This is a genomic window from Mesorhizobium sp. WSM4833, assembly GCF_055811095.1.
In genome coordinates, this window is the sequence record NZ_JBVVQG010000009.1 from 164,815 (window position 1) to 222,485 (window position 57,671).

Consider the following 57,671-nt stretch of genomic DNA (forward strand, 5'->3'; position numbering starts at 1 on the left):
TCTTCCGCCACCTCTTTTTGCACGTCTCGGCGCGAGCGTTCCGCCTCGTCGGAACTATATTCGTCATCGGTCCGCTCGAGTTCGCGATCGATTGTCTCGCGAGACCCCTCCACCGGATCCTGTTGCGGAGATGTTTTCGGGCCGGTTTCGATCTTGCCTTCGCCGGGAACGGTGCGGTCGGAAGACTTCGACATCTTCGGTTTCCCTTCGTCTGTTGTACTGCCTTCACATTCCGGTTTCCTGCCCCAACAGGATCGTCGATGATTTGTTCCGAGGCAGGTCCCCGCTGGTTTCTTTTGCTGCCACGCTCCGGTTGCGACGCTTCGATGCCAAAGCTTTATTGTCGAGACCAACCACCCATGGCGTGGGTCGCACTGACCGCTGCGCTCGCCAAGCTTGGCCGGTTAGACGAAGCGAGGGCCGCCGCCGCTCGTGTGCTTGAGCGGTGAATACCCAAGGGCGTCATAGATGAACTGATTGAGGCCGTACCTGGCAGCTTGCGGAAGTTCAGAAGGGCTGTGTCATTCGCCCTCTGGGCTTCGAAGGCGAAGAACTCAATGAAGGCCATGCAAACGAGTTCGGGATAAGCGTAATGGGTAGAACCATTGCGCTGTATCTCCATAAAGAGCGTCGGCTCGTGTACCCTGCCTGCCTAAGGTAGTCGGAAAAATAGAGCGACCGCCCGCACTGGAGATCGAGGCCGAAGTTGTCTTCCCACTCGTTGGTGATCTCTTGGATGGTAGACCGTGCCGCGCCACAGATGGCGGAAAGGCCGCTTTGCGTGAGATAGGCCATGCCATTTTCAAGCACGCCCATTTCGATGCCGTTGACGTCTTTTTCAACCTCGATTCCGAGGTCGAGAGGAAGCTGTTTATAGGTGGCCGGAAGTCGAGGTGAACTTGCCATTAACCCGTTGATTGCTTGGCCGCAACCCTTGATTCGAGTCACGTAAGGTACACAACTATAGCGATTCCTAATACAGGAGCTTTACTTATCCCCGGAGCGCCCGCCCGCCATTCCCCTACGGCTGGGTAGCGCCATCTGGACTCCAACAAGCAAGAGTCGCATTCTTCGATGGGGAGAGGGTTATGGGCCTCCAAAAACAGAAGCCTATAAGGCGGCATAGGCGTTCGCTGTTAGAGCAGCGGGCGCTGATCCCGGTTTTGCTTTGCGGTGTTGCCGGGGCAAGCTATCTCATACCGCCGCAAGCCGAACAGCATCACCTTCCCACAGTGCATCGTCTGGGTAGCCCTAGCTCGCCAAGTGGATGCAACATTAAGGGCAATATCAGCGAAACAGGCGACCGTATCTATCACATGCCAGGTCAGCGCTACTATGACGAAACGGTCGTTAACCCGGCCAAGGGGGAGCGCTGGTTTTGCTCTCAATGGGATGCTTGGTGGGCTGGCTGGCGAAAGTCGAAGGTATGACGGGAACTGAGGCTGCGGAATCGGCAAAAACATCTGTAGGTCGGCGCGCAACAGAATATTAGCAATCGGGAACATACGGCTCCTGCGGAAGTTTCTCGGCTGAAGGGACCTCAGGGAGGTTGCTATGAGAAAACTGTTCCTTGCTTCCGTGATCGCCATCGCCTGCGCCGCAGCCACGGTCGCGCCTGCGGATGCACACTTCGGTTCTGGCATCGGCTTTTTTGGTCCGTTCGGCGGCTTTGGTCCGTTCGGCGGCGGCCCGTTTTACGGCGGTGGCCCCTTCTACGGCGGAGGTCCGTTTTACGACTATGGCGGCCGCTACTACGGCCCCCGCTATCCTGGCTACGTGGTCCGCTACCCGCATCGCTACTATTTCCGGCATCGTCACCATTGCCGCTTGAAGTGGGTTAAGCACTGGCACCATCACCACCGGGTGCTGGAGCGCGTTCGGGTTTGCCGTTACTGACAAGCCGGATTGGCCTGCCGCCCTTCGTTGGCCTTGGCATAAGCATTCGCCTGCCCCATGCCGGAATGCTTCGTCGGGTCGGGCAATAGCTGAAACCGACGCTTGCTGTTCGCAATTCGAGCAGCGCATCTAGGCGCGAGATCAGCGGCCATCGCTGGCGCATCAGCGCCGTACCGCTCGCGCAGCGCCTCCAGGTCGAGCGTGCGGAATGATTGCAGCGGGCGCAATGCGCCGTCATGCCGCTTTCGATCAATGAACCAAACGTCCATCCCATGGCGTGAACATAGCAGGAACGGGAGCGGCGATCAACGATATCTCAAAGTGGCCGGCGCCCTTTGGCGGGGTGCTTCGGAGATGGACGCCGGCCTGGCGGGCGGGGTTGGCACGCCACATGGTGGTCGACACGGTCGGATACCAAGCGACGGTGACAGAACCGTGCCGACCAATCTGGGCACGAGGGTGGGCCTAGTGCCCAAACTTTTACGCTACTCGCAAAACGACAGCGCAACAATTAAACCTCATGGACTAGTTCGCGCAGTACGATCTTCGAAAAGTCGGAACTATTCTTTGAATCCCAGGTTGGCACAGTGGCGGTCGATTCTCAGGATGTAGCCGCCCAAATTGCGAACCCGTCGTGCTTGGCCAACGCGGCGGGTTCTGCGCGTGTCATCCCTTTGCAACCATTTTAGCTTAATCTAATTTAAACTCGGTCAGTCCGAGTTCGCGTATGTTGAAGTTCATCCGGCCAATGTTCCCCACGCTTGTCGAGGTGCCGCCGACAGGGGACAACTGGATTCACGAAATCAAGTACGATGGCTATCGGACGCAAATCATAATCGAGGACGGCACGGCCCGAGCGATCACCCGAAGGGGCTACGACTGGTCATTGACGTACAAGACGATAGTCGAGGCGGCGGCAACCCTTTCCCCCAAGTCGGCAATCATCGACGGCGAGGCAATCGTCCTCAACGGGAAGGGCGTGTCGGATTTCCATTCGCTGCGGTCCGCGATGCGATGGGCGCCGGATCGGATTATCTTCGTCGCCTTCGATCTACTGCACCTGGACGGGGTCAACCTGCGCCCAGCACCTCTGCTGGAACGTCGGGAAAAGCTGCTCGAACTCGTCGGGCCTGCCAAGGGCGTGATCCAGTACAGTCACCATGTGCATGGCGGCGGGGCTGACTTCTACGCCGCGGTTGATCGCATGGGCGTGGAGGGCATGGTGTCGAAGCGGCCGGACAGCGTGTATCGGTCAGGCGACACCGAAGCGTGGCTGAAAACCAAATGCTACGAGGAAGTCGACTTTGAGGTTGCAGGCGTGCAGCTAAAACCGGGATCGGCACCACTAGCTTTGATGGCAACCCGCGATGCGGAACGCCGCTATGTCGGATCGGCAAACATCGCGCTGACCAAAGCCATGCGAGAACGCCTATGGGCCAAGGTGCAGGAGGGGAAAGGCACGCCACCGAAGGGAGCCGACAAGCCAGACGCCGCATGGATCAAACCTGGCCTTGTCGGACGAGTGAAGACCCTTAAGCGCGAGGACAAGCTACGCCATGCGACTTTGCGGGAGATCCGCGAGGCTAAGGCATGACGCCCCGGCCGCTCCACCATGTGAACGTCCAACCCAACTCCCCTGTGGCAGTCGATCAGCGTGCAGCCTTGAAGCTCGTCCGAATGGCCATCGAGCAGGTATGCCCTGCCGGTGTGCTGCCTAGCGAGGAATGGGTGACGGGCTACTATGGCCCAGAGCCGATCTATAAAGGCGAGGCATTGGCCAAGGCGATCATTGAGACCGTGGAGCGCCTGACGAAGTAAGCCCGCCGCTGAGGACACAATTACAGCGGCGGGCCTTGCACTTGCACCAGAGCTTGGATTTGAGGAGGGGAATCTCAACCAAGCACATTTCCAACTTCGATTTCAGAAACAGGTTCCAGCCCTACGAAAAAGATTAATCGCGGGTGGCCCGCCACCGGGTCTCGGAGCCAGTGGCGGGCCTTGCTTGGCTGTTTCAAGGAGATTTCCTTACCAAGCGCATTCCGAACTTCGACTGCGGACGCATGTTCCTCCCAGGTCGGTGCAAGAGTTTATGCGCCCGGTGGCAATCGACGCATTGCCAAGGGACCCCCAACAGGTCAACAGACCTTAAATCGGCTTTCCAGCGCGCAACATGGCCCGCGCAATTGCGAGTTGCGTTTCCAGCCTGGCGTTCTCTTTCTGAGCCTTATTGTCGGCCGCTATGAGCCGTTTCAGCGCCCGCAATGTCTCGCCTCGCGTCCATCCCGCCTCCAGCATGCAATCGACAATCACCTGAAAGCCTGGCTCCATGGCCTCCTGGTAGTCGATGGCTCGGTCCTGATAATCGTCCTGTCGCTTGGGCGGATTGACCATATCTGATTCTCAGTTGGCGGGGCCTTTGGGCTTTTTCTCGGACGTAGATCCGTCGAGGAGATCGAGAAATGAGTGCAACGCCTTCACCATCATCCGAGCGCCGTTTTCGCTCAGGGTGAAGGATCGCTTCCCCTCGGCAGTCAACAGCCCGACCAGGCAGACCTCGGGATTATCGCGGTCATCGATTTCGATTGTGACGCCCGAGACCGCTGGCAGCATTACGTCCTTTGGCTTCTTCGGCATCACCACAACCTTGACTCGTTCTCACTCCGTTCCCATTTTGGGCGGGCCTCGATCCTTGTCAATGAGACGACCCTAAATGTGTGGACGCGTTTTTGTAAAATCGACCATCCCGGACATGGTGCGGCGCTTCGAGTTCGCGCACCCTGGCGACGTTGAGCGTTTGGGCAACGGGTTCCCGGTCTGGAATGGCGCGCCCAGCCTGACCTATCCAAGCATTGTGCGTGAAGAGCTTTACACGAGCATGGCCGGTTTCGTTTCTGCGAAGTGGGGCTGGTTCCCGGCTGGGCGCGCGATGGCGGCGGGCGGCCACCGCCTGTCAATGCGCGGTGCGAGACGATTGCCAGCAACGGCATGTTCCGAAAAGCATACGCCGCGCGCCGTTGCCTAGTGCCCGTCGACGGCTATTTCGAATGGCAAAAGCTCGATGTTTCGGGCACGAAAAAGCAGCCTTACGCTATCGCCATGACGGAGGACGAGCCTTTTGCCATGGCTGGAGTATGGGAAGAATATGCCGACAAGGCGACCGGCGAGTTGATCCGGACCTTCGCTGTCGTCACCTGCGAGCCCAATACGTTGATGGCGACGATCCATGATCGCATGCCGGTTATTCTGGCGCCTGCCGATTACATGCGCTGGCTCGGACCGGAACTGGATCCACGCAACCTCATGAAGCCATATCCTTCGGAGCTGATGAAGATGTGGCCGATTGACAGGAAGGTCGGAAGCCCGCGAAACAACACGCCGGACATCATTGACGAAATTGGCGTGGGACCAAACGACCTTTTCGACGTTTGAGCCTTTACACTGAACGGTCGCGGTAGGAAAATTGTCCTCAGGTCGGGCGACTCTCAAAAGGTGTCGCAATGGCTAGGTCAATACCCTCAAAGCAGTTATCACAGGCTGAAATCGAGCGCTTCCTGGTGGCAGCGGAAGCGCTGCACCTAAGCATCATCAAGCCGTTCATATCGCCACATTGCGACCACTACAGGCAGACGCGCGTCCTGCATGAGGTGCTATTGAAGGCCGTGCGGGACGTCACCGGGAAAGAGGTCGAGTTCATCCGGTGGAACACCACTGGACCGGTGCTGCCCCCTAAGGCTGGGTAAGCGCCTGGCGGCCGGGGATCGATCAGGCCGAACCCGCAGAACTGACAATGACCCGATGCGGATAGCGACGGCATCAAGTCCGCCGTCGTAAATTCTCGTGAGGACGTGTTCCGCAGCTTCAGCCCTTTGGCAGTGCAACCGCGAAGGTCGCCACCGCCCAACCTTGCCGGCCTGTTGGCGACGCAATCCCAAACTCCCCACAATCCGTCGCGCTCAATATGACAATAGAATCTGTGCTTGTGATTTTCCACGCAAGGTAAACCCCCCGCATCCCCATTGGGGTCCAATCTATCCAGGAAGGTGGTTAATGGGCCCGCGTTTGCCGATCGCACTTTAAGCTGGCCGCAGTGGTCCGTCGCCCCACGGTGGACTCCTCACTGCACCGGCCACGACATCAGCGCGGTCAGACGGCTGCCGATGCGGAATCGGCGAGATGCGGGAACAGAGTTCAGACGCCGACGTTTTTTTCCCAGGTCACGCGATTTGCGCGTGTAGAACTAAACGGAGGAAAAAATGAGCATCAAAATGCTTACGATGGGCGCGATGGCGCTCGCAATGATGACGGGCTCAGCGCTGGCTGGCAGCAGCACCACTTCCGCGCTCGATGATCCTGCAAAGATGTCACCTTTCTTCACGGATGCCGGCATGAAAACCTTGAGGTCGGAAGCGGATTTCAAGACCGCATGGATGTCCATGAAACCGGATGAACAAAAGGCGGTGCTGAAAGACTGCGGCGACACCACGCTCAACAAGTCGCACGCTGATTTCTGTGCCATGGCCAAGAAGATGGGCGGCTGAGAATAACCGCTCTAGGCATTGTTCCCGAAACGTATTTGGCCCGTCCCTTAGGCACGGGCCTTTTTCTGCGGACCATTCCCTTGCGAGCCATGTTGCTAAGCGCTCCCGTCGGTCTCGCTTTCCTCGTCAATCATCCGGACTGGCAGATAAGCATTCGTTTCCAGCCACTCACGCAAGACGATCTGAATGAGCTCCGACCGGCCGATTTTCATTTCAGCGGCAATGGAGTTCAGTGCGTCCTGTGTTGCTGGCTCTAGCGGGAGGCCGGCGACGTTCCGGAGCATCAACGCAGCGCGCCGAAGCATGATCGGAAGATCCGCTCGCGACATGTCGGCGATGCTATCGGCGGCGTTCTCCAGTTCTTTGGCGAAGGATGATAGGGGCATGGCTCTCATCCTAAAGACAACAGCGGAATAATACACAGCAATTCAATTGAACAACGGGTGTATCGGGGAACGCCGCAAAATTATCTTGGTTGGATTGGCAGCAGGGATCACGGTTCACCTGGGCGGGCATCAATGGATGAGACGGTGATCCGAATATGCAGGCGGAACCTGTCGAAGAACAGCATGACCGCGAAGCCGTGGACCTCAGCTCTGTCATTGAACGCGTAACTGCGAGGGTTATCCACAGGTCACCAAGATTGGTAAAACGCTCCGAGCTTCGTTAAGGTTTCGTTAACACTCTGAGAGCATCGTTCGCGTGGGTTCTGAACCCTAATCGCCTACGAAGCCCGCTGCCTAACCCCAAGCCCCCCGCCCAGGCAGCGGGCTTACTTTTCCAAAGAGAGCCACGTTGGCAGACAGCGCTCACCGGTTCAATTGAGCCTGAAAGCGTGTACGAACGGCGAACAAAGACCGCTTTGGGTCCGATTCGGCGGAGCCGTTCGCCAAAGGCTTGGCGGAACTGCAAGAGCTTAGCAGCCGGCATCGCTGCCCAATCATGTGCGCGGAAGCCGTCTGGTGGCGGTGCCACCGCCGCATTATTTCCGACTACCTGCTCGGAGAAGGGGAACGCGTCATGCATACTCTTGGGGCCGGTCATGCCGAGGAGGCCAGCCTGACGCCAGGCGCTGTGTGCGCGATGATGGAACGATCGTTTATCCCGGGAGCATCTCCTCGGGACGCAAGCATGGATCATTGCAAGATCGCGGCCATGGCGATCGCCAGGCGTTGAAAAGCCTTCCACGCCAGGCACAGGGTCTGGCGGAACAAGCTGTGACCTCGAAGGTTGGGTCACGCAGACAGCTTCTAAGGCACGCGCATGGCGTTGGACAGAGACGGGGCGAAACTAGCGGCCGGATTGTCCGTCGCTGCATTAGCGGCACTAGCGGGATACAACGCCATCCGCGCCAAACGTGCGATCGCCAGCCTGACATGCGGACGTATGATGGCAATTGATGGTCTGCGCCTGCATTTTATCGAAGCCGGAACCGGCATGCCGCTGCTTCTCCTGCATGGCAATGGATCCATGGCGGAGGATTTCAAGTCGAGCGGCGTCTTCGATGAGGCGGCAAAGACCTACCGGGTGCTCGCATTTGACCGTCCCGGCTTTGGGCGAAGCTCACGTTCGCGCACCCGGCGCTGGTCCGCTTGCGACCAAGCCGACCTCATACATGCCGCCGCCGGCAGATTGGGTATTAAGAAATATCTCGTCCTTGGACATTCCTGGGGAGCCTGGATCGCCCTCGAGTTGGCGCGCAGGCATTCTTCATCGGTCGCCGGCATTGTGCTTGTCTCAGGCTATTACTATCCGCCACCGCGGCTGGATCTTGCACTGGCCGCACTCCCGGCATTGCCGGTGATCGGAACGGGGTTTCGCCACACCTTGTTGCCGCTGCTTGTGAGGCTTGCCTGGCCTTGGGCAATGGAAAAGATATTTCGACCCGCTATGATCGCCAGCGACTTCGCCGCATCCGCCAAGGATGCCGCCAGCCGCCCTTCCCAACTGCGGGCGGATTGTTCGGAGTCAGCATCTATGCTGGCCGCGGCCCTGTCGAAGAAGGCCAGCTATAAGGACATTTCCGTACCGACCGGCATCCTGGCGGGATCTGGAGACCGGTTGTTCGATGCGGAACGGGATGCACGGCGCCTGCATGCCGAAGTTGGTGGGTCTCTCCTCGAGGTGATTCCGGGCGCTGGCCATATGGTTCATCAGAGCGCCCCGCAGGCAGTAGTCGGTATGGTGCACACGATTTCAGCACGGCACGCCCTTTCCCAATCGGGCCGTCGGCAGCGACGTAAGCTGCGTGCCGACGAGTTCAAGCTAGGTCCGGCTCCGCAAATGTTCCAGGCGGGCGACAAGTGACGCCGCTTGCACGAGATCGTCGTTCAAACGAGCTTTTCAAATGAGCGACCAACGTCCAGCCAACATGCAGTCGGTGCTCCACCAGAACATAGAGGCACTGGTCGAGCACAGGCGACAACAGGAGGAGCACCAAAGCGTTCAGGTGCGGATTGCCGGGGCTATTTCGCGCTTCGCGGGGAGCATGACTTTCGTCTATCTGCATCTCGCAATCCTCGTCGCCTGGATCCTTGCAAACCTAGGCGCGATACCAGCCATCCCAGCTTGGGACCCAACTTTCGTGATCCTGGCCATGGTCGCTTCCGTCGAGGCAATCTTCCTGTCTACCTTCGTGCTGATCAATCAGAACAGAATGGCCGAACACAGCGAGCGCCGAGCGGAACTGGATTTGCAGATCAGCCTCCTTAACGAACATGAAACCACGCGGCTGATCGAGATGGTGGCTGCCTTGGCGGTGCGTCTGAATGTCTCCACCCCGGCCGACAAAGAGCTGCGGCAACTGGCAGAGAATGTCGATCCCCGAAAGGTGATGACCCAAATCCAGCAGGCTTCTGAAGATCAGCAGGAAGCTTGATCAAAGCGACCGCGCCGGCAAGCCGCCGCAGCGTACCAACCCAACACGAGCTTACAGCGAGAAACCATTCGCGCGGCTGCTGTAGGCCTGCAATCGTCCTCATCGTCTGGCACTTGGCTGTCGAAGCACCAAGCCCGTCTTGGCGTTGTCCAAGGCGACCTCAGGACGTCAATCGATCGCGGCAGCGTATCAGCGGCGATAGCGAGGTACACTGGGGAGCCGAAGGTGTTCCCAACAGCATAATATGATCACCAAGCCCTTCTTTCTGCCGCAGATCATAACGGCCGTACCTCAACTCTTAAATGCTCAGCAAGGTCCAGAAACTCACATCCAGGATTCGGATCTTGGCCCGAGCTGCTGACTGGATCGCACGCCGGCAAGTCTTACATGCCGTATCCTGCGCCGTGCTTCTGGCTCTTGGCCAATTATTTTCGCCTCACCAAAACTCCCGGAACATTCTGTCCATCCTGCGTTGGGCCGCGCCGGACAATCCCTCTTGCACAATCGCCTGTTGCCCGGCATCGGAAGCTGGATCCCCACAGCTTCAGCCCGCCTCGGCTCCCCACCCGAGGCGGGCGGCGCGGAGTTGATGCAAGCATAGAGACGCCTTCACCCCATCAGAGCTGGCCGTCCTGAGCCGCGTTTTGGCGCGCAGCAACCCCAAAAAACGAGACCGAGACCAAGAGAGAACGGAGTGCATCGCGCATCCTGGCTTACTACCAAGCTGGGATAACGGACGAGGACGAACTCGAACAGCTTTCTCGACAATCCCTCGCGTGGTTATCGTCATTTCGGCAATTCAGCATGTGCACATACTAACTCCGGCGGACGGGCCACCGCGCGGCATGGCCCGACGCACAGAGCGTTCTGCCGGCGTCGAGCGTGATTCAAGGTGACAGAATCACAGCCGCCAGTTCTTAGGGCAGCTAGGAAGCAATGCATCAACGCCGCACCGGCTGCCCCGTCCTGGAACACTTTAATGCGCGCCGCCAGGAACGGGGTCGCTGTGCTGACGTTCTTCTGGGGACAAGGTGAGATTTCAGTGAACAGGCATATTTCGCGGACGGATGTCGAACAAATCGATCACACGGATGACAGCGGGTTTACGATAGAGCACGGCGTCCCGCCATCTTCAGCTATCGCGGCAGCGCTGGCCGGTGGGCTGGAGGCCAGCCGGCACAAGCACATTATCCATATAACTGCCTCGGAACGCAGCGCCGACGAGATCGTCGGGGCTTTGCGTCAGTTCCTGCCGCACGCGGAGATCATCTTGCTGCCGTCCTGGGATTGCCTGCCTTACGACAGGGTGTGGCCCACACGCGCCAATATGGGGCGGAGGCTTCGTGCGTTGTGTCACATGGCAACGAAGCCCGATCGTGCGCGCATCGCTGTAATGTCGATCGAAGCCAGTCTGCAGCGGGTGCCGCCCGCCCAGGTCATTGCTGGCGGTTTCGCAATTCTGGAGGTGGGACAAAAGTTCGACCGGGATGATTTCAGAACAAGGTCCGAAGCTTTTGGCTATGTCGTCGACGAGAGGGTCGACGAACCGGGTGAAATAGCTTTTCGGGGCGATCTCATGGACATCTTCCCCGCTGGCGCGGAGGACCCCGTTCGCGTCGTCCTTGGCCCAGACAGCTGCATTCGAGAGCTCAAGACCTACGATCCGATCAGTCAGCTCAGCGACCAGGTTCGAGACTCGATTGCTGTCGGACCGGCATCCGAGCTGATGTTTAAAGCTGGTGATCATCCTGAGCTGACAGCGATGCGCGCGACGTCGATGGAAGAGCGCCTGGTCGCATTATATGGCGCGATGCCATCTGTCTTCGACAGTGCGTCGAGCGCCTCGATCTCCTTCCTTGAAGGGATCGATGGGCAGCCGCTCGACAAAATTCTGGACCTGATCGAGGATGCACGCCGTGCCAGGCAGGAGGCTGCCGGGCGCGAGAAACCTTTGCCGGAACAATTTTACCTGTCGCGTGAAGAGTGGGATGCTTCCGTGCGCAACCGCTCCACGAGACTTGCCGTTTCTGCCGAGCGAGTTCCCAAATTCTTTCGCCTGGCCCGGCCCGGGTACGAAATCGCTGAATTCGTGACAAGGCAGACAAGCGCCGGGGCCAGGGTGGTGTTGACCGGCGATGCCTCTGAACTGCAGCGAGCAGATCGCCTGCTCAATAGAAAGCTAGGCCGGCGGGCTGAGGAAGCGGTCGACTTACCGCAAATACTTTCGGCCGCGAGAGGCTCTCTTCTCAAGGCTGGCTTCGTCCTCCATGAAGGGTTTGTCGACGCGCAATCCGGTATCGCGATGGTCGCCGCAGCCGACCTGTTTGGCCCTGCGTTGAAGGCGGATGCCGGCATGGCCGCAAGCATACTCGAACCCGAGTTGCGCATCGGCGACGTCGTCGTCCATGAAGACCATGGCCTGGGCGTGCTCGCGGCGGTCGAACAGGTCGACTTGGCTGGTCAGCACCAGGATGTTGTCAGGCTGGAATATCATGGCGGGGCTTCCTTGCTGGTTCCGGTCGACGACTTTGGGAAAATATGGCGCTACGGCTCGGAACCGGAGGCAGTGTCGCTCGATCGCCTCAACGGCGAGGGCTGGCCCAAGCGACGCGAGGCTGCGTTGCGCGAGATCGACAGGCTGGCCAAGCGCCTGGTGGGCCTTGCCGAGATGAGGTCCAGCCAGCCCGCCGAGATCATCAAGCCCTCCCGCGCGGACTTGGCCCGTTTTGCGGCGAAATTTCCCTATACCGAGACTCCTGACCAGGCCGCCGCCATCCGCGCTGTGCTCGACGACCTTTCCTCGGGGAGAACAATGAACCGGCTCGTCTGCGGTGATGTTGGCTTCGGCAAGACAGAGGTGGCTTTGCGTGCTTGCGCCGCCGCCGCCCTCTGCGGGAAACAGGTTGCGGTCATAGCGCCGACAACCGTGTTGGCACGACAGCACTATGAGACGTTCAGCCGCCGTTTCGCAGGAACGGGCCTGCAGGTCGCCCACCTGTCAAGGATGGTCGGGGCAGCAAAGGCAAAAGCGGCAAAGGAGGGCCTGCGGAGCGGCCAGGTTACGATCGTCGTGGGTACTCAGGCCTTGTCGTCCAGGAGCGTCACTTTCGCCAATCTTGGACTGCTGGTGATTGACGAGGAGCACCGGTTCGGCGTCAAGTTGAAGCTGGCCCTGCGGAACATGGCGCCCTGCCTTCACACGCTGAGCATGAGCGCCACGCCGATACCGCGGACGCTGCAATCGGCGCTGTCGGGCATCCAGGATGTCAGCGTTCTAAACTCTCCGCCCGCCAAAAGACGTCCCGTCCGCACGATCCTGGCAGCGTTCGATCCAGCATCGGTGCGCGCGGCCCTCTTGCGTGAATTTCACAGGGGTGGACAGAGTTTCTTCGTGGTTCCTCGCATCGAGGACATTGGCCCGGTCTCTGACCAGCTGAACAGGCTGGTGCCGGAACTCGGCATCATGACGGCGCACGGTGAAATGAAAGGGAGGCAGCTGGACGAAGTCATGGTCGGATTCGCTGACGGTGATGGCGACATTTTGTTGAGCACCGACATCATCGAGAGTGGGCTCGATGTGCCTCGAGCCAACACCATCATTGTCTGGCGCCCGGACCGGTTCGGTCTGGCGCAGTTGCACCAGCTACGGGGTCGGGTCGGTAGAGGAGCGATGCAAGCGGCTGCGTTTCTTCTGACGGAACCTGGCGTTGAGCTGGCCGACGGCACCAGGGCCCGGCTTTCGACAATGCTTGCGCTCGATCGGCTTGGCTCCGGCCTGGCAATCAGTCAAAGGGACCTCGACCTGCGCGGCGCCGGCGATCTGTTCGGCGAAGATCAGGCTGGGCATATGAAACTGATCGGAGTGGGCCTCTACGAGCACTTGCTGGAGCGGGCGGTCTCGGCGGCTGGAGAAGGGGCCGACCCCAACAGGCAACTTGCCAACATCAACGTGCCTGCAAAAGGGGCTTTTCCCGAAAGCTATGTAAACGAGCCTACTGTCCGTGTCGGCCTCTATGCGCGGCTCTCTCGTATTCGTTCTGACTTGGACCTTGATGCATTCAGCGAGGAGCTCGAGGACCGCTTTGGTGACATGCCTGGCGAAGTGACCGTTCTGCTGGAACTTACCAGGTTGCGGATAGCAGCGTCGGAACTGGGTGTCGGCAAAGTTGATGTTGGGCCCGAAGCCGTCGCGATCACCTTGCGCAACAAGCCTCTGGCGTCACGATGGCGGGACAGGAAGGTGTTGGGCCTGGAGTACCGAAACGGCCGCGTGATTTTCAGGCGGATCGAGCCCCGCGTCTCAGGCATCGATGCCGTTCGCTTGGCGCTAGATGCCATACGTGCAGTTCAGCCAAAGCACGAGGTCTGACGAGCCTTTTATCTCCACCGCGGCGGTACAATGTACCAGCTTCATATTCACCTCAGCCAAGACTAGCAGGGCGAGGTTTAAGGCATCGTTCCGGCTTGATGGGCCGTCATGGCGGCCATGTTCTCGTTCAGGTGGGCCATGATCCAAACCGAGCCCAGGACCACCAGCGCAACGATCAGCACGCCGAAGGCCAGGGCCAGGATGTTGTTGGTGTTGTCCGGCCCGGTGGTCAGGTGCAGAAAGAAGACTAGATGCACACCCATCTGCGCAACAGCGAGCACCACCAGGGCCGAAATCACCGCCGGCTGGTAAATCAGATCGGTTTGAGCCGCCAGGAATGACGCGATCGTGAGCAGGATGGCCAGGCCGTAGCCGATCACATAGCCCAACAGCCCTCCAGCCACTTCGTGCTCGGTTATACGTTCCTCGCCCGGTGCGGAATCGCGGCGGTCCTGCATCTCGCCGGGCCTGCTCTCGATGTCGGTCATGGCGATGCTCCCAACAGATAGACCAGGGTGAAGATGGCGACCCAGATGATGTCGAGTGCGTGCCAGAAAAGCCCGAAGCAGTGGAGCCGCCGCAAAATATCCGACCGAAAACCCTTGACCCATAGCTGCGCCATCATTGTGCCCAGCCAGAGCAGCCCCAGCCCGACATGGGTGCCGTGGCAGCCAACGAGCGCAAAGAAGGCTGATAGAAATGCGCTGCGCGAAGGCCCCGCCTGCTCGCCGATCATCGCCGCGAATTCCTGTACCTCCAGAAACAGGAAGGCTGCCCCGAGCAATCCGGTGACGAGCAGCCAGGCCTGCGTGGCAGCCATCGATCTGCGATGGGTCGCGAGTGTCGCCAGGCCACCGGTGAAGCTCGACGTGAGCAGAAGGCCCGTCTGCACCGCAACGCGGGTGGGCTCGAACAAATCCTTGCCGGTCGGTCCGCCGGCGGTCGCCTTGGCAAGCACGGCATACGCCGCGAAGAAGGCCGAGAATATGATGATGTCGGACAGCAGAAAGATCCAGAAGCCATATGCCACGGTGACGAATTTCGAGGCCGGGCCGCCTTCTCCGTGGCCGGTCGCGGAGCGCACGCCGTGTCGGCCGCCCTGACCAAGCCGATAGGGGTCTCGGGCCTGGGTGCCCGCGCCGAAGTCGCCGGGTAGCGCGTGATCGCTCATGCCGGCCGCTCCCAGCGCCGCAGCCGGGCTGACTGTGCGGCCTTGTGGTCATCGTCGATGCGCGCGACCTCTTCGGCGGGAATCTCAAAATCCCCATGATCGCGCCAGGCGAAGACGACGAAGGTCGCGTAGGCGCCGATGAAGCCGACGATCGCCAGCCACCATATGTGCCAGATCAGCGCGAACCCGATCAGCGTGCTGAAGAAGGCGGTGACGAAGCCTGTCGGGCTGTTGCGCGGCATCTCGATAGGCTCGTATCCTTCCTCCGCACCGGGCCTCTTCTCCTCCCTTGCCCGTTGCTTGATGCGCCAGTAGGGCTCTTCATCCTCGACGAAAGGCAGCCGCGCGTAGTTGAAAACGGGGGGAGGGGAAGACGTCGACCATTCCAGTGAACGCCCGTCCCATGGGTCGCCTGTCTCATCGCGAAGCTTGTCGCGATGCCGGATCGAAACGGCGAGTTGCATGATCTGCAGTGCGGCGCCGGCGATCATCACCAGCACGCCGAACGCGGCCACCACCAGCCATGGCGCCCAAAGATCCATGTCGATATGCTGCAGGCGCCGCGTCATGCCGAGCAGACCGACGATATAGAGCGGCACGAAGACCAGCATGTAGCCGGCCAAGGTGACCCAGAATGCGGCCTTGCCCCAGCCTTCGTGCAAGCGGAATCCGAACGCCTTGGGAAACCAGTAGGTGAAGCCGGCGAACGCGCCGAACAGCACGCCCGAAATGATGACGTTGTGGAAATGCGCGACGAGGAAAAGGGAGTTGTGCAGCACGAAGTCGGCCGGTGGAACGGCAAGCAGAACGCCGGTCATGCCGCCGACGGTGAAGGTGGTCACGAAGCCCAGCGCCCAAAGCATCGGCGTGTCGAAGCGGATGCGCCCGCCATACATGGTGAAGAGCCAGTTGTAGATCTTCACCCCGGTGCCGACGGCGATGACCGACGTGGCGATGCCGAAGGCGGCGTTGACGTCTGCTCCGGCGCCCATGGTGAAGAAATGATGCAGCCAGACCATGAACGAGACGATGCAGATGAACATCGTGGCCGCGACCATCGAACGGTATCCGAACAGCGGCTTTGACGAGAATGTCGAGAAGACCTCGGAGAAGATGCCGAAGGCGGGAAGCACCAGAATGTAGACCTCGGGATGGCCCCAGGCCCAGATCAGGTTGACGAACATCATCTGATTTCCGCCGGCTTCGTTGGTGAAGAAATGGAAGCCGAGATAGCGGTCCAGCGTCAGCATCGCCAGCGTGGCGGTGAGGATCGGGAAGGCTGCGACGATGAGCAGGTTGGACGCGAGCGAGGTCCAGCAGAACATCGGCATTCGCAGGTAGCCCATACCAGGCGCACGCATCTTGAGGATGGTCGTCACCAGGTTGACGCCGGTAAGCAGCGTGCCGACGCCGGAGATCTGGATCGACCACAGATAGTAATCGACGCCGACGCCCGGCGAGTAGGTGGTCTCCGACAAGGGGGCATAGGGCAGCCAGCCGGTGCGCGCGAACTCACCGATGACAAGCGAGATGTTGACCAGCAGGGCTCCGGAAGCCGTCAGCCAGAAGCTGACGGAATTGAGTGTCGGAAAGGCTACATCGCGTATGCCAAGCTGCAGCGGTACGGCGAAATTCATCAGGCCGATCATGAAAGGCATCGCCGCGAAGAAGATCATAATCGTGCCGTGCGCGGAGAAGATCTGGTCGTAATGCTCCGGCGGCAGGTAGCCCGGCCCGTGGATCGCCAGCACCTGTTGCGTGCGCATCATGATGGCATCGATGAAGCCACGCAGAAGCATGAGCATCGCCAGCACAATGTACATCACGCCGATGCGCTTGTGGTCGACCGAGCTTATCGACTCGTTCCACAGATAGGGCCAGTAGCCCTTCACCGTTATCCATCCAAGCACGGCGACCGCTGCCAGAAAGACGCCGAGAGCCGCGACGAGCGGGATGGGTTGATCGAAGGGAATGGCCGACGAGTCGAGCTTGCCCAGCATCGTCATTCCGCCCCTTCTGCCTGTGGATGATGCCCCGTCGGCGGCGCCGCCGCGGGCAATGCCTTTGGGCTCACCTGTGGCTCGCCGCCGGCGGCACTTTCGGCCGGCCCCGGACCCGGGGGCAATATCTGCTGAGCGACGGCATCGAACAGCCCGGGCTGAACATGGCCGAACGTGGACGGCGGCACGTTGGTGCTTTGCCGGGCGAGCTCGCGATAGGCATTCGCGTTGAGCACGCCGCCGCCGCCACGCAGCGACGACGTCCAGCGGGTGAAGGCATCGGCTGAAACCGCGCTCACGCTGAAGTTCATGTCCGAGAAGCCGTCGCCGCTGAAGTGCGCCGACTGGCCGAAAAAGCTGCCCTGATAGTCGGCCTGCAGATGCAACTCGGTCTGCATGCCGTTCATGACGTAGACCATGCTGCCAAGCTGGGGCACGAAGAACGTGTTCATCACGCTGGCCGAGGTCAGCTTGAAATGAACTGGAACGCCGGCGGGGATAACCAATTGATTGACAGCGCCCACGCCCTGCTCGGGATAGAGGAACAGCCATTTCCAGTCGAGCGCCACCACCTGGATGTCGAGCGGCGGCTGCGCGGAAGGGATCGGTTTGCGCGGATCGAGCTGGTACGATCCGTAATAGATCAGCCCGCCAAGGAAAAGGATGGTGAGCGTCGGGATCGACCAGACGATCAACTCGATGCGCCCCGAATAGGTGAACTCCGGGTCATAGCGCGCGTCGCTGTTCGAGGCGCGGAATTTCCATGCGAAGGCCAAGAGCGCAACAAGCGTCGGAACAACGATCGCCAGCATCACCGCCAGTGAGTTCAAGAGGATCGTGCGGTTGCCCGAGCCAATGGGTCCTTGCGGGTCGAGCACACCCCCCGCGCAACCGGGCAAGAATGCGATTGCCGGGATCCAGAGCAGTTGCCGCCCCGGCTTGGGGCTGGATGGCAACAACACTTGCTCGGCCACCAATCCTGGAGAGGACGCGTTCTTGGGGCACGCGCTCTTGGCACTTCTCATCTGAAGCCTTCCTCTGAACCAACTTCAAGGCGCGTGGCCGGGGTGCCGCCCTCCGCCGGACGAAGGACCTAACTGGCGCTTCCCAGGTTTGTTCCTCCTCGCTGGCTCGTACACAAACTCCAATTCGGCGGCACGGCGATGGAGCACAGCTAAGTCGATCACCCCATCAAGCTGGTGGAGCCGGGACCGCTCCACGGTTTTGGCCCATGAGCGAATCGACGCCAGTCATGGCTAGTGACGACCGGTGGGGGCCCGAACTTCTTGCCGATCGCCGCGCCGGCGGAGAGGACACGTCCTTCGGGGTGCTCGTTTTCCATCTGACGTCTGCTCCTGACGCGGGATTTTTTCGGGGCTGGCCGCAAGTCGCCCAAGCGTGCGACGCCTAACTGGCGCCTCCCGGGATTGTTCCGCTTGTCAGTGTTTGGGCGACATGGGCGCGACCCGAGGGGGAACTCTACCTGCTCGAGAGATGGAGTTGTCCAACGTGACCATATTCACAACGACGGCGGCTCGGTTACCTCAGCTATTTGCAGCCATCGCTGGCTCGCGTACGAATTTTGATTTCGGCGGGACGGCGAACACCGTGAAGCGCTCAGCCAGACTGTCAAGAGCTTTACGCATGCCCACTCCAGCGGCAGCCGCACCGTGTCCAGTGATGACCATCTGAGGGTTCAGGGCAGCCAGACGCTTCACAGATCTTTCCGCCGCATCCCAGTCCGGCGTGAAGTAGCGCGGCGGACCGTGCATCTCGAGATCCTGGACGGCGACCTCATAGACCGACTCCTGACCGGTGGTGATGAAAGCGTCCCCTACGATCAGCGAGCGGTCTTCCTCGCGCCAGAGCGAAATGTGACCAGGGGCGTGCCCGGGTGTGTGCAGCCATTGCCATCCGGGCATTCCGGGGACCGATCCGTCGGCGGGCAAGAGTTCCAATCGGTTGCCAAGATCGATCGGCCCGCGTGGAAAGAGCGGCGAAAGCAGCGCCATCAGTCCGCCCCCGACCCAGGGATCCGGTGCCGGATAACATTCAGTTCCGTCCAAATAGGGCCGCTCGAGTCGATGCGCGAAGACGGGCACCTCCCACCTATTCGCGAGGTCCAGAACCGTTCCCACATGGTCAAAATGGCCGTGTGTCAGGATAACCGCGGCAGGCCGTGCGTTGGTGCCAAACCGCTTTTCCGCGACCGCAAGAATACTGCTTCTCGACGTCGGCAACCCCGTATCTATTAGCACCCAGTTCCGATCTCCGCTGCGCGGTGCGCCGAAGAACACGACATTGACGATTGCCAGCCGCAAATAACCCAGGTCCGGTGCGATGCTCCAGGCACCGTCGCCATGATCTTCGCGCCTGGCGTGGTCGATCTCGGAAAGTCGAATCTGAACGGTCATGATCCCGTGCCTCGGTTGTTGCTGCGCAGCCGCTCGAGTTCATCGGCGGCGGTGGTACATGCCCCGAACTTGGGCACGGCCCCCTTGTTCCTTCCTTGATCCTCGTTCGCCACCCGGATTGCAGACAGCGCGACTAACCCGACGTTATCTATTAACTGGTTACGAGGCGGTTCGCCCAAATTGAGTCAAGAAGCTAGGCCACCCATTCGCTGGCTGCATCAATCTTACACCCCTTGGCAGCTTTGCTGCCCAATCTTGGTCATTGAGAGATTAGCAGCCGCTTCCAAAAAGCAGACATCACAGGGACTGCGTCGTAGCTCCGATGTGCCTCAGAGCGCTTCTTTTAAGCAAACAGAAGCTGCCGTTCGTGAGCTAATACCGAGATCTCCTGGGTCGCCAGCTTTCTTAGCGACGAAACGGTGAAATGGTTGGCTCCGTTTGTCGGGCTGGCCAGCCCGATTGAAGCGGAGCACGATCATGCCCTTCAAAGCACGTGGAAGGATGCCAGGGGCCTAGGTGGACGGGGTCCCCCTGTCAGACTTTCCGGCTGGCCAGCAGCCTTGTAAGCCAGTCCGGATCCATTTCCGGTACGGACGACAAAAGCCGTTCGGTGTAAGCGGCATGGGGAGGTGTGAGAACTTGGCTCTTCAGTCCCTGTTCAACGACTTTGCCCTGGTGCATGACAACGATTTGGTCGGCTATCGCCCTTACGGTAGCAATGTCGTGGGTAATGAAGATGTAGCTCATTTCGAGTTCACGCTGCAGGCGCATGAGAAGCTTGAGGATTTCCTCTTGGACGATCTGGTCGAGCGCGGACGTGATCTCGTCACAGATGATAAGCTCTGGATCGGCTGCCAACGCCCGGGCAATGCAGACGCGTTGCTTTTGGCCGCCCGATAGCTCGCCAGGCAGGCGTTCCAGAAAATCTTCGCTCATCTCGACCATGTGCATAAGTTCGCAGATCCGGCGATCCTTCTGCGCGCCCTTTAGGCCGAGGTAGAATTCGAGCGGCCGAGCTATGATTTCTTCGACCGTCTGGCGCGGATTCAGGGCGTTGTCGGGCATTTGGTAAATCATCTGCATGCGGCGCAGGACCTCCTTCGGCCGCGTCTTCAGGCTCGTGGAAAGGGGCTGCCCGGCAAAAGAAATCAAACCTGAAATTGGCGGCAAGAGACCGGTGACGACTCGCGCGAGCGTCGATTTGCCCGAACCGGATTCGCCGACCACGGCCACGGTTCTTCCGCGCGGGACCTTGATGGAGACATCCTGGAGCACCTTGACCTTTCCTGCATAGGCCGCGGTAACGTTGTCTATCGTCAGCAGATAGTCATCGGCTGGAACTTCGGGCTTGGCGAGCTTGCGTACGGCCCAGAGCGTTTTGGTATATTCCTGGCTGGGCGAGGCCAGCATCTGGCGTGTATCAGCCTCCTCTACGGTGCGTCCGTGGCGCAGAACCATGATACGATCCGCCATTTGCGCCACCACCGCCAGGTCATGCGTCACGTAGATTGCAGCGGTGTTGAATTCCTCCACGATGTTGCGAATGGAAGCTAGAACTTCAACCTGCGTGGTCACGTCGAGCGCGGTTGTTGGCTCGTCGAATATTATGAGGTCCGGACGACAAGCCATTGCCATCGCTGTCATTGCCCGTTGCAACTGCCCGCCGGAGACCTGATGAGGATAGCGAAAGCCTATGGTCTCCGGTTCTGGGAGTTGAAGGCGTCGATAAAGATCGACGGCGCTCCGGTTCGCCTCTTCCCGGCCGGCAATTCCATGCGCCACCGCTGTTTCGACGGTTTGTTCCAAGAGCCGATGTGCCGGATTGAAAGAGGCAGCCGCGCTTTGTGCGACATAGGCAATGCGGGAGCCCCTGAGGCGACGGCGCCCTTTTTCATTGACTGCCAGAAGATCAATCCCGTCGAACAGGACCGAGCCTTGCATGATCCGGCAGCCCGGCTTGGCATAACCCATTGCGGCAAGGCCAATGGTGGACTTGCCGGCGCCTGATTCGCCGATCAGGCCAAGAACCTCGCCCCGCTTCAGCGTCAGATCGATCCCGCGGACAATCGGATGCCAGCGCTCGTCCGAGAACCCCTCCACATGCAGATTGCGGATTTGAAGTAGATCCTTGCCTTTTTCGCGTGAGCCTGGACCGCTACTTTTCATCACGCAACCCGCTTGTTGCGTGCAGGAACCAGTCCACAACGAAATTCACGGACACGGTAAGGAGAGCAATCGCGCCGGCCGGAAGTAGCGGGGTGACGTCGCCGTAGGTGATCAGGGTCGCGTTCTCGCGCACCATTGATCCCCAATCGGCCGTCGGCGGCTGAATACCGACGCCGAGAAACGACAGCGCCGCGACTGTCAGGAACACGAAGCAGAATCGCAAGCCGAACTCGGCGACCAGTGGCGGCATGACATTGGGAAGGATTTCCTTGGCGATGATCCATTTTGGTCCCTCACCGCGTAATCGTGCCACCTCGACATATTCCATCACCGCCACGTTAAGCCCGACGGCGCGAGAAAGCCGAAAGACCCGGGTGGAATCGAGAAGCGCAATGATGACAATCAGGCTCGTGATCGAAGAGCCGAAGATCGTCAGCAGCACCAGCGCGAAGATCAGACTCGGGATTGACATCAGCACGTCCACCGCACGTGACAAGATCTGGTCGAGCCACCCCCTGTACAATGCGGCAAGAAGGCCGAGCGAGACGCCGACCGCGAAGGACAGCAACGTGGTCGCGACCGCTATAGCGATGGTGTTGCGCGCACCGTAGATCAAGCGGGTGAGCATGTCGCGGCCGAGCTGATCGGTTCCCAGTTTGAACTCCTGGCTCCACGGCGCGAAGGCTTCGCTGAAAACCTGCGTCTCGCCATATGGGGCTATCCAGTGCGCGAAGACCGCAACAAAGACGTAGCCGAGGATCACGACGATGCCGAACCACGCGCTGAACGGTGCCTTCTTCAGCGCAGTTTTCGCCCGGGTGGCACGCGAGCGCCTCAGCCTCTGAAGCTCCGCGACAGATTCGGATCTGGTCATCGTGGGTGCAAGAGCCTGGGATTGGTGGCGATGGAAATAATGTCGGCTAGCAGGTTGAGAAGGATATAAGTCGCGGCGAAAATCAGGGCGCAGGCCTGGACAACCGGAACATCCCTGGATTTTACCGCGTCAACCATCAGCTGGCCGATGCCGGGGTAAACGAACACGACCTCGACCACGACCACTCCGACGATGAGATACGCCAGATTGAACGCGACCACAGTGACGATCGGAGCCCAGGCATTGGGCAGGGCATGCCTCAGCACGATCACCATCGGGGACATTCCCTTGAGGCGCGCCATATCGATGTAGGGGCTTGACAGCATGTTGATGATGGCCGCTCGGGTCATGCGCATCATGTGGGCCACGATTACAAGCGTAAGGGTGATTGCCGGCAGGGCGACTTTCCAGAGATGCTCCCAAAATGGCGTCTGATCGTTCACATTCGACAATGTCGGAAATTTGGGAACCGCATTGAGCGCCCAGTTCAGCGAGACAGTGAGCCAATGAGGCAGCGTTTGAGCGAAATCGGATCCGATGAACGTGTCGCGCGAGATCACCAGGTAGGCGAGCATATAAGCGACGAAAAATTCCGGGAATGAAATGGTTGTCAGTGTCGCGACATTCACCAGCCGGTCGAACCAGCCGTTGCGGTACAGCGCAGCCAGAATGCCAAGCCCCAAGGCCAGGGGAACGGCTATCAGCGCCGTCACCGCTGCAAGGAACATCGTGTTGTAGAGGCGGGGTGCGATGATCTCGGCCACGGTACGCCGATATCCGGTGCGGCTCGCAAACGAAGAGCCGAAATCGCCATGGAGCATCTGGGCGATCCAAGCGAAGTAGCGCTCGACAGGCGGACGATCGATGCCGATCTCCCGCTGAAACGCGGCGACCGTTTCGGGCGTCGCCGACTGCCCGAGCGTGGCCTTGGCGAAGTCGCCTGGGAGCATCGCGATCGCAGAGAAGATGATGATGGACACGATAAACAAAGTGACCAGACCGAGGCCAAGGCGCTGCAGGACCGTTCTTGCGACGGGGTTCATGTGCGTGGCGTTTCCCTTTGGGCGGCAACCCTGCACTCGGAGCCAGCTGACCGGAGCCTCAAAACCATCGCGGCTCCGGCCCGCCATCTCATGCCGTGGCGATCCACCAGCGTTCGGCCATTTTCAGTCCATCGTTCTCCCAGTTGGGCGCCACATCACCGTGTGCGAGCTTTTTGGATTGGGCGCTGACGAAATTGTTGAAGACCAGCACGATGCTGCCGCCGTCATCGTGGGTTAGTTGCTGCATCTCGGCATACATCGCCGCTCGTTTGGCTTCGTCCGTCTCGGCGCGTGCCTGGACAAGCAATTCGTTGAAGTGGGGATTTTTCCAGAACGTTTCGTTCCAGCTGGAGTCCGCGGCAAAGGCTTGCGTGAACATCCAGTCGGCGGTTGCCCGACCGCTCCAATAGGAAGCGCACCAGGGTTTCTTCAGCCAGACATTGTCCCAATAAGCGTCCTCGGCCTCACGCACGACATTGACGTCGATGCCGCATTGGGCTGCCGTTTCGCGAATGAGCGAAGCCGCATCCACCGCCCCCGCAAAGGCGGCATCGGCCACCGAGAGGTCCACCTTCAGGTTCTCCATTCCGGCCTTTTTCAGGTAGTGCTTGGCTTTTTCCGGATCGAAGCTGTGTTGCGGTTGCGGATCCTTGGCGAATTTGATGGCCGGCGCGATCGGGTTGTCGTTGGCCACAGTGGCGTGGCCAAGAAAGATCTTGTCGACGATTTCTTGGCGATTGATCGCCCATTTCAATGCCATTCGCACGTCCGGATTATCAAACGGCGCCATCGTGACATTCATCGGCAAGGTATAGTGCCCGTAGCCAGTGACCTCGACGATTTCCACCTTGGGATTGCGTTTCAACATGCCGAGGGTCTTGAGGTCGGCGCGGCCGATATAGTCCACCTCCCCCGTGGATAGCGCCGCCATGCGAGCGGCGAGATCTGTGATCGCGATGAACTCCACCTCGTCGAGATAGGGCTTGCCATTCTTGAAGTAGTTTGGATTGCGCTTGAGCTTGGCCGAAACGCCGGGCTGGAAATTCTCGAGGACGAAAGCACCGGTGCGAACGCCTGAAGCCCAATCCGCCTTGCCGTCCTTGGCCGGCATGATGACCAGATGGTAGTCACTCATGATGTAAGGGAAATCGGCGTTGCCGCTCTTGAGCGTGAAGACCACCGTTTCCGGGCCGTCCGACTTGACATCGGCGACGGAGTCCAACAGCGACTTCGCCGCCGATTTGGTGTCCTTGCCCATGTGATATTGCAAGGAGGTCACGACGTCATCCGCCGTCACGGTCTTGCCGTTGTGAAAGGTTGCGCCTTTGCGCAGCTTGAAAGCCCAGGTTTTGGCTCCATCCGAAGTTTCAAAGCTCTCGGCGAGGTCCGGTTGGACATTGCCTTTGGCGTCGACCTCAGTGAGGCTGTTGGACAGCGAGCCCGAAAATGCGGTTTGTGTGAACGTGTCGGGGTAGCCGGCCGGATCGATCGAATCCGTCGTCGCGCCATGAGCCATGCCGAGCTTGGCGAAGCCGCCCTGCATCGGTTCGGCCCGCGCCGTGCTCACGAACAGCCGGTCGGCGGCGGCAACGGTCAGGCCCGCGGCCAGCCCAAGATGAATGAAGTCGCGGCGGGAAACCTTGCCGCCTCCGACCAGGCTTTGCGCGATACCAAGCTTGTATTCAGATTCTGACATTTGACTCTCCCATTGCGGAGTTCCCCGCGTTATTTCTCGTCAAGCACCGGCGAACAAATCTGCTTATTGGCTCCGCCACCTTTCCTTCGAATTTTTCCAATCCCAATCGGCTTGCGCCAATCAGGCCGTCACGTAGATGCCGCCGGCTTCGACGGTGACTGGAAATGTGCGCGCGCGAACGGAGGGATCGACCAAGGCCGCGCCTGACTTGATGTCGAACTCCCACCCGTGCCAGGCGCATCGAACGATCTCGTTTTCGCGATGATAGATGAATTGCGCCTGTTCAACGGGCGCGGTTGTGCCGCATTGCGGCCCCTCGCAAAGCGGAGCGCCGCGGTGCGGACAGACATTCAGCAGCGCGTGGAATGAATCTCCGATGCGGAAAATCCCGACCGAAAGGCTGCGGATCTTGGCGATGAACGGAGACCCTGTTTCGATCTCGTCGACGCGGCAGATATATGTCTTCTCGGGCATCGTATGCTTCCTCAGGCGGCATTCGCGGCTTGCGCGCGGGGGATGCGTTTGTAGACTTCCAGCGCGTTCAGTCCCATGATCTTGCTCTTCCATGCAGGAGGGATTTGCAGCGTGTTGGCATCGTCGTAATCCCAGTGCGGATAGTCTGATGCAAACATCAGCGTGTTTTCGCCGTCCATCGCTTCGAGCGTGGACCAGAGATGTTGGATGTTTGCAGGCTGCTCCAGCGGCTGCGTGGAAAAGCGGATGTTGCGCCGGCAATATTCAGACGGCAGCATCTTCAGCCATGGCGTCTCCTTGCGCAGCGCTTTGTAGTCGGCGTCCAGGCGCCAAAGGACCGACGGAACCCAGGCGACGCCGCACTCGATGATCACGAAGTAGAGGTCCGGCCATTTCTCGAAGACGCCATGGGCGATCATGCTTGCCACGTGCGACATCGCCGACATGTGCAGAATGGCATGCGTTTCCCAGAAGAATGTCGTCGGAGCAGGAGCAATGGCAGTTGAATTCACGCCGCCATGCCCGCCCAGATGAATGGCGAATGGCAACCCCACTTCCGCGCAGGCTTCGTAGATCGGATGGTAAAACGGGTCGCCATACGGCTTGACGGACCCCTGGGAGGCGAGAACCTGGACCATGCGCGGATGGCTGCCAAGACGGCGTATCTCGGCGGCAGCGAGCTTCGGATCCTGTGGCGCGATGATGATCGAGCCCATGAACCGATCGTCTTTCGGCAACCACTGATCGATCTGATAATCGTTGTAAGCGCTGACCAGAGCGCTGGCATAGTAAGGGTTAGCCAGGGTCGACGCCTCGATAGGCTCATCGCCGGTCAGGATCGCCACGTCGACTTTGTATTTGTCGAGGTGCTTCTCTTTCATGATGAAATAGTTGTCGGCTTCCGTTTTCGGACGGATGTCCTTGCGGGAAAAGTCCTGCGGGTGGAACCAGGGCCGATGACCATGCGGAAAGGCCCCAACGGGCCCTGTTTTCTCGCCCTCGATGAACATGTCTTTCCACAAGCCGGAGAGATAGGGCTCCAACACAGTAGCGCTTGACCAGTAATTATGACAGTCGCAGTCGACTATGAACACTTCTTCCGCTCCGTATCCGTATCTCGTCCCGGCGGCGCTGCCGGCCGCTGATGTGCTACAGCTTCCGCCTTGAGTATTGTTTGATCAAGCTTATGATACGTGGAATATGATCGAGTTTTTCGATTGGAGATTTCATGCAACTTGATCACATCGAGACCTTTCTGGACATCATCGAATCGAGAAACTTCAATCGCACCGCGGATCGGCTAGGATTGACCCAGTCGACGATCAGCACCCGCATCAAGAACCTCGAGAGCGCAATCGGGTCCGAACTGTTCCAGCGCGGACGCGCTGGGGCGGAACCGACCGCCGCAGGACGCCGGTTCGAAGCTTACGCAAGATCCCTGCTGTCCACATGGTCGCAGGCTCGCCACGATGTCCGGGCGTTCAATCGTTTCGAAGGCACCTTGCGCGTCGCCGCGCAGGTCGGGATGACCCGCTCGGTTTTGCCGGGTTGGGTGGAGACGCTGTGTCAGGCTCTTCCCAAATCGTCGATCCATGTCGAGTCGGATTATTCGAACCAGATGGTCAGCGACCTGAGCATGGGAAATCTCGACATCGCTGTGCTTTACGCCCCACGATACCTACCCGAAATCTCCTATGAACATTTGATGGTTGAGGAATATGTGATGGTTTCCACGGTAGCCAGAACCCTCTCCGAGGTCGATCCTGAAACCTATATTCGTCCTGGCTATACGGTCCTGCTGGAGAAGGCCCATGCCGAATTGCTTGGCGCGTTGGCGATCTGTCGCCTTTCCATGGGATCAGAAACCTTGGCGGAGATGATGCTACGGCGCGCGGGCGGGACCTGCTATATGCGAAGTGACGATGCGCGCAGGTTTGCCCTCGAACGCCCATCGTTCATCGTCGAAGGTGCTCCGACCCTGCATCAGCCGGTACACACGGCCATCCTGGCGCGCCGCAAGCACGAACCGATCATCCGCAAGGGAATCCGCGCCCTTCACGTTGCCGTGATGTCATTGGATATGTAATCGAAATAATCGATCATAACGCGGGAGGGAGGCTCCTGTTATGGCGGGCCTGGAAATGGCATCGTGGCTCTACTTTAAACCGAGATGAATGATGAACGCACACGTTGGGACCCCCGGCCTCCTCCCGATGATGCGTCATCGGCAATGGGCACAAACCACATCGCAGCTCGTACTCTGCCGTCGTGTAATCGAGGAGACGCCCGATGTGAAAACTTTCGTTTTCACATCCCCGACGGATCGGATGTTCTGCTTCAGCGCGGGCCAGTATGTGCTCGTGCACCTCAAGATCGAGGGTGCCGCGGTGACGCGCTCCTACTCTGTTTCCTCACCACCGACGCGACCGCTCGACCTGCAGATCACGGTGAAGCGAACACCGGGCGGCCTGGTTTCGAATTGGCTCCACGACAATTTGGGGGCGGGCGACGAGGTCGAAATCGAAGGGCCGCTCGGCTCATTCAATCTCGATGACCTGCCATATGAAACGCCGCTCTTCCTTTCGGGCGGCAGCGGGATAACGCCCGTGATGTCGATGTTGCGTGCGCTTACCGACCGCGCAACCGACCAGGATATCTCCTTCATTCATAGTGCCAGAACGCCAGGTGATATAATCTTTCGACGGGAATTGGACGCACTTGCCTCTCGCTTCCCCAACGTGCGGGTAACGTGCGTTTGCAGCCAGGAAGATCGCACCTGGAGGGGGCCAACTGGCCGAATAGACAGTCAGATGCTGCTGACCCTCGTTCCCAATCTCCACAGGCGCACCGTTTTTGCCTGTGGACCCGAAGGGTACATGAAGACGGCACGGGCCTGCCTTCACGCAATAGGCTTCCCGCCGGCGCAGTATCACGAGGAGAGTTTCGGAGGCAGCAATGGTTCGCGGTCGGAATTGGCTTCAGCGATTTCGTCTTCGGTCCGTTTCGCCCGCTCGGGCGTGGAGCATCACTGCGCGCCCGGAGAGACCCTGCTTGAAGCGGCACGGAACTGTGGCATCTACATCCCAACCGCCTGCCAGCAGGGCGTTTGCGGAACGTGCCGAATAGCCAAACTATCCGGCGAAGTTGCCATGGACGATCTAGGCGGGCTGAATGCTGAAGATAAATCGGCCGGCTATGTCCTGGCATGTTGCAGCCGCCCGCAAGGAACGGTTTTGCTCGACGTTTAACTCGGCGTTGTTGACCTTTGAAAAGGCCGCCTTGCGCGCGCTTGGCCTCGAGGGTCTGGTCTCAAAATGTTGCCGCCGCCGTCAAAATGGGAGCAGAGCCGCCCCCCTTCCTCCTGGTTTTCGGGTTTACCACCCGCGCACCCGTGGCACCGTTCGACTTATTCCAACCCTTACTGAGCTACAGACGCGAATGTCAGCTTTAGGGCTCGAAACGTGGCAGCGCATTGGCCGGCCGCCAGGCAACTACGATCGGTTGCTGGACTTCAGCCGCGCGGTCACCGGCACATTGTTCTTCGTGCCGGCGACGACATTTCTGGAGAACGTTGCGACCCGGGAAGCAGTCACCTCGACCGCTGGTCCGGCCCTGTCGGACGGATCTATTCGGAGTCATCGTAAGTAGGTCCGCCAGACCATACAGTACGAGGAAACGGCTTGGCGACCCGTACAGAGAACGCTGACCCTCAGCGACTAGCACATCTTATCTGTCAACCGGTTACGAGGCGGTTCGCCCAAATTCAAGAAGCTAGGCCAGCCATTCGCTGACCGCATTTATCTTACACCCATTGGCAGCTTTGCGCCTCATCTAGGACATAGCGGTGAACCTAGGTGCTCCTCGAAAGCGGACATCGCGGTCACCGACTACTTCCGGTCCGACTATTCGCCAAGGTCGAACTCACCTTTGAATAAGACTGTCGCGACCGGTCCAAGCGGATTGGCAATTCGGCTCTCCAGGACTTCGACGAGTTTGCGTCCGACACCCGCTATGTCCACGAAATGAACACCGATCTTCGCAGGCAGGAAACGTGACAGCCGCGTGCTGTCCCGAGTGACAATGTGGATGTCGCTCCCTGGCGCGAGACCTCTTCTGCCAAGAGCGTGTAGTGCCCCCAGAAGGCCCAGTTCGTTGGCGCATGCAAAGCCCGTCGGCGGATCTGGCCAGTCCAGCATGCGATTGAACCAAGCTGCGCTCGATTCCATGGTGAACATGCCGTGACCGATCAGCGACTGGTCGATCGGAATGCCAGCCTCGGCCATTGCGCGTGCGTACCCAGAAAGACGCATGGCGCTGGCCTGGTCCCCCGGAACGAGAAGTTGCAGCGCAATGCGTCGGCAGCCCTTGTCCATGAGCCATCGGGTCGCCTCGTAGGCAATCTGTTCATTGTCGATGTCGACATAAGGATACGCTGTATCCAAGTCAGTTCTTCCAAACGCGACGAATGGCATGCGTCGGTCCAGCAATAGCTTGACGCGCGGATCACCCGAGACCATGCGCGTGATAATCAGTCCGTCTGTGCTGCCCGCCCGAAGCTGTCGCTCCACACTCTCGATGGGATCATCATCCGGCGTGGTGGAATAGATGGACAGACTATAACCTGCTTGCCGCGCCGCCAGCGTCATGCCTTCGATTAACGGAAGCTTCAACAGATCGGACAGATGATCTTGTGTTTCCATCGGGTATATTGCTGTCATCGTAAGCGTGCGGCCAGTTTTGAGCGCGAAGCCATGATGATTTGGCACATAGCCCACCCGCGTCGCCACTTCCTTGACGCGAGCGATGGTGGCGGGATGAACCTCCGGCCCATCCTTCAGCGCGCGGGATACCGTGGTCACCGATAAGGAAAGTTCCGCCGCGATCTGTTTCAGGTTGGTCATGTCGCCCGACCTCATTTGCGAAAGCGCCGGCTGATTTGCTGACCTCCACTACGTGACCGAATTCCACCTCACCGTCAATCCAAGCTCTCGCCAAAGCAGCTTGACTCTCCCGCACTTGGATGCAATCGTAACGTTACGATTACCGGGAAAAGGCCATTTCGAGCGCATCTCAACAAATTCTAGGGAGGAAACCTATGTCCTTGCTACGCATTTCCTTGACGGCATTCGCATTCTCGGCGGCCGTGCCGGTCTATGCCCAATCAGTCACCATCACGACCGCGGGCGGCGATTATGGCAACGCCATGAAGGAAGCCATGTGGGCCCCCGCTGCAAAAGAGCTTGGCTATGATGTCCGCGAGGAGACGCTAAGCGACGGCTTGGCCGCCCTGAAGATGCAGGTCACCTCGGGCGCGGTCACAACCGACGTCATTCACCTGGGCTCACCGGAGGGCGCGCAGGCCGCCGCACAGTCGCTGCTGGAGCCGCTCGACTACAAGATCATCGACCCAAAGGCCGTGCCGGATGGCGCAAAGTCCGACTACTGCTATCCGTTCGACTCCTATGGCACCGTCATGTCCTGGAACACCAAGACCTATGGCGAGAACCCGCCAAAGACATGGGCGGAGTTCTGGGATGTTGCCAAATTTCCGGGCCGTCGTGCTCTCCGCGCCAATGCACAGGACTCGATCGAGATCGCGCTGCTCTCGGACGGCGTAGCACCGGCCGACGTCTATTCCGTGCTCAGCACGCCGGAAGGTCTGGATCGCGCGATCAAGCGGCTTGAAGCGATCAAACCAAATGTCGCGGTGTGGTGGACGTCGGGAGCTCAGTCCGCGCAGTTGCTGAAAGATGGCGAGGCGGATCTGGTCGTTACCTGGAACGGGCGGGCCCAAACCGTGAAGGCGGATGGCGGCGCGGTCGATTACACGTTCAAGGGTTCCGTCATCGGCACGGATTGCCTCGGGGTACCGAAGGGAGCGCCGAACAAGGAAGCGGCCATGAAACTCATCGCGGCGATGACACAGCCCGCGCGCGTCGCGAAGCTGACCGATTTCATCGCTTATGGCCCGGTCAATCCTGCTGGCTACGAGGGTGGCCTTATTCCCGAGGACCGTCTGAAGACCCTTGCGACCGCGCCTGAAAATGCCGGCACTTCGGTGTTTTCGAATGCGGACTGGTGGGTCAAGAATGGCGAGGCTGCCCAAAAAGCCTTCGACGAGATGATGGCCCGCTGAGTCTCAGCTTTAAGGCTGAAGCACATGATGAAGTCGCTCCCGATCACCATCGACAGCGTGCGCAAGACCTACGGATCTTACGTCGCGCTGGACGATGTCTCGCTCGACATTCAGGCTGGCGAATTCCTCACGCTGCTGGGGCCATCCGGGTCGGGCAAGACCACGCTGCTCATGGCTCTGGCCGGTTTTGTCCGGCCCGATCGCGGTAAACTCTTGTTGGGGGATCGCGACATCACTCGCCTGGCCCCCAACAAGCGGGACATCGGCATAGTCTTTCAGAACTATGCCCTATTTCCACACATGAATGTCCTTGCGAACGTCGAGTATCCGTTGGCACTGCGCAAGACACCGAAAGCGGAGGCGCGTCGGCGGGCGCTTGACGCCTTGGCCCGCGTAAAGCTGGACGGTCTGGAGGAGCGCGACATTGCCGCATTGTCCGGCGGACAGCGCCAGCGGGTAGCGTTAGCGCGGGCGATCGTCTTCGAACCACGCGTGATGCTGATGGACGAGCCGCTGTCGGCGCTCGACAAGAACCTGCGCGAAACCATGCAGTACGAGATCCGGCGTCTGCACGATGATCTGGGGATCACCACGATCTATGTGACGCATGACCAGCGCGAAGCACTGATCATGTCAGATCGTATCGCGGTGATGAATTCCGGCCGCATCCAGCAGATCGATACGCCACAGCGGATCTATGATCGTCCATCGACCCGCTTCGTCGCGGAGTTCATGGGCGAGGCCAACATTGTGGCCCCGGGCTCGGTGCGCAGAATAGACGGCGCCAATGCGTCAGGCGAAGCTCTGATGATCCGCGCGGAAAGCTTCCATCTTGATGCGAAGCTCGTCGGGCGAGACGGGATGGCGCTTGAGGGAACGCTGCGCGCCAAGGCGTTTCGCGGCGAGAACTGGCTTTTGAGGCTGGCGCTTGACGGCGGGCAAGAGATTCTTGTCTGCATTCCGGCGGCGCTGGCCAGCGGCTGCGCCGAACTTGCCGCCGGTCAGCGGGTGACGGCCTATGCACCAGCAGCGAAAGTTCACGCAATACCGGGAGCAGTAGCGTGACCGTGCTTGCCGATCCTACACTCGCGGCAGACGCGCGACGCGAGCGGCGGTTCTTCCTCTCGCTTTCACTGCCTGCGCTTTTCATCGTGGGGCTGGCGGCGATACTGCCTATCCTATGGATCATCCGGCAATCTTTCCTGACCACGGGGGGCGAGTACACCGCCGGCAACTACGAGAAGGTGCTTTCGAGCGGGCTGACATGGTCGGCACTGGTCACAACCCTTGAACTGTCCCTGGGCACGCTGGCGATCTGCATTCTTCTCGGTACCCCCCTGGCGCTCGCCCTGGCCAGCGCCAGACCAAGGATGGCCAATTTGCTGATGGCCTTCGTCATGCTGCCGTTGTGGACCTCCATACTGGTGCGCACCTATGGCTGGCTCGTGCTGTTGCGGCGCGATGGCCTGATCAACGCGGCTTTGACCGGCTCAGGCCTGACAGCCGAGCCATTGCCGCTGGTCTACAACTTCACCGGAACGCTCATCGGCATGGTTCACTACATGCTGCCGCTCTTTCTGCTGCCCGTTTATGCGGCGATGCGCGATATCGATGCAAACCTCGTCCGCGCGTCGGCGAGCATGGGCGCCACTCTCGGGCAAACGATCCGCACGGTCATTCTGCCGCTTTCGACCGGCGGCATCTTCTCGGGTTCGATCATTGTCTTCATTTACACCATAGGGTTCTTCATCACGCCGGCGGTGCTTGGCGGCGGCAAGGTAAATCCGCTTTCCACCCGGATCGAGCGCACGCTATCGACCTTCCAGGATTGGGGCTCGGCGAGCGTTCTGGGCATTCTGCTCCTCGTTCTTATGGCGTTGGTGGGGGCGATGTTTCTGGCCGCGCGGCGGCTGATTGACGGACGCAGCATCGGCACAGCCCATGCTTGAAGCCTATCCAGATAGCAGGCTGGCCCGCATCGTCCTGTGGAGCTTTTGCGCGCTCGTTATGGCGTTCCTGATGCTGCCCACGCTGGTTGTCGTGCCGCTCTCTTTTTCGGCGTCCAATCTTCTCGAGTTCCCGCCTCGCATATACTCGTTGCGCTGGTACGAGGCTTTCTTCGGTTCGGCGACATGGATGGCCGCACTCCGGACGAGCCTGATCCTCGGCACATTGACAGCGCTTATCGCAGTCCCCCTGGGGCTGCTGGCCTGCATCTCGATAAATCGGCTCGGCGGAAAGACCGCCGTAATCATTCAGGGCGTTCTGCTCACCCCGTCCATTGTGCCGGGCATCCTGCTTGCGATCGGTCTCTTCTTTGTGCTGGCGGCGCAACGTCTGGTCGGAACGCTGTTCGGTGTCCTGGTCGGACATGTGGTGCTGGCCATTCCCGTCGCCTGCATTGTGTTGTTGCCCGCCCTGGCCCGCTTTGACTGGAACCAGGTTCAGGCGGCGCGCAGCCTTGGCGCAAACTGGGCGAGAGCCATTGGCGGAATAATTGTCCCGCAACTCCAGATCAGTCTGTTGTCAGCCACGCTGATGGCCTTCCTCACTTCACTCGACGAATCCGTCATTTCTATCTTCGTCGCCAGCGGTCAAAACAGCACGCTGCCGAAGCTTATGTTCCTGTCGCTGCGCGATCAGATCGACCCGACCATTGCGGCGATTTCGACCTTGTGGACCGTCATCGTCGTGGTCGTTGTCCTGGTCGTGACCCTTCGCCAAAAATCCTGAGCGAGACTGAAAACATGCCTAACAATCATCATGCAGCCAACGATCTGGCCGACCAATCAACGGACATACCCCAGGTGGGGTTGGCGATTATCACCGGATCGGCGAATTGGGGTCTCGCCTTTCCGGAAGATGTCGAAGTCGATGGCGTCCGCACTTTGCGGCGAGACATGAGTTTTGAAACGCCTTTCGGTCCCAGTGACAATTGGAAGCTTCTCGAATTCGATGCGTCCATTACCGTCGAGGGCAAAACGAAACGTGCCCTGTGCATGTATTCGCACGGCAACCCCCGAGACCATATCGACCATTCCTGTCATCGCCGCGCGTTCTGGGTCTTGATGAAAGCGGGTGTAAGGCAAGTGCTGGCCTGTTCGACCGTTGGCGCCGTCAACAAGGCGATCCAGCCCGGTGACATGGTCATAAACGCCGATATCATCGAACTGTCGCAGACCCCGTTCTCACTGCTGCCCGGCCGCCAGAGCTTCGACTGCTCGGGCAAGCAGATCGTATGTCCAAGATCTGCGGCATTTTTGGCCGAGACCGCCCGCCGCCATTGGCCAGCCGAATGCCGCGTCCATGGCATCGAACAGCAGTTGGTCGCTGCCCACTGCTACGGGCCGCGACTGACGACTCCCGCCGAAGCTTTGGCGTACCGAAGCATGGGAGCGGACGTGCTCAACCACTCGATCGCCCCTGAGGCCACCTTGTCGCGCGAGATCGGCGCGTGTTTCGTGCCCCTGGCGTTCGTCACGGCCGGTTTCAACGACTATATGGACCGCGATCGCCAGAAATTGCTGCAGGAGGACGTGTTGCCGAGCCTCTCTATGACGGCCTCGCGGGTTGCTCTGGAGACCGCGGCACGTCTTCCGGCTAATCCTGCATGCTCTTGCCAGGGGTTGAAGTCGCGCCAACCGGCAGAACGTTCTATCCGGTTCTGAAAAGCAGCGACAGAGTCTGCATCGTTCACGCGCGAGATGCTCGCGCCGTTGAGTGTCCGCTTTTGAAGGTCCCATGCCCGAAACGTCCGGCCGCCGCTTGCGGCCCCAATCGAGACGCTCCTTGCTCGTACCGCGACTTTCCAATGAGGGACCGAAACTCCGTCACGATCCTTCTTCGCGAGGTAGGGCGAGCGAGTCGTTCATCGGGCGAAATTCAGCGTTGTAGATGGGACAAGAACATCGAAAAACATTGGAGCAGACTTGAATGCTTTGCTGTTCCACTAGTTCCTAACTGCTTGATGTAGCTACATTGCCAAACATCCGCCTGACCGCCCACGGTCCTAAAACACACCACCGATGCCTATCCCCCCACTAATGTCCGGTGGGGGGGCTATGGGGCGTTGCGGGACGGCCTGCGCGCGTTTCGCCGCCTTGCGGCTGGGACCGGTTTGCGAAGGGCCGTTGTCCGACGCGACTTTAGCCGGCTTGGCCTTGACGATGACCGGCTGCTTGCAGATTCTGCCGGAACGCAAAAAGAGATCGCCGAGCAATCCGACGGTCGGCTCGGTCGTGGGTGCGATCTGTTTGGTATTTTTGTAGTAGTCGGTGAGGGCACGGATGGAGCCTGTGCCCCAATCGCCATCAACTTGCATCCGGTAGCACCCCAGGCGACGAAGTTCGGTCTGAATGCTGCGCGCAAGATCGCCTGCCTTGTCCTTTTCCGCTTCGCCCGCCGAGGCGCCGACAATGAGAGTTTCGAGGCCGGAGACGACGCTCTGGCGAGCGACTGCAACGCTTTCGGTTGAAGACAGATTGGCGACCCGAGTGCCGACCGGCTCCGCTGAACCGCCTGACGGTGCCGGAATCTCGACGGACCGCAGCGTCTGTCCGACGATGAGCACGGCAGTCTGCAGGTCGTTGGAGGCGAGCTCTATCTGCAGCTTCTTCTTGGCGTCTGGATCGGACAGGATGCGCGACAGGCTCGCGCTCAACTGCGCCGGATCGAGCATCTGCTGTTCGGTGAAATAGAATTGTTCACGCAGGTTCGACTGATCCCACGGCACCTGGCGGCCGACGGTGAGCGCCTCGGTCTCATTGCGGACGCGGATCATCATGTCCGAAATGCTCAAGCCAGGAATTTCGACGTTTTTTAGAAGCGCAGTGGTGAACGGGCTGTTTTCGTCTGTCCCGTCGACGGTGACGTTGCCGGGCTGGGTGGCGAAGGCGACAAACGTGTTTTCGCCGACCTCGACCTGCGCCAGACCGTTGGAGATGTTGGCGCCGCTGCCCAGCGGATTGTTGCGGCAGGCATCAAGGAAGATGAAGGTCTGACGGCCGCGACTGGCGAATTTGGCGATCACATCATTCAGCTTGACGGCGTGCGCCGTCAGCTTGTCCAGGTTTTCCGGATCGGGCGTATCGATCGGTAGCAGGTAGTTTTCGCCCTGCACCTGCATGCCGTGGCCGGCGTAGAAGATCAGCACGGCGCTGCTTTCGGGCAGCTTCGCCTCGGCGCCATGGAAAAGCTTGACGAAGCCATCGGCGGTAAGATCGGTTCCAGTCAGAACCTCAAAGTTCAGCCGCTTCAGGCTGTCGGACAGTTTCGTCGCATCGTTGACCGCGTTGGCGAGGTGCTCGAGACGCTTGCTCTGGTAGTTCGTGTTGCCGATGACGATCGCCAGCCGGTTGCGCGGCTGTAATGAGGCGTTCTGTTCGACCGCGGCGCGAACGTCGATCGTGCTCAAAATCGCGAAAAGCATGAGCAGCGGGATGCGCAAGTATCCGTGGCGGTGGGTCATATCGGCATGCTCGTTCCAGCCTGCGTCAATCTTGATCCGGCGGCCTTCGAACGCACCAGACGCAAACGCAATCTGCCCGAGCGTTTGGACCCCGTGCCGCCAAAGGCCCGCAAATTTTTATACCAAGTATCCTGTCAAAGATAGGAAAAAGGGATTTGTATGCAGTCACTGGACCGTGGAGGGCTCGATGCCGACCAAGATCAACCTCGCGCTGCCGGTTTACGGAGCAGCCTACAAAAGCGTATTCGTTCGCAGCCTTTTTGCGGCCCTGACTCACGAAAGCCTTTCCAGCTACGCGTTCACGCTGTCGGAAATCGAGTACACGGATATACCGTTTTCCCGGAACTATCTGCTCACGAATTTCTACTACAAGAAGCTGGACTGCAGTCACATCCTGATGATCGACAGCGACATGGGCTTTTCGCCCGATCTCATTGCCGCGATGCTGGCGCTCGACAAGCCTGTAGTCGGCACTTTGTATCCGCGGCGTCTGGTCGACCTTCGCAAACTTCACTCGCTGTCGAAACTGCCGTTCGACAAGGCCTTTGCGCAAAGCCTGGAGTTCCTCGGAACCATCATCGAACCGCGGCAGGAGATGGGCGGCTTTGTGCGGGTATCGCTATGTGGCACGGGTATCTTCTTGGTTTCGCGCGACTGCGTCGCCAGGATAATTGAGAAACTGCCCGAAACGGTGAACCGGTCGCGCTACAGAAAAAACAAATACGCCGCACAGTTCGAGAGCTTTCTGACGCCATTTTCGAAGATCGTGACGCCGGACGTGGACTTGCCTACCGATTTTTCTTTTTGTCATCGCTGGGCCCAGCAGTGCGGCGGGGAAATATGGGCAAGTTACGACCGCAAGGTTGCCCACGCGGGAAGCCTGACCGTTTCGGCAGCCTATTCTGACCTCTAGATGTTCGCGTCCTTGTACCGCGTTGTACTGCATCTGAGCGGTTCAATCTGAGTTCGATAGTGACCTTGTCGCCACACATGACCTTATAGTGGCCTGAGAGCGAACGCCTAACCATTGCCGACGAGCAGCGCGCTGCGTACACTGCCTGTCAATCAAGTCAACGAGCCCCATTGAAGGGCCGGTGATTTATTGTAATTGCCTTAACTGTGACGGTATCGATTCTCGTAAGGTGGGATCGAATGAGAGTGCCGCGCGAGGCCTATCAATTGGCGGGTGTTTCGTTGCTTGCGTTAGCGGCGGCATCCACGTTGCAGATATCTGGCGCGGAAGCGTGCTCGGCTATCGCAAGCGGTGCTGGTACAACAGTCGGCTCAGGCATCTCGGCCGAAACGACGTTCGAAACGACATCGGTCACGGTCGAGTGCAGCACAACTGGAAACGTCCAGGATGTCGGCGGCGTATTCACGACGGGGTTCGCGGGATACAAGGGGCAAGCCAACGACTCGTCGACAGTCATCGTCAACGATTATGACGGAAACGGCGATGACATTGTTAGCATCTTTGGCGGTATCCTGGACAACAGCACGCCTACCCCCGTCATAAGTGGCCTGCCGCCGGTAACGTCATCGGCAACGACATCCTTGCAGTCGGCAGAGGGGACCCTCGAACTCTTTGGCGGCAACGACCGGTTCGAGATGTCCTATGGGGATTTGTCGGGCGATCCGTTCGCCCCAAATGTCGACGCCAATCTGGACGCCGGGGCGGGCGATGACACCGTTATCATCCAGGCCGGCAGCATCCACGACATCGATCTTGGAGATGGTGTCGACAGTGTCGTGATATCCGGCAGCGGCACACAGGTCGGCAATGTGACCGGTGGCATCGGTGACGACCTGATATCGGTCGGTATCCTCGAGGTCGAGGAAGGCGTTTTTTTCAGCGAGCCAATCGTCGGTATCATCTCTGGGGGTGAGGGCGGTGATACCATTACCATAGGGGGAGGCAACGTCGAGGCCGTGGATGCCGGGGCCGGCGACGACCAGGTCAGCATCGGCGGCAATACCGCAATCGAATTGGATATCGATGGAGAGGCCGGCAACGACACAATAACGGTCAGTGGCAACGCCACCATAGGCGGCAGCATTTTCGGCAACGAGGGCAACGACACCGTCAACATCGACGGTGGAACCGTCGGCACAACCATATCGCCGGGCATCGTTGATCTTGCGGGCGGCGCCGACATTTTCAACATGACCGCGGGCCATGTGACCGGCTCGGTGTTCGGCGAAGGCGGCGGCAACACCTATACCGTCAGCGGCGGCACGGTCGACGGCTCGATCTATGCCGGCAGCCAGGACGACAGCGTATCGATCTCGGGCAACGCCAGTGTCGGCATCGACCCAGGTGAGGGTGGGGAGGGCACGGATTCTGTCGGGCTGGAGGATGGTGACGACACCTTCGACATGACCGGCGGCACTCTTGCGGGTGCGGTAAGCGGTGGTGCCGGCAATGATGTTATTACGCTGCGCGGCGGCACCATAAACAGTTTTCTGGAAGGCAACGACGGCAACGATCAGATATTGGTCTCCGGCGGCGTGCTTGCGGGAGAGGTCACCGGCGATGTCGGTGACGATCTGATTGTCATCAGCGGCGGCGCCATCGGATCCAGCGTTTCCGGCGGCGCCGGCTTCGACAATGTCTCGGTCACCGGCGGCACCATCACGGGCGGCATAGACGCCGAGCATGTCCATCTGTCGGGCGGCACGATCGGCGGTAACATTACCGGTCTTGGTCCCGACACGCTCGTGATCGACGGCATCGGTGCGGTTGACCCACTCAATTTGAGCGATGGCGTTCTGTTCAGCGGCACGGGCGCCAACGGCACCATCACCGGCACCGATCTCGCTGCCGGCGGCAAGAGCCAGAACTTTACCGGCTTCGACAATTTTTCCTCCGACAATTCCACGCTGCGCTTCAACGGCGGCATACAAGGCATCAACCACCTCAACCTGGGCAGTGGCTCGACGCTGTTCATCAACGGCAACGTCACCATGCCGGGTTCGATCATCGCGACGAATTCGCTGATCGACATGACGAACGGTGTCGCTGGCGATGTGTTGACGCTAGGCGGCCTCACCCTCAACGGTGCCAGCATCGGCCTCGACATCAACCAGCAGACATCTCAGTCGGATCAGCTCATTGCCGATGCGTTTTCGGCAACCGGCGCCAATACCATCATCGTCAACCTACTCGGCACGCCGCAATTTGCCGAGCCGACCGACATACCGCTCATTGTTTCGACCAACGGCCCGGTCACCGGGACGTTCAGCGTCGCAGGCGTGCCCGGCACACCGGGTTCGCTTTTCACCTATGCGATCGTCACAGGCCCGAATGGCAGCGTGTTCCTGCGTGCCACGCCAGTCAATTTTGGCATTGCGGCGGCGCCGACCAGTGCCACCAACGCCGGCGCGGTCGCGGTGGCAATCGAGGCTCTCTACGGCATAAACCGCGACGCGCTCGATGCTGACCTGCATCTCTCGCCCGCATCCGGTTCTGGAATGGTGCCGGTTTCGGAAAGTTTCGGGGTCTTTGCTTCAGGCCAGTTCGCCCATACCGAGCATGACGGCTACAACATCAGCGGCGGCGGCTTGAACGGCTCCGGCCCGAGCTTCGATGCCAATGATTTTTCGGCTGCCATCAGCCTGGATTTCAATGCCGCCAAACACTTCCAGTTCGACAATGAGTACGGCCTGAACATCGGCGTTTTCGCCGGCTACGCCTCGACCGACGTCAACCTCGGCGCGTTTCGGGGATTTGATGCCATCGGCGAAGGTACCAACAAGGCCGGCCTGTTCGGCGGCTACGCGCTGTTTCGCAAGGACTACAATTACGCGCTCGTCTCGGCCTCCGGCTTCATCGGTGGAAGCGACGTGACGAACGGCGTGCTCGGCACCACCGGCAGCTATGATACCAAGGGCTATGCAGTGACGGCATCGGTCGGCCATATCTTCAAGCTGGGCGAGCGCACCCGCTTCGATCTGCGTGGCGGCCTGCTTGGCGTTTCCTTCCGTGGCGATCCCTATAAAGACAGCGGCGGCAACGAGTTCGGCAAGAGCAAGCTTTCTTTTGGCGCGATCAAGCTCGAGCCCGGCATCTATGGCGACTACACGCTAAGCAACGGAATGGTGATCAGCCCCTATGCGCGAGGCGAATTGCAGCAGCGTTTCGGCTACAAGAACACCACCGAAATCGACACCAGGGAGATCGACTTCAACGATGCCGATTTTTCCGCCGCGCTGTCGACCGGCTTCAACCTGAAGATGTCGGCCGCGACCACCGTCAACGGCGAAGTTCGCGGCAAGGTGTCATCGGACAGTTCCACCATCGGCGCCAAGCTCGGACTGAAGATCGCCTTCTAACCAAGACGATGAACCCGAGATTTGCATCGCTCGGGAGTGGTGCACCGCACCACGCGAGATGCTCGCCAAGCGACAGCAAGTGTTCTATGCTCCTCGCTGAGAAATCGTGAACTGCTCTAGGCAGGGGGTTCCATGTTCGAAGTCGTGGGAGTCTGGTGGAAAACACGGGCAAGAGGCTGGCTCGTTATAAACGCGCTTGGCTTGGTCGTTGCGTTGTTGGTGTTGATTTGGCCCGGACTGGGAACTGCGAAGGCAGAGACGAACTGGACGCTGGACTCGACCGCTTCGGTCCTGACCTACCAATCGGTCAAGAAGAACACGATCGTCGAAACCAACAAGATCAGGAATATTTCCGGTAGCCTCACCTCGGCGGGTGATGCGAAAGTCACCTTCGACCTCAATTCGGTCGATACAGGGGTTGACCTTCGCAACGTCCGCATGCGGTTCCTTTTCTTCGAGACATTCAAGTTTCCCTCCGCCGAACTGACCGCGAAGGTAGATCCCGCCGCATTTGCCGACCTGGCGACCAAGCGACGTGTGAAGGCGGTTCTTCCGTTCCGTCTCAGCCTGCACGGGGTCGACAAGGATCTTCAAGCCAACATCGTGGTCACCATGATCAGCGACACCATGGTGTCGGTCGCTTCGGAGGCTCCTGTCGCCGTGCATGTGGAAGACTTCGGATTGCTGCCGAACGTGGATAAACTCCAGCAGGCGGCCAACGTGACCAATATTGTTCCCACGGCATCGGTTTCATTCGATTTCGTTTTCGTCGCTGACGGCAGCAAGCCGGCTGTTGTCCAACCGGTTGCGGCGAGCACTGCCGATGTCGGGCCTGTCACCACCGATGCGGCGAAGACCAGCTTCAGCGACGAGGAGTGCCTCAACAGGTTCGCGGTGCTGTCGCGCACCGGAGCCATCTACTTTAGAACGGCGAGCGCGCGGCTCGATCGCCAAAGCCGGCCGCTGCTTGCTGAGGTCGTCGGCGTCGTGGGCAAGTGCCCGGGCCTGAAGGTCGAGGTTTCTGGACACACCGATTCCGACGGGTCGCCCATCGAGAACAAGCGCCTGTCGGAGCGAAGGGCCCAGGCGGTTGCCGACGCCATAGTTGCCGCTGGCATTCCGCGCACCCAGATCGCGGCGACTGGCTATGGCGAGGAGCGCCCGGTTGCCGACAACGACACGCCGAAGAACAAGGCGCTCAATCGGCGGATCGAGTTTTCCGCCACTAAGCTCGTCAACTGAGGGACGCCCTGTTGTCCCGGGTGGGTTTTGATCGTATCGGCCATTGCGGTGGACTTGTGGGCGCCATTGCGCTTGTAGCGCTGGCACTGCTTTTGACTTTGTCGGCCGCCAGTGCTGAACGCCGTGTTGCGTTGGTCCTTGGCAACTCCCAATATGAGCATGCGCCGGCGCTGACCAATCCGGTACGCGACGCCCACGCCATGGCCGAACGCCTCGAGAATCTGGACTTTGAAGTCGTTTCCGGCTTCGATCTGACCAAATTGCAGACCCAGACGACGATTGCGCAATTCGCAAAGCAGGTGCGCGGCGCCGATATCGCCCTTTTTTTCTACGCCGGCCACGGGTTGCAGGTTTCAGGCAGCAACTACCTTCTTCCGGTCGACGCAGCACTCGAGGACGAGACTTCGCTCGATTTCGAGGCGGTGCCCGTGGACTTCGTCCTGCGGCAAATGTCGCGCGAGACCAGCATAAGGCTGATTTTTCTCGACGCTTGCCGTGACAATCCGCTTGCCGAAGTGCTGGCAAAGACCGCCGGCGTGAAGGGAGCAAGAAGCGGCCTTGCCGAAATTCCCATCGAGAATGGTGGCGCCGGCACGCTTGTCGCGTTCGCCACCAGTCCCAATCAGGTCGCCTTTGACGGGTCGGGCCAACATTCGCCGTTCGCTTCGGCGCTGCTGGCGCATATGGGCGAAACAAACGTTTCCATCACCGAAGCCATGAACCGCGTTACCGCCGATGTCTTCAAGGTAACCGCCGGCAAACAGCGCCCCTGGAGCAATGTCTCGCTGACCACTGAGGTCGTCCTGCACAAGATCGACCTCAACGCACCGCTGATCGTCGGCGAGGCGACCACTCAGAAATCGGAAGCCGGTTCGGATGGGCGAAACGTTGCGGCAAACCCGTCGGGCGCCGACGACGCCCAACTTTCGCTCGATATGCTTCGTCAGAAAATCCCAAGGCTTGCCTCCGACGAGCCTATCTTTTTTGACCATCCTGTCGATTTCGGCGATCCGGAAATCGACGGCAAGAGCATTGCGGAGCTGATCAAGGGCAAGCCACGCTTCAGTCCTGTGGAGGGGCTCGACAAGTCGGTATGGGAAGGAAAGCACTGCGACGGTTGCCATGAATGGAACGAGGCCCGGCTGTGTGAACAGTCGAAAAATTTCGCCGCCAACGACGTGTCTGTCTTACGGCTTCAACATCCGCTTGGAACGCGCTTCAAGGTGGCGCTCGCAAAATGGGCGCAAGGTGGCTGTAAGTAAGCCAGGATGATGACGGCATCCATCGGTTTCTGCCGGGCGAATGCTCTAATCCGCATCCGCTGCTTGGCTCAGGGCCTCGATCTCAGCCATCTGGATGCCCATTTCGACAAATGCCGAAAGAACGGTGAACCGGTCAGCCAGTGCGACACGCGCCAGTCCGGCCAGAATCCCGGCATTGATTGCGTGGGCGGCTGGAAACGGCAGCAACGCCGGTGCCATCGTCGCGGCCCTGGCCGAACCATTGTCACGCCATCCCGCGGCCAGAGCAATCCAGCCGACCGGCGTTGTTGGCGGCGTCGCGCCGGCTGTGCTGAGCGCCGCCTGGTGGCGGAGACTGTCCGGTTCGCCCACCCAGTTGTGGACCAGCGGGAGCAACTGATGATCGGTCTCATCCAACAGGTCGGCCAGGTGGCTCAGGCATTCATGGGCCCACCAGACCGCGGCTCGCTCGGGAAGCAGGTAGGCACAAAATGTAACCGCTTCCTCGGGAACGCGCCCTGCGAGAAGGTCGCGGCAAAACTCGATCGAGCGCTGGTCGGTTGGAAGGCTCCTCATGTCCCGCGCAATAGCAGGACACGCCGCGAAAAGATCCCTTGCCGTTTTGAACCGGAGCCCATTGGCCATGATCGCCACGCTTTCATCGAGAAGCTTGGCCACTCAAGCCTTAGGCGCGGCGCGGGTCAAGTCTCAACCGGTGACGCGGCAACAACTGTCACGCCCCCGGCGATTGCAGACAGACAATTGCCTGCGAATTTGCTATGATCCCAACATCGAAAATCGGAATACTCAACCAGGAGGAGCCGCTATGCAGTGGAGCAGTTCAGCTTTTGTGTTGGCGGTCGTGCTTTTCTCGACCCACGCTTCCGCCGACCCCGTTCAGAAATCGGAAGACATCGTGAAGTTTTTTGCTGGTGCGGCCGATCTCGGCAAGTCCCGCGGGATTTGTGTTGGCTCCGCGGAGGAGTGCAAAAGCAAGTCCAATGACGCGTCGGCAGTGAAAACCGGCCTCGACATGCTGATCAATTTCGGCTTGGATTCGGCCGAACTTGACGCCACCGCGCGCGCTGAACTCGACGAGTTCGCCAAAGCCCTGAAGGACAACCGGCTGAGCACGTTCAGCTTCGTCGTCGAAGGCTATACCGATGCCACCGGCACGGTGCACCACAACGAAGGCCTGTCGCAACGACGAGCGAAATCGGTAGCCGCCTTCCTCACGGCCAGCGGCATCGAGGCTGATCGCATCAACGCGGTCGGCATGGGTGAAAAGAACCCGCGCAGTTCCAACCCATACGATCCGCTCAATCGCCGCGTGGAAATGCGGATAAAGACACAATAGCCACGCAAAGCTGCGCCGCAGCCTGGGGATGGGGCGAAGATTGTTCTACCCGATGGAATTTGGACAGGGGTGAGCATCTGATAGAGCAGCGCGAGCGTGGTTCAAAGCGTATTCTGAATTGAGCTTATGACGGCGGTGACGGCCTGCTTGTATTTTTCAAACTCCGGTGACGACTGGCGGACCTCCGTGGTCGTTGTCTGCTGGGCGGCGCCAGTGGCCATGCGGCCCAGCTTCTGGCCCATTTTCCTTTCGGCCCAGTCCACGACGTAGCTGGCGGTCTTGCCGGTGAGAAACGGGTTGGCCTGGATGACGGCCGACCCCAGCACGGCGCTCAGTTGCGCCGAACCTGTGGCCGACAGCACCTGGTGCGCGCCTTCCATTCCCAGGAAATGACAGAGATAGAGTCTGCCCGCCGTAATCTGGTGACCACGCTCCCGAAGATAGGCCTCGCCTTCGCGAGCCAGGTTCCGAACCATCTCACGCGAGATCGTGGCGTCGTAGCGCAGTGCGAGCAGGTCGGCTGTCGACAGCGTGCGCGCAAGTTCCGGGCGGTAGGTGTTCATCATCCTGATCCAGGTCTTGCTTATGAATTGCCCTGCACCGGTTGCTGAGGAATTTGGGTTCTTGGCGCGAGCGCTGCCGCCGCTTTCGACATGAACGATACGGTCGGTGAGCGTCTCGACCGCGGAATCGTCGGAAGCGACCGCGGTGACCGTGCCGAGTGGGTCGATCGCTGCGCCATTCTGGTAGAGTTCGAAATGCAGGTGGGGCCCGGTCGAAAGGCCGGTGGTGCCGATATAGCCGATCACATCGCCGGCTTTCACCCTGGTTCCGACACCGGTCCCGATTGCAAATTTCAGCATATGCGCATAGCGCGTCTCGCGCCCGTTTGGGTGCGAGATCTTCACCAGATTGCCATAGCTGCCGCCATCGCCCTGGAAGGTGATCTCACCATCGAAGGCGGCTGCGATCGGCGTGCCAACGGGAGCCGCCCAGTCGACGCCCTTGTGGATGCGAACGGTGCCGAGAATTGGATGCTTGCGTGGCCCGAAGGTGGATGTCATCACCCCGTTGACGGGCGTGACCATGCCGTTGGTGACCGTCAGCGAGCGGACCTGATCGTCACCGGTAACGCACGCAAACTGGCCCTCGCTCAGCTGGAAGACGAAACAGTCGAGGCTCTTTTCGGTGCCCTGCACGCCGACATACAGCACACGCCCGTCAGTCTCGCCCTTGCCGCGCGGCGTTTGCGAGTAGATCAGCACAAGGCGCTGGTCCTCGCTGGCGAAGGCGTCCAGATCCTGCCCTCGCGATAGGTACATGATCGCTTCGCCGATCACGCCGGTTGGAACACTGTTGCGAGCCGCCGTCGAGTAGATCGCGTCGAGCAGGCGATACTGCCGCTTGTGCGTGCCTTCCCCCTGTGCGCCCGAATAGTTGAACAGATCTTCACGGACCCAGGGATCGACACCCGATACGAATGCGCCCGCCGCATTGCGTGTCAGCGTGCCGACAAAGACGTTCTTGGCGTAGATGGACACCTGCATCAGCGACATGGTCGTCGTCTCGCGCCTCGGCCTGAAACCACGCATGGCGATGACATAGCCCGGTTCCAGGCCGTCGCGGTTGAAAAGCGCCTTCAGCGCTTGCCCTGCCAGCTTGGCGTCCTCTGCGGAGAAATGCGCATCGAGCGCGACGCTGTCCAAAGAGCGGTCGTTGAGGATTTTCACGAACGTGTCTTCGGTCGCCTCGAACCGCTGATACTCATTCGAGACGGTTGCGACACTCGTGTTGTTTTCGATCTGCGTCTTCTGGAATGCGGGAAGGGCTGCATCGCCCGCATCGATGGTCTCGCCCCAGCCGGCTTCGGGATCATCGGCGTCCGCCCTTTGGTCGGGCGCTGCGGCTGGTTCCCCCTCTATCGGCGATGGCTCAAGATCATTCTGCAGATCACCGGATGGGGGGGCAGCAGTCTTTCGTTGCGCCTGGAAGAATGCAAAATCCTCTTGCGTCGACGGTATCGTTGTCATGAATTTTTCGCTCGCGCTAAGCATGACGTCAGACAGGATTTCGATCTGTGGAGAAACGCCGGCCTGGTTGAGTTCCGCCGGGCGCGGCATTGTCCGGCCTTTGGTTGCGGCGCTGGCATCGGGCGCCAGCGTGATCCACATCGGGTCCCCCGCCAGATCGATAATGGCTGGCACATACACGGATGCATCCGCCGGCATATCGTCCGCCCCTTCGACGGCATGCAACTCCTCGTCTTCGTCTCCGAACGACCAATACTCGGCGGTGAGGTAGAAACCGGCGGCGATAGAGAGCAGCACAGCCACCGCGAGACCGGCAACAAGCCTGCGCCGAAGCGTGCGCCTGCGAAGGGCCGCGCGCGCCTGCTTTTTCTGCCTGAAGCTCGTGTCGATACCGTGCGTCACGGATTGCTTCCCGTAAGGAAGAAAGTCCACCGCGCCTGTTCGAGGGTATCGACTTCAAGAAATTGTGCCGCGATATGGCCGCGCTGCCAGCACTCGTCGATGCCGCGTATCGAAAAACGTCGCCGCTCAATGCACATTTCGGTCGATCCTGTGAGGATCGCATGACCAAACACGTCCGTTGCGTAGATGTAGATGTAGCGGTTCGTCAGTTCCTCACGAATGACGTTTACGCATTGATTGGCGCCGATGGTCCACCAGCCATCGGTCTGGTCCGCATTGTCGACCTTCTGGCCGACGGCGAGATTGACGACATCCAGAGTCTGATTGCAGACCGTGAACTCGGCGCGCGCTTCGCTGGATGACAACACGGCCAACAGGGCCGCCCCCCCCATGACCGCAAGCCTCATGCTGCCACGCAGGGCAGGGGCCCGAACCGGATCAAACTGCCTTATCGGCGGGTCAGAGCGGCTGAGTTGCATCGGGCGCCCATGCTATCCGCCGAGCCGGAAATACTGGGCGGTGGCCGAGAATTGAGACCCGTCGGTCTCGATTTCTTCGAGAATCTTGGGGAGCAGCACCGAGGCTGGCATGGGCGTGGAGAACGCGGCTGCCTGGATGTCCTGAGGGCCCGTGATCACCATTATGATCTGCGGCACCGCCTTTCCGGCGGCTTTGTCGGCGGCCCCGAGACCAATCGGGATGCTGAAAGTAGCTTTGCCGGGTTCTACGACGATGCGGTCGTCGAGATTGAACACCATGCCTTTATGGTCGATCAACAGCACGCTGGACCTGAGCCCGCCACGCGTCACCAGCGTTCCGCTGATCGGCGTACCGTTTGGCACCGATGTCCGATCGAGAACAAGCTGCGGCTTGTCTGATGCGGTCTGCCCGATAAAGCGCAGAAAATTGGTGACTTCGCATTGGCTTGGTTCAATGAGCCGGACGCTGATGTCCGGCTCGACATGGAATTTGGCTTGGAACTCGGCCAGCATGCCTTCGAATGGCTGGACCGATGTTCCAAAGCCTTCGATCGCGGCAGCCTTGTCGGTTGCTGAGGTCATCGTCGCATAGAAACAGTCGCCGCCGCCGAAGTCGCGAACCCATGACACCCGTTGGGCGATGTCGTCGACGGCCGGGGGAATCTCCGGTTTGGGCACGTTCAACGCGACAGCAGGTTGGTCCGGCTGGTTGCTTGTCGGCAAGGCAGGGCTCTCGGCGTTCGCGACAGCCGGCGGGGCCGCAGTGGGATTGGGCTCCCGCGTTGCGGGTGCCGCCGGCTTGCTGGCCTGCGGTTCGGGCTTTTGGCTCTCGCCAACCTTGGGCTCAGCGGGCGGCAGCGTCGAGGCTTTCTCTACCGGCGGCGTCGGGGCGGTTGTCTCACTGGAAGCGGCCAACGTTTGACTGTCGCTGGTCATCGTATCCGGCTGGATTGGCGGCGATGCCTTTTCGGGTGGCGGCCTGGCGTCCGTTGCGGGTGGCTTCGCGACGACGTCGTTCTGCGAGGGGACTTCGGCGGGCTTGGTTGGCTCCGGCTTTTGAACCCCCAACGTATCTGCCGGATTTTCAGCCGCCTGTCCGCTGGCCTGCACGGGCGAAACTGCCTTTGCCGGCTCAGGGGCGGCAGAGTCCGCCAGGGGCGGCTTTGACAGGCCGGGCGGGAGCTTGGACGGCTCCGGTGCCAAAAGCGATGTCTTGCCGGCAGTCGGTGTGGCAGGCGTCATGAAGCCGCCCAGGTAAAGGCCCGCGCCGGAGGCCACAGCCAGCATCGCCAAGCCAGCGATCGCCAGGGTTCGGGTCTTTGTGGACCTTCCAGGCAAACGCGCCGTGGCCTCGCGCGGCATCGGCGCCGGAGGCGGCCGTTCGAACAAATGCGCGGGCCGCACGTGCTCTACGAAGGGCTGTCCGCCTGGGCCCGCTGCGGCTGCGTCGTCGTGCCTTTCAACATTGTGTGATCGTGCCTGGGTTTTGCTGCCGGATGCAAAGGTTCGCGGCAAAGCCGACCGATCGCGGGGTGTGATGGACGCCGGCGGGGTTGTCTCCTCGTTTTCGTCACGCGTCATCCTGGCGATTTCCGCCATGCTAACCGGTCGGTCCTGCGGATCCGGTTGCAGCATGGGTTCAACGATGTCACGAAAATCATCGTCGATGTCGGTGAGATCAGGCACGGTCCGGCGCTTTTCGATGACCTCGAATTGCGATCCGCTCATATCGATTGGCTTGCCGCGCAAGGCGGCAACCAGCACCAGCCCCAGGCTGTAGATATCGGATTGCTCACTGACATCGCCGCTGTAGAGCCCGAGCTGTTCGGGTGAAACATAGTTGTATTTTCCCGCAAACTTTCCGCCGATCAGGGTCTCACCGCCGACACTCGCCGACCGGGCGATACCGAAATCTATGATCTTCGCGCGGTCGACCCGGCCTCCCGGCAAGATGATGTTATCGGGCGAGAGGTCGCGGTGTATTGCTCCCGCCTGGTGCACGGCGCTCAGGCCGGAGGCGAGGCGGTGGCAGAGCTTGCGCACATCAGCCGCCGGCATCGCGCCACGCCGCATGATGTCGAACAGCGACTCACCGTCGACGAATTCCATGGCAAGGTAGGGACGGCCGATCCCGGGATCGATCGTGAAGACGTGGTAGCGCACGACCGCGTCATGCGACAGGTGATTGAGGATCAATGCCTCCTTGCGAAACAGCGACAAGATCGTCTGGTCACGGGCGAACTCGGGCAAGACGATCTTGATCGCGACATGGTCACCGGTCTGGATATTATGACCACGGTAAACCTCGCCCATGCCACCGAATGCGATGCGTTCGTCGAGCTCGTAGATGCCGCTGAGTTGCGTGCCTACGACGGTGTTGGCCATGCCCCCCGATATGCGCGTCTTGTCGTCGGAGCCCATCAACCTCAGGCCTTCGCTCTATGCAGATATGGAGGAGGCAATTGGCCATCGCGCTCGTGTCCTATCTTTACGAGGACGATCGTGACGTTATCCGTTGCGCCGCGCGCCAGCACCATGTCGAGCAGGTTCTCGCAGGCTGCCTGAGGTGTCGCCGACACCGTCGCCGCCTCGATCTCGGCGTCGGTGACATGCGCCGTCAGACCATCCGTGCTCAACACAAAAATATCCCCCGGCATGATTTCTCCCTGCTGGAAATCGATGACAATCTCGTCGCTGACGCCGATCGCTTGCGTGATGACATTGCGGCGCGGCCACGTGCGTGCTTCGGCTGCGCTGATGATACCGCGGTCGATGAGCTCCTGAACTTCGGTGTGGTCTCTCGAGATCTGCGAGATCGAGGCGTTGCGGACTAGATAGACGCGGCTGTCACCGGCCCACAGGCAGGCAAACCGCCCGTCCATCGCCAGCAGGGCGGCAACGGTGGAACCGATGGTTATGCCGCGGGATTCAGATATGCCTCGGATCTCGGCATTGGCCCTGCCCAGCCTGTCCTCGAAGCGGGCGCGAAGATCGGGAGCTGAGCTCGCAATGCCGATTGTTGACAGATGATCGACGATACTGGCGGAAGCGACCTCTCCGGCGTCATGTCCACCCATTCCGTCGGCTACCACCCAGACGCCAGTTTGTGGCTCGACCAGATAGCTGTCTTCATTGAGCTCACGGACACAGCCTTTGTGGCTCACGCCGAAGCTCTCAACGGAAAGGGCGACAGTATTCAATTTGCCACCAAGCGCTTTTCAAGCGTCCTTCTGCGGCGCACCTTTGGACGCTCGCTGGCGCCACTTTGCCACAGGCTCGAACATTAAAGTATCGAAAACTAAGGAAAACCAGGCTTTGAACGTCGTGGTCAGCGGACCGACGCCATGTTCAGCAGATGAACCCTGTTCAAAACGCCTTGGGACAGCTGAATCCGGACAGGGCCGGGAGGAAGAAGGGGTTGGAGCCTGAGCCTGTCTGGAGAGCATAAGTAACGTCGCGTCCGCCGATCACGAAGCGCGCTTGCATGTTGCTGTCGTCGCCGGTGACGGCAGCCTTGTCCAGAAGTCGTTTCAGCGCCCAGGGCCCTTCGAACTTGATGGCGGATTCGCGGCCTGGCATCTCCGGCGTCAAGCTTAGGCTGGCGGACGCGGAAGCTGCCTCGCCCGGCCAGGTGACCGCGCTCGGCGCGTTGCCCGTCTGATTGCTCCAGACGATCTGGCCTTCGGCATCGAGTATCGCCGTATCGACATCGCCATTCAGTGAGAACGGTGTGAAAGTGATGCTGACCGAAGGCAACGAACCGCCCGATGGGAAGAAGGCGCTGCGGATTTCCGCCGCAAGCTGGAAGTCTTTCAGGGTCGATTTCGACAGGTCGCGTCCAAAGCGCGCATCCTGTTTCCAAGTCCAGTCCTGGCTGGTCATGTCGATCAGCGATGCTAGATTTTGTGCGAAGAACCGGTCCAGCAAGCCGCCAGGAGCGAACAATTTGGCGAAATCTGCCATCGCAACATCCTCGGTGGCGTCGCGGGCGAAGGGATAACGGCCGCTGATTGCGGCTTCACAAGGGGCTGTGACCGTCTGGTCAAGTATCTGATTCAAGTTGGTCACCGAGGTTTCGGCAACGTTGCCTTCGAACTCATCCGCCGTCGCGTTGACCATCCGGCCGAGTTGCTTGGGCAGGCGCGAGACATTGGCGCGAAGCGTGGCTATCTGCAGCTGCAGGTTCGAATTGACGCGTTCCGTCTGCGAAGGAACTTCGGCCGCCAGTTGCAGGCTCTGATAGATATCGCTGAAGTTTTGGGTCAGAGCATCGATCGGGCGATGTCCGGCAGGGCCGTTCACCAGGGCCTGGAATGGTCTGAATTGCGCTTCGATGTTTGCTCCTGGACTGAAGTTCCGTGCGTCGGCGGCCCCGGTGCCGGCGCGGCTTTGCGATTTGCCGCTGGCGATTGTTATGCCGATGCGGGCCAGGCCCTTGGCCAGATCCGCGGGGTTGCGCGGCGGGTTCTGGGCCGTGCCTTCGATCTCGGTGCCGGGATCGGGGCCGTCACCTGAGTCCCGCGTCAGAGCTGTTTCATCGGCGATTGCCGCAAAGAGCTGATTCATCGGTGAGCTTGGGGAGGCAGCGGCCGAAAGCGCGATGTAGTGCGGCTTGTCCGTCAGCATCGCCTTGAATTTCAACTGGCCGAGAACGCCGTTCCACGCGGCCGCGAACTCCTTGCCGTAGCGATCAAGAAGTTCGGGGCCGAGCTTGAGCAATTGCTGGTTGATATCGCCTTGTTCGCCGCCGCCCCCGAGAACCCACTGCTCGTCGACAAGCATCTGCGCAATGCGCGACAGTTGCCGGAGATAGAAGGTGTTGAAGCCGGAATGAGTATAGATGCCGGGAATACGAAGCCCTGACAGATCGCCGCCATCGATGCGCTCGAACAGCAGCTGCGCTTCCGGCCCGCCTTTCTGAGACAGTGAAAAATCGTCCAGCACCGCTGCGTCTATAGCCGACTTGATCAAGGCCGAAGCGCGATCGGCAAGGCTCATACGCCCGAGTGAACGTTGAGCGGCTTCGACAAGCGGCTGGTTGAGTTCGAAGACCGGATCATAGGCGTCGTCCAATGCCAGCATGGCGCGCAGGTGCTTTTCGAGCTGCTCGCGTCCTTCGCGATTGTTTTCGCCCGGATATCGGTTCTGCTCCCAGTCCCGCTTCATCCACGAAACGATCAAAGCGTCATCGACCTTCGGTGCCTTGCCGCCAAGCATCAGATAGATTTTCAACGGTTCGTAGAGGGCGACGGGATCGGCCATCTTGGCCTGGATCGTCCGCTCGGCCTGGATCAACAGGCGCGATCGGAGCAGTCGCTCCAGCGCCTGCCGATAGGCTGTTTTGGATGCCGAAAGAAGTCTCTCCCTCTGGCTGAGGCCGAACGTCTCCTCTAACGGTGTCGGCAAGTCACCGGTTTCATACCCGGCCGGCAGATCGCGCAACTGGTCAAGCGGGCCGATGACGTTTTCAAGGTCGACATCGGTGACCGTGCTGGCCTTGAGCAACGGGGCCGCCGTCTCGCGATACTGGCCCATGGCCAGCGTTGTGGAGGCGATCAGCGACCGGTTGGAAGCAAAGCTCAGGGCGAGCGTACCCAGTGCGGCGGCGGCGATCAGCGTTATGGCACCCAGGCCACCAAATCTGACGATCGCCGCACGCCTTGCAGCCGATTTGTCATACGAAACCCAGCCCGATTCGGCAAAAATGACGTCCGTCAGCAGATCATGCAAAAAGAAGCTTTTGCCGGTTCCAGAAAGGTGAGGGCGGGAATTGCCGCCGAAATTGCGGCCGATCGCGCCCAGCACCTGATCGATAGGCGTGCCCTCTTGCGTGCCGGACGAAAAATACAATCCACGCAGGCTGACATTCACCTGGCTGCGTCCGGGATCGAACAGAGCGGCGACAAAGCTGGTAACTCGGCCCTTTAGTGCGCCGAACTGTGCCGGAAAACCGAAGATGGAGATGCGCGTGACGGGATCAGCCTCTTCCTGGAGGCGGTCGGCCATCTCGTCGGCCAGTCGTTTTGCCAGCGCATCGAATTCGGCAGGGGCTCCAGCGGCCATGTTCCTGTCGCGCTCCGCGGTCTGGAATGTCGCGCCCCACACCGTGCGCCTTCGTGACTCGTCGAAACCGCCGAAGTAGTCCATGAAACCGGAGACAAGATCGGCCTTGGTGAAAATCAGATAGACTGGAAACTGAACTTTCAGCGTCTCGTGGATTTCCCTCAGCCGGTTGCGTATCTCGGCGACGTGGGTATCTAGCTGCCGGTCGTCGAAGCTCATCAGATCGGCAAGGCTGATGGCCAGGATGACGCCGTTTATCGGTTGCCGGGCGCGGTGCTTCTTGAGCAGTGACAGGAGGGAGAGCCAGCTCTTCTTGTCGCTCTCAGCATTGGAATCCTGCGTCGTGTAGCGACCTGCGGTGTCGATCAACACGGCCTGGTCGGTAAACCACCAGTCGCAGGCACGTGTTCCGCCAATGCCGGCCACCGGTTGGGCGTCTCCTGAACCGGCAAGCGGAAAATTCAGCCCCGAATTGACCAGTGCCGTTGTCTTGCCGGCACCCGGCGGGCCTATGACGACGTACCAGGGGACGTCGTAGAGGAAGTTGCGCTTGCCGCTCGACCCTTTGAGCGCCGCCAAGGCCTCATTCATGCGGGCTTCGAGCAGCCGCCCATCGTCATCATCGCGGTCATCATTGTGCGCAACGACGGTTTCGAGCGCTTTTTGCGCCTTCCTCCCCTGCCAGAAACGCAGCCCGTGAACAAGCGCCAGCGTCGCCACGATTACACCGATGATCGTTGCACGCAGCCAGGCAGGCCCGAGCGGCCGGCTATCGGCAAAGCGGATCAAGGGGCCGGCAAACCATATGGCCGTCGCGAAGCCGATCAGCGCGGTCATGCTGAATATCCGCAGCAGCCAACGCGTCATGGATGCTTCCAGCAGGTCGTCACAATGTCTCCTCCCTGGGGATCATCACATCGACACGGCGGTTCCTGGCGCGGCCTTCCGGCGTCGCGTTTTCGGCGATCGGTTCGTCCTCGCCCTTGCCGTCCACCGTCAGTCGCGAGGGATCGCTGAATTTCGCGGCCATCAGCGCTTCGACGGCTTTGGCCCGGGCCAGCGAAAGGTCGAAGTTGGATTTGAAGGCGCTCGACCGACGCGGTTTGACATTATCCGTGTGGCCGACGATCCGGATCGGTCCAGGCTCGTGCTCAAGAGCCGCGGCGATGTCGGCGGCGATGGGCTGAAATTCCGGCTTCGTCTCGGCCCTGCCGGACTGGAACAGCAGCAGATTGTTGATTTCCACGACGATGAAGTCGCCCTTGGTGCCAATGGCCAGTCCGCCGCCTTCGACGTCCTTGGCCAGCGCCGCACGAATACGATCGATCTGAGCGTTGGCCGCCGGTGGGGCGACTTTGGCTGGCTCGACCAGCGGCGCCACGCTGGCGCGCTCGATAGCGACGGGTATTGATGGGTTGAGTGCCAGCAATTCACCTGCGGCGGCGTCGCCTTCATTGGAGATGAAGACCCGCAATGCGAAGAACGCTGCCGCCAGCAGCGCCGACGCTGACGCGGCAACCACCCAAAGCGGCAGGCGGGCCGAGGACTGCGTCATCGTCTCGGCCAAGCCCTGCCAGCGCGGCGAGATGTCTTCACCCGCACGCGTCCTGAAGTAGCGAAGCGTCTCGTAGACGTCGCGTCGAACGCGCTCGAGATTGTTGTCTTCGCGCCTCACGCCGCGATACTGGCCCTCGAACCCCAGCGACAGACAGACATGCATCAGTTCGAGCAGATCGTAATGTGTCTCGGGATGGGCCAGGATCTTGTTCAGTGCTTCGTAGAAGCCTGTGCCGGAGGACTGGGTATGAAAGAACTGCCACGACATGCTGCGTTGCGACCAGTCGTCTTTCCCAGGCCAAGGCAGGTTGCCGATGAGATCGTCGGCTGTTTCGCACAGAACATAACGCGCAATCCGCGCATCCTCTTCGGCAACGTCCGATTTCTCCACCGTCCGGTCGAATTTTTCGATGGCCTCAGCGACATGTTGCGCCAGTGGCTCCGCCTGTCTTTCGACAGGCATCAGCCTGAGTTGCCCAAACAGCATCAGCAAAGGAGCGGCCGCAGCGAGAATAGTGTTTGCCGCGCAGTATCTGACCACCTCGGCGGCGCCGAGCAGCATGCCCTGCTCGATGGGCGGCTTTGATGCGGCGGCCGAAGAGCTGGTACCTGCTGGGGCACCCAGGGCCGGGCCTTGATAGATGACGGTTCCTGATACCCAGCCCGGTGGCCGCACGACGCCAGGATCGAACACGGTTGAATCCTCGATCCTGGAGGTGTCCACGATGGATTGCTCCGGAACCGGCGGCGGTTTTTGCGTGCGCCGTGGATTTGCGCGAATGACGGTCTTGCCCGCCGGACCGAAGGGGTCGTCCTTCGAGCTCATCGCCGATCACTCGTGCAGGCGGGATACCCGCGATTGGGCGAGACAGGCGCAAGACGGTTTCTGGTCGGGTAAAGGGACCGCAACCCCGGTCGGCCGCGGCAGTGTCCGCAGAAGGATTGGCCAGAAAATCCTGTCCCGCCGTAGCATGACATTGCCGCAGACCCCCAGGTCAATGAGTCTTACCCGCTTGGCGAACTGTCGTATGCGATTGTAATCTCAGAAATTGTCGATTGGAACCGGATGCCGGGCGTCGGAGGACTTTTCTGATTGGCCTGCCAGGCGTTTCCTGGATCGCCTATTTTTGCTTGTCGGCTTTGGCGTAGGCCTCGCTGAAATACGCCAGGTAGATGTCCAGCATCCCGTTTTCATGTGCCTCCTCCATGGTCCGCCATGTCGCGACATAGGCGTCCCAGGCCTGCCCCTTCTTCGATGTGAACGACGTAGGCGGGAGTTTCCTGCCGATCGCCTCGGGCGACAGGTCGTCAAGCAGTCGGGAGAGCGCAGCTTGCATGGCGGCATAGGTGGCGAATTCGTGCGTCTTCAGATCGCGGAATGCGTCCTCGATACTGCGCCTGGCATCAAGATAGCCGGCCCTGCGACGGGCGAACATGATTTCGAGGATTTCGCCGGTTCCTGGAACGAACTTCAGCGGATTGTTATCGGCGGCGCTGATCATCGTTCGTTGTGTGCTCTTGGCCAGCATTTTCGCGGCCGCACGTGCTTTCAGCAGCAACGTCAGTTCCTCGACCACCGCCCGCAGGACCGCGCCGATTTCGGCGGCAACTTCATGCGGGTCGCGTAATTGAAGCAATTCCGGCGAAATGCCGGCTCCGATCGCGATCTCCCGCAAGACCTCGTCTCTGGTCGAAGGCAGGGGTGGGGAGTGCGGCGGAATGCGCTGCCCGGGCCGTTGCTGCGCGGGATCGAAGAAAGGTGCATCTTTGAATTCCAGCGGTCGGCCTGTCGCGGGCGGCATGTCTCGCTGCTCGGATTTGTAGCTGGGGTAGCCCGCCGTGGCGC

The 57,671-nt window shown here is 60.0% G+C and carries 49 protein-coding genes and 2 pseudogenes (2 of these 51 only partly in view); 24 read left to right on the top strand and 27 right to left on the bottom strand.

The genetic code is table 11. From position 1 onward, the window contains the following. A protein-coding gene (locus tag AC0L2D_RS19985; RefSeq protein ID WP_063173946.1) for a hypothetical protein crosses the window boundary here: on the bottom strand, positions 1-194 show its 5' portion. It extends 31 nt beyond the left edge of the window; the window shows 194 of its 225 coding nt (coding positions 1-194); the start codon lies at positions 192-194; its stop codon lies beyond the left edge, outside the window. A 313-nt stretch (positions 195-507) separates the two neighbouring features. Further along, entirely contained in the window at positions 508-948 is a 441-nt protein-coding gene (locus AC0L2D_RS19990) for a hypothetical protein (protein ID WP_473542064.1), read from the bottom strand. A gap of 140 nt (positions 949-1,088) precedes the next feature. Here AC0L2D_RS19990 and AC0L2D_RS19995 point away from each other — a divergent pair, with 140 nt between their 5' ends. Next, positions 1,089-1,430, top strand: a complete 342-nt coding sequence (locus AC0L2D_RS19995) for a sunset domain-containing protein (RefSeq protein ID WP_473542066.1) — start codon at positions 1,089-1,091, stop codon at positions 1,428-1,430. A 124-nt stretch (positions 1,431-1,554) separates the two neighbouring features. Further along, positions 1,555-1,896, top strand: a complete 342-nt coding sequence (locus AC0L2D_RS20000; protein WP_224673428.1) for a hypothetical protein — start codon at positions 1,555-1,557, stop codon at positions 1,894-1,896. Here AC0L2D_RS20000 and AC0L2D_RS20005 read toward each other — a convergent pair. Then, entirely contained in the window at positions 1,890-2,165 is a 276-nt protein-coding gene (locus AC0L2D_RS20005) for a hypothetical protein (RefSeq protein WP_224673437.1), read from the bottom strand. The genes AC0L2D_RS20000 and AC0L2D_RS20005 overlap by 7 nt on opposite strands. A 458-nt stretch (positions 2,166-2,623) precedes the next feature. Between AC0L2D_RS20005 and AC0L2D_RS20010 the strand changes: the two genes are divergently transcribed. Together AC0L2D_RS20010 and AC0L2D_RS20015 are read left to right on the top strand one after the other, a co-directional pair. Further along, on the top strand, positions 2,624-3,490 hold the full coding sequence (locus AC0L2D_RS20010; protein ID WP_473542069.1) for an ATP-dependent DNA ligase: 867 nt from the start codon (positions 2,624-2,626) through the stop codon (positions 3,488-3,490). An 83-nt stretch (positions 3,491-3,573) separates the two neighbouring features. Continuing rightward, the gene (locus AC0L2D_RS20015) at positions 3,574-3,714 is read left to right on the top strand and encodes a hypothetical protein (RefSeq protein WP_473542071.1); all 141 of its coding nucleotides are present in this window, start codon (positions 3,574-3,576) and stop codon (positions 3,712-3,714) included. 327 nt (positions 3,715-4,041) lie between these two features. Here the strand turns inward: AC0L2D_RS20015 and AC0L2D_RS20020 are convergent, their stop codons facing one another. Together AC0L2D_RS20020 and AC0L2D_RS20025 are read right to left on the bottom strand one after the other, a co-directional pair. Next, positions 4,042-4,287 carry a hypothetical protein gene (locus AC0L2D_RS20020; RefSeq protein ID WP_473542073.1) on the bottom strand — a complete coding sequence of 82 codons (246 nt, stop codon included), beginning with the start codon at positions 4,285-4,287 and terminating at the stop codon, positions 4,042-4,044. A 9-nt stretch (positions 4,288-4,296) separates the two neighbouring features. After that, positions 4,297-4,530, bottom strand: a complete 234-nt coding sequence (locus AC0L2D_RS20025) for a hypothetical protein (protein ID WP_013533302.1) — start codon at positions 4,528-4,530, stop codon at positions 4,297-4,299. 76 nt (positions 4,531-4,606) lie between these two features. Here AC0L2D_RS20025 and AC0L2D_RS20030 point away from each other — a divergent pair. The 3 genes and pseudogenes from AC0L2D_RS20030 (at position 4,607) to AC0L2D_RS20040 (ending at position 6,434) form a co-directional block, all read left to right on the top strand. Next, positions 4,607-5,325: pseudogene (locus AC0L2D_RS20030) on the top strand (SOS response-associated peptidase). Positions 5,326-5,393: 68 nt separating this feature from the next. After that, complete coding sequence (locus AC0L2D_RS20035; protein WP_473542075.1) at positions 5,394-5,636, top strand: hypothetical protein; 243 nt, start codon at positions 5,394-5,396, stop codon at positions 5,634-5,636. Between the two features lie 513 nt (positions 5,637-6,149). Then, on the top strand, positions 6,150-6,434 hold the full coding sequence (locus AC0L2D_RS20040; protein WP_023769064.1) for a hypothetical protein: 285 nt from the start codon (positions 6,150-6,152) through the stop codon (positions 6,432-6,434). A 95-nt stretch (positions 6,435-6,529) separates the two neighbouring features. Here AC0L2D_RS20040 and AC0L2D_RS20045 read toward each other — a convergent pair whose 3' ends face one another. After that, positions 6,530-6,820 carry a hypothetical protein gene (locus AC0L2D_RS20045; RefSeq protein WP_063170623.1) on the bottom strand — a complete coding sequence of 97 codons (291 nt, stop codon included), beginning with the start codon at positions 6,818-6,820 and terminating at the stop codon, positions 6,530-6,532. Between the two features lie 511 nt (positions 6,821-7,331). On the opposite strand from AC0L2D_RS20045, the gene AC0L2D_RS20050 reads away from it, so the two are divergent. The 4 genes from AC0L2D_RS20050 to AC0L2D_RS20065 all read left to right on the top strand — a co-directional run bounded on the left by AC0L2D_RS20050 (position 7,332) and on the right by AC0L2D_RS20065 (position 13,681). Beyond that, entirely contained in the window at positions 7,332-7,610 is a 279-nt protein-coding gene (locus tag AC0L2D_RS20050; protein ID WP_082826764.1) for a DUF488 domain-containing protein, read from the top strand. A gap of 87 nt (positions 7,611-7,697) precedes the next feature. Then, entirely contained in the window at positions 7,698-8,741 is a 1,044-nt protein-coding gene (locus AC0L2D_RS20055; protein WP_473542077.1) for an alpha/beta fold hydrolase, read from the top strand. A gap of 40 nt (positions 8,742-8,781) precedes the next feature. After that, complete coding sequence (locus tag AC0L2D_RS20060) at positions 8,782-9,312, top strand: DUF1003 domain-containing protein (RefSeq protein ID WP_063170620.1); 531 nt, start codon at positions 8,782-8,784, stop codon at positions 9,310-9,312. A gap of 979 nt (positions 9,313-10,291) precedes the next feature. Further along, entirely contained in the window at positions 10,292-13,681 is a 3,390-nt protein-coding gene (locus AC0L2D_RS20065) for a DEAD/DEAH box helicase (RefSeq protein WP_473542079.1), read from the top strand. 77 nt (positions 13,682-13,758) lie between these two features. Here AC0L2D_RS20065 and cyoD read toward each other — a convergent pair whose 3' ends face one another. From cyoD to AC0L2D_RS20120, 11 genes are all read right to left on the bottom strand, one after another. After that, entirely contained in the window at positions 13,759-14,169 is a 411-nt protein-coding gene (cyoD, locus tag AC0L2D_RS20070; RefSeq protein WP_050596256.1) for a cytochrome o ubiquinol oxidase subunit IV, read from the bottom strand. Continuing rightward, positions 14,166-14,852, bottom strand: a complete 687-nt coding sequence (locus tag AC0L2D_RS20075) for a cytochrome (ubi)quinol oxidase subunit III (RefSeq protein WP_082826763.1) — start codon at positions 14,850-14,852, stop codon at positions 14,166-14,168. Before AC0L2D_RS20075 ends, cyoD begins: the two co-directional genes overlap by 4 nt. Beyond that, the gene (gene cyoB, locus AC0L2D_RS20080; RefSeq protein WP_473542175.1) at positions 14,849-16,852 is read right to left on the bottom strand and encodes a cytochrome o ubiquinol oxidase subunit I; all 2,004 of its coding nucleotides are present in this window, start codon (positions 16,850-16,852) and stop codon (positions 14,849-14,851) included. The genes AC0L2D_RS20075 and cyoB overlap by 4 nt, the downstream gene beginning before the upstream one ends. A gap of 2 nt (positions 16,853-16,854) precedes the next feature. Beyond that, positions 16,855-17,877 carry a ubiquinol oxidase subunit II gene (gene cyoA / locus AC0L2D_RS20085; protein WP_473542082.1) on the bottom strand — a complete coding sequence of 341 codons (1,023 nt, stop codon included), beginning with the start codon at positions 17,875-17,877 and terminating at the stop codon, positions 16,855-16,857. 519 nt (positions 17,878-18,396) lie between these two features. After that, positions 18,397-19,266: an MBL fold metallo-hydrolase gene (locus AC0L2D_RS20090; protein WP_027162022.1), complete on the bottom strand. Its 870-nt coding sequence runs from the start codon at positions 19,264-19,266 to the stop codon at positions 18,397-18,399. Between the two features lie 534 nt (positions 19,267-19,800). Beyond that, a complete protein-coding gene (locus AC0L2D_RS20095) occupies positions 19,801-21,432 on the bottom strand; it encodes an ABC transporter ATP-binding protein (RefSeq protein WP_127371738.1) in 1,632 nt (543 codons plus the stop codon). Beyond that, positions 21,422-22,306 (bottom strand): ABC transporter permease, encoded by an 885-nt coding sequence (locus AC0L2D_RS20100; protein ID WP_027162024.1) that lies wholly within the window; start codon positions 22,304-22,306, stop codon positions 21,422-21,424. The genes AC0L2D_RS20095 and AC0L2D_RS20100 overlap by 11 nt, the downstream gene beginning before the upstream one ends. Continuing rightward, positions 22,303-23,349 carry an ABC transporter permease gene (locus AC0L2D_RS20105; protein ID WP_027162025.1) on the bottom strand — a complete coding sequence of 349 codons (1,047 nt, stop codon included), beginning with the start codon at positions 23,347-23,349 and terminating at the stop codon, positions 22,303-22,305. Before AC0L2D_RS20105 ends, AC0L2D_RS20100 begins: the two co-directional genes overlap by 4 nt. A gap of 88 nt (positions 23,350-23,437) precedes the next feature. Continuing rightward, positions 23,438-25,045, bottom strand: a complete 1,608-nt coding sequence (locus tag AC0L2D_RS20110; protein ID WP_127371739.1) for an ABC transporter substrate-binding protein — start codon at positions 25,043-25,045, stop codon at positions 23,438-23,440. A gap of 120 nt (positions 25,046-25,165) precedes the next feature. Continuing rightward, positions 25,166-25,519, bottom strand: coding sequence for a Rieske (2Fe-2S) protein (locus AC0L2D_RS20115; protein ID WP_023809364.1), 354 nt, complete (start codon positions 25,517-25,519; stop codon positions 25,166-25,168). Between the two features lie 11 nt (positions 25,520-25,530). After that, the gene (locus AC0L2D_RS20120) at positions 25,531-26,613 is read right to left on the bottom strand and encodes an amidohydrolase family protein (RefSeq protein WP_473542086.1); all 1,083 of its coding nucleotides are present in this window, start codon (positions 26,611-26,613) and stop codon (positions 25,531-25,533) included. 134 nt (positions 26,614-26,747) lie between these two features. Between AC0L2D_RS20120 and AC0L2D_RS20125 the strand changes: the two genes are divergently transcribed. The 3 genes and pseudogenes from AC0L2D_RS20125 to AC0L2D_RS20135 all read left to right on the top strand — a co-directional run. Then, a complete protein-coding gene (locus AC0L2D_RS20125) occupies positions 26,748-27,605 on the top strand; it encodes a LysR family transcriptional regulator (protein ID WP_473542088.1) in 858 nt (285 codons plus the stop codon). A 205-nt stretch (positions 27,606-27,810) separates the two neighbouring features. Continuing rightward, complete coding sequence (locus AC0L2D_RS20130) at positions 27,811-28,767, top strand: FAD-binding oxidoreductase (RefSeq protein WP_158515817.1); 957 nt, start codon at positions 27,811-27,813, stop codon at positions 28,765-28,767. Positions 28,768-28,990: 223 nt separating this feature from the next. Next, positions 28,991-29,167, top strand: a pseudogene (locus tag AC0L2D_RS20135) (Dyp-type peroxidase); the annotation flags it as partial. Between the two features lie 254 nt (positions 29,168-29,421). On the opposite strand, the gene AC0L2D_RS20140 reads toward AC0L2D_RS20135, so the two are convergent. Beyond that, positions 29,422-30,420: a LacI family DNA-binding transcriptional regulator gene (locus AC0L2D_RS20140; RefSeq protein WP_127414885.1), complete on the bottom strand. Its 999-nt coding sequence runs from the start codon at positions 30,418-30,420 to the stop codon at positions 29,422-29,424. A gap of 194 nt (positions 30,421-30,614) precedes the next feature. Here AC0L2D_RS20140 and AC0L2D_RS20145 point away from each other — a divergent pair, with 194 nt between their 5' ends. The 5 genes from AC0L2D_RS20145 to AC0L2D_RS20165 are packed head-to-tail and all read left to right on the top strand — an operon-like array spanning position 30,615 to position 35,323. Continuing rightward, positions 30,615-31,655, top strand: coding sequence for an ABC transporter substrate-binding protein (locus AC0L2D_RS20145; RefSeq protein WP_127414886.1), 1,041 nt, complete (start codon positions 30,615-30,617; stop codon positions 31,653-31,655). Between the two features lie 27 nt (positions 31,656-31,682). Next, positions 31,683-32,720: an ABC transporter ATP-binding protein gene (locus AC0L2D_RS20150; RefSeq protein ID WP_127414891.1), complete on the top strand. Its 1,038-nt coding sequence runs from the start codon at positions 31,683-31,685 to the stop codon at positions 32,718-32,720. Continuing rightward, the gene (locus tag AC0L2D_RS20155; RefSeq protein ID WP_473542091.1) at positions 32,717-33,604 is read left to right on the top strand and encodes an ABC transporter permease; all 888 of its coding nucleotides are present in this window, start codon (positions 32,717-32,719) and stop codon (positions 33,602-33,604) included. The genes AC0L2D_RS20150 and AC0L2D_RS20155 overlap by 4 nt, the downstream gene beginning before the upstream one ends. Beyond that, positions 33,597-34,388: an ABC transporter permease gene (locus AC0L2D_RS20160; protein ID WP_473542092.1), complete on the top strand. Its 792-nt coding sequence runs from the start codon at positions 33,597-33,599 to the stop codon at positions 34,386-34,388. The genes AC0L2D_RS20155 and AC0L2D_RS20160 overlap by 8 nt, the downstream gene beginning before the upstream one ends. A gap of 14 nt (positions 34,389-34,402) precedes the next feature. Continuing rightward, a complete protein-coding gene (locus AC0L2D_RS20165) occupies positions 34,403-35,323 on the top strand; it encodes a phosphorylase family protein (RefSeq protein WP_127414889.1) in 921 nt (306 codons plus the stop codon). A 341-nt stretch (positions 35,324-35,664) separates the two neighbouring features. Here AC0L2D_RS20165 and AC0L2D_RS20170 read toward each other — a convergent pair whose 3' ends face one another. Continuing rightward, complete coding sequence (locus tag AC0L2D_RS20170) at positions 35,665-37,122, bottom strand: caspase family protein (RefSeq protein ID WP_473542094.1); 1,458 nt, start codon at positions 37,120-37,122, stop codon at positions 35,665-35,667. Between the two features lie 187 nt (positions 37,123-37,309). Here AC0L2D_RS20170 and AC0L2D_RS20175 point away from each other — a divergent pair, with 187 nt between their 5' ends. From AC0L2D_RS20175 to AC0L2D_RS20190, 4 genes are all read left to right on the top strand, one after another. Further along, positions 37,310-38,035: a hypothetical protein gene (locus AC0L2D_RS20175; protein WP_013525277.1), complete on the top strand. Its 726-nt coding sequence runs from the start codon at positions 37,310-37,312 to the stop codon at positions 38,033-38,035. 239 nt (positions 38,036-38,274) lie between these two features. Beyond that, positions 38,275-41,454, top strand: a complete 3,180-nt coding sequence (locus tag AC0L2D_RS20180; protein WP_473542096.1) for an autotransporter — start codon at positions 38,275-38,277, stop codon at positions 41,452-41,454. Positions 41,455-41,586: 132 nt separating this feature from the next. Further along, positions 41,587-42,696: an OmpA family protein gene (locus AC0L2D_RS20185; RefSeq protein ID WP_473542098.1), complete on the top strand. Its 1,110-nt coding sequence runs from the start codon at positions 41,587-41,589 to the stop codon at positions 42,694-42,696. 20 nt (positions 42,697-42,716) lie between these two features. Beyond that, positions 42,717-43,958: a caspase family protein gene (locus tag AC0L2D_RS20190; protein ID WP_224673649.1), complete on the top strand. Its 1,242-nt coding sequence runs from the start codon at positions 42,717-42,719 to the stop codon at positions 43,956-43,958. A gap of 45 nt (positions 43,959-44,003) precedes the next feature. Here AC0L2D_RS20190 and AC0L2D_RS20195 read toward each other — a convergent pair whose 3' ends face one another. Beyond that, complete coding sequence (locus AC0L2D_RS20195) at positions 44,004-44,615, bottom strand: DUF6931 family protein (RefSeq protein ID WP_473542100.1); 612 nt, start codon at positions 44,613-44,615, stop codon at positions 44,004-44,006. Positions 44,616-44,763: 148 nt separating this feature from the next. Between AC0L2D_RS20195 and AC0L2D_RS20200 the strand changes: the two genes are divergently transcribed. Beyond that, positions 44,764-45,294 carry an OmpA family protein gene (locus AC0L2D_RS20200; protein ID WP_275954861.1) on the top strand — a complete coding sequence of 177 codons (531 nt, stop codon included), beginning with the start codon at positions 44,764-44,766 and terminating at the stop codon, positions 45,292-45,294. A gap of 101 nt (positions 45,295-45,395) precedes the next feature. Here the strand turns inward: AC0L2D_RS20200 and AC0L2D_RS20205 are convergent, their stop codons facing one another. The 7 genes from AC0L2D_RS20205 to tagH form a co-directional block, all read right to left on the bottom strand. Next, positions 45,396-47,726, bottom strand: a complete 2,331-nt coding sequence (locus tag AC0L2D_RS20205) for a M23 family metallopeptidase (protein WP_473542102.1) — start codon at positions 47,724-47,726, stop codon at positions 45,396-45,398. Continuing rightward, on the bottom strand, positions 47,723-48,133 hold the full coding sequence (locus AC0L2D_RS20210) for a DUF1036 domain-containing protein (protein WP_024504491.1): 411 nt from the start codon (positions 48,131-48,133) through the stop codon (positions 47,723-47,725). The genes AC0L2D_RS20205 and AC0L2D_RS20210 overlap by 4 nt, the downstream gene beginning before the upstream one ends. An 84-nt stretch (positions 48,134-48,217) precedes the next feature. Further along, entirely contained in the window at positions 48,218-50,626 is a 2,409-nt protein-coding gene (locus AC0L2D_RS20215; RefSeq protein WP_473542104.1) for a serine/threonine-protein kinase, read from the bottom strand. Positions 50,627-50,631: 5 nt separating this feature from the next. Continuing rightward, on the bottom strand, positions 50,632-51,405 hold the full coding sequence (locus AC0L2D_RS20220) for a PP2C family protein-serine/threonine phosphatase (RefSeq protein ID WP_013525286.1): 774 nt from the start codon (positions 51,403-51,405) through the stop codon (positions 50,632-50,634). Positions 51,406-51,571: 166 nt separating this feature from the next. Next, positions 51,572-55,135, bottom strand: coding sequence for a type VI secretion system membrane subunit TssM (gene tssM / locus AC0L2D_RS20225; protein WP_473542106.1), 3,564 nt, complete (start codon positions 55,133-55,135; stop codon positions 51,572-51,574). A gap of 19 nt (positions 55,136-55,154) precedes the next feature. Beyond that, positions 55,155-56,651: a type VI secretion system protein TssL, long form gene (gene tssL / locus AC0L2D_RS20230; RefSeq protein WP_473542108.1), complete on the bottom strand. Its 1,497-nt coding sequence runs from the start codon at positions 56,649-56,651 to the stop codon at positions 55,155-55,157. A gap of 295 nt (positions 56,652-56,946) precedes the next feature. Further along, positions 56,947-57,671: the 3' portion of a type VI secretion system-associated FHA domain protein TagH gene (gene tagH, locus AC0L2D_RS20235; protein ID WP_473542110.1), read on the bottom strand. 316 nt of this gene lie beyond the right edge of the window; 725 of the gene's 1,041 nt are visible here — the last part of the coding sequence; the start codon falls outside the window, past its right edge — the gene reads right to left on this strand; it ends in the stop codon at positions 56,947-56,949.

Bases quoted from the DNA above. Each gene is read 5' to 3' on its own strand.
- AC0L2D_RS20010 (WP_473542069.1), top strand. From the start codon at position 2,624: ATGTTGAAGTTCATCCGGCCAATGTTCCCCACGCTTGTCGAGGTGCCG.
- AC0L2D_RS20035 (WP_473542075.1), top strand. From the start codon at position 5,394: ATGGCTAGGTCAATACCCTCAAAGCAGTTATCACAGGCTGAAATCGAG.
- AC0L2D_RS20020 (WP_473542073.1), bottom strand. From the start codon at position 4,287: ATGGTCAATCCGCCCAAGCGACAGGACGATTATCAGGACCGAGCCATC.
- AC0L2D_RS20145 (WP_127414886.1), top strand. From the start codon at position 30,615: ATGTCCTTGCTACGCATTTCCTTGACGGCATTCGCATTCTCGGCGGCC.
- tssL (WP_473542108.1), bottom strand. From the start codon at position 56,651: ATGAGCTCGAAGGACGACCCCTTCGGTCCGGCGGGCAAGACCGTCATT.
- AC0L2D_RS20180 (WP_473542096.1), top strand. From the start codon at position 38,275: ATGAGAGTGCCGCGCGAGGCCTATCAATTGGCGGGTGTTTCGTTGCTT.
- AC0L2D_RS20185 (WP_473542098.1), top strand. From the start codon at position 41,587: ATGTTCGAAGTCGTGGGAGTCTGGTGGAAAACACGGGCAAGAGGCTGG.
- cyoD (WP_050596256.1), bottom strand. From the start codon at position 14,169: ATGACCGACATCGAGAGCAGGCCCGGCGAGATGCAGGACCGCCGCGAT.
- AC0L2D_RS20110 (WP_127371739.1), bottom strand. From the start codon at position 25,045: ATGTCAGAATCTGAATACAAGCTTGGTATCGCGCAAAGCCTGGTCGGA.
- AC0L2D_RS20125 (WP_473542088.1), top strand. From the start codon at position 26,748: ATGCAACTTGATCACATCGAGACCTTTCTGGACATCATCGAATCGAGA.
- AC0L2D_RS20060 (WP_063170620.1), top strand. From the start codon at position 8,782: ATGAGCGACCAACGTCCAGCCAACATGCAGTCGGTGCTCCACCAGAAC.
- AC0L2D_RS20200 (WP_275954861.1), top strand. From the start codon at position 44,764: ATGCAGTGGAGCAGTTCAGCTTTTGTGTTGGCGGTCGTGCTTTTCTCG.
- AC0L2D_RS20065 (WP_473542079.1), top strand. From the start codon at position 10,292: ATGCGCGCCGCCAGGAACGGGGTCGCTGTGCTGACGTTCTTCTGGGGA.
- AC0L2D_RS20015 (WP_473542071.1), top strand. From the start codon at position 3,574: ATGGCCATCGAGCAGGTATGCCCTGCCGGTGTGCTGCCTAGCGAGGAA.
- AC0L2D_RS20055 (WP_473542077.1), top strand. From the start codon at position 7,698: ATGGCGTTGGACAGAGACGGGGCGAAACTAGCGGCCGGATTGTCCGTC.
- AC0L2D_RS20175 (WP_013525277.1), top strand. From the start codon at position 37,310: ATGCCGACCAAGATCAACCTCGCGCTGCCGGTTTACGGAGCAGCCTAC.
- AC0L2D_RS20160 (WP_473542092.1), top strand. From the start codon at position 33,597: ATGCTTGAAGCCTATCCAGATAGCAGGCTGGCCCGCATCGTCCTGTGG.
- AC0L2D_RS20025 (WP_013533302.1), bottom strand. From the start codon at position 4,530: ATGCCGAAGAAGCCAAAGGACGTAATGCTGCCAGCGGTCTCGGGCGTC.
- AC0L2D_RS20005 (WP_224673437.1), bottom strand. From the start codon at position 2,165: ATGGACGTTTGGTTCATTGATCGAAAGCGGCATGACGGCGCATTGCGC.
- AC0L2D_RS20105 (WP_027162025.1), bottom strand. From the start codon at position 23,349: ATGAACCCCGTCGCAAGAACGGTCCTGCAGCGCCTTGGCCTCGGTCTG.
- AC0L2D_RS20215 (WP_473542104.1), bottom strand. From the start codon at position 50,626: ATGGGCTCCGACGACAAGACGCGCATATCGGGGGGCATGGCCAACACC.
- AC0L2D_RS20140 (WP_127414885.1), bottom strand. From the start codon at position 30,420: ATGACCAACCTGAAACAGATCGCGGCGGAACTTTCCTTATCGGTGACC.
- AC0L2D_RS20170 (WP_473542094.1), bottom strand. From the start codon at position 37,122: ATGACCCACCGCCACGGATACTTGCGCATCCCGCTGCTCATGCTTTTC.
- AC0L2D_RS20095 (WP_127371738.1), bottom strand. From the start codon at position 21,432: ATGAAAAGTAGCGGTCCAGGCTCACGCGAAAAAGGCAAGGATCTACTT.
- AC0L2D_RS20040 (WP_023769064.1), top strand. From the start codon at position 6,150: ATGAGCATCAAAATGCTTACGATGGGCGCGATGGCGCTCGCAATGATG.
- AC0L2D_RS20000 (WP_224673428.1), top strand. From the start codon at position 1,555: ATGAGAAAACTGTTCCTTGCTTCCGTGATCGCCATCGCCTGCGCCGCA.
- AC0L2D_RS20115 (WP_023809364.1), bottom strand. From the start codon at position 25,519: ATGCCCGAGAAGACATATATCTGCCGCGTCGACGAGATCGAAACAGGG.
- cyoA (WP_473542082.1), bottom strand. From the start codon at position 17,877: ATGAGAAGTGCCAAGAGCGCGTGCCCCAAGAACGCGTCCTCTCCAGGA.
- AC0L2D_RS19995 (WP_473542066.1), top strand. From the start codon at position 1,089: ATGGGCCTCCAAAAACAGAAGCCTATAAGGCGGCATAGGCGTTCGCTG.
- tssM (WP_473542106.1), bottom strand. From the start codon at position 55,135: ATGACGCGTTGGCTGCTGCGGATATTCAGCATGACCGCGCTGATCGGC.
- AC0L2D_RS20210 (WP_024504491.1), bottom strand. From the start codon at position 48,133: ATGAGGCTTGCGGTCATGGGGGGGGCGGCCCTGTTGGCCGTGTTGTCA.
- AC0L2D_RS20075 (WP_082826763.1), bottom strand. From the start codon at position 14,852: ATGAGCGATCACGCGCTACCCGGCGACTTCGGCGCGGGCACCCAGGCC.
- AC0L2D_RS20165 (WP_127414889.1), top strand. From the start codon at position 34,403: ATGCCTAACAATCATCATGCAGCCAACGATCTGGCCGACCAATCAACG.
- cyoB (WP_473542175.1), bottom strand. From the start codon at position 16,852: ATGCTGGGCAAGCTCGACTCGTCGGCCATTCCCTTCGATCAACCCATC.
- AC0L2D_RS20045 (WP_063170623.1), bottom strand. From the start codon at position 6,820: ATGCCCCTATCATCCTTCGCCAAAGAACTGGAGAACGCCGCCGATAGC.
- AC0L2D_RS20100 (WP_027162024.1), bottom strand. From the start codon at position 22,306: ATGACCAGATCCGAATCTGTCGCGGAGCTTCAGAGGCTGAGGCGCTCG.
- AC0L2D_RS20090 (WP_027162022.1), bottom strand. From the start codon at position 19,266: ATGACCGTTCAGATTCGACTTTCCGAGATCGACCACGCCAGGCGCGAA.
- AC0L2D_RS20150 (WP_127414891.1), top strand. From the start codon at position 31,683: ATGAAGTCGCTCCCGATCACCATCGACAGCGTGCGCAAGACCTACGGA.